Source organism: Nodularia chucula CCY0103 (assembly GCF_963923915.1).
Classification (GTDB): domain Bacteria; phylum Cyanobacteriota; class Cyanobacteriia; order Cyanobacteriales; family Nostocaceae; genus Nodularia; species Nodularia chucula.
On the sequence record NZ_CAWUOL010000008.1, the window covers coordinates 1 to 56,992 of the forward strand.

The 56,992-nt window shown below is 40.4% G+C and carries 61 protein-coding genes and 2 pseudogenes (1 of these 63 cut by a window edge); 32 read left to right on the forward strand and 31 right to left on the reverse strand.

Features of this window, described 5'->3' with window-relative positions:
* Positions 1-163 precede the first annotated feature (163 nt).
* From nifN to ACM0OP_RS04335, 5 genes and pseudogenes are all read right to left on the reverse strand, one after another.
* On the reverse strand, positions 164-1,492 hold the full coding sequence (nifN, locus tag ACM0OP_RS04315; protein WP_414527159.1) for a nitrogenase iron-molybdenum cofactor biosynthesis protein NifN: 1,329 nt from the start codon (positions 1,490-1,492) through the stop codon (positions 164-166).
* Between the two features lie 119 nt (positions 1,493-1,611).
* Entirely contained in the window at positions 1,612-2,979 is a 1,368-nt protein-coding gene (gene nifE, locus ACM0OP_RS04320; RefSeq protein WP_414527160.1) for a nitrogenase iron-molybdenum cofactor biosynthesis protein NifE, read from the reverse strand.
* Positions 2,980-3,196: 217 nt separating this feature from the next.
* Positions 3,197-3,526 (reverse strand): Mo-dependent nitrogenase C-terminal domain-containing protein, encoded by a 330-nt coding sequence (locus ACM0OP_RS04325; RefSeq protein ID WP_414527161.1) that lies wholly within the window; start codon positions 3,524-3,526, stop codon positions 3,197-3,199.
* Positions 3,527-3,753: 227 nt separating this feature from the next.
* Entirely contained in the window at positions 3,754-5,289 is a 1,536-nt protein-coding gene (nifK, locus tag ACM0OP_RS04330) for a nitrogenase molybdenum-iron protein subunit beta (protein ID WP_414527162.1), read from the reverse strand.
* Between the two features lie 196 nt (positions 5,290-5,485).
* Positions 5,486-5,653, reverse strand: a pseudogene (locus tag ACM0OP_RS04335) (nitrogenase molybdenum-iron protein alpha chain); the annotation flags it as partial.
* Positions 5,654-6,093: 440 nt separating this feature from the next.
* Between ACM0OP_RS04335 and ACM0OP_RS04340 the strand changes: the two are divergent.
* Both ACM0OP_RS04340 and ACM0OP_RS04345 read left to right on the forward strand, forming a co-directional pair.
* Positions 6,094-7,395, forward strand: a complete 1,302-nt coding sequence (locus ACM0OP_RS04340) for a site-specific integrase (protein ID WP_414527163.1) — start codon at positions 6,094-6,096, stop codon at positions 7,393-7,395.
* Positions 7,396-7,853: 458 nt separating this feature from the next.
* A complete protein-coding gene (locus ACM0OP_RS04345) occupies positions 7,854-8,693 on the forward strand; it encodes a hypothetical protein (protein WP_414527164.1) in 840 nt (279 codons plus the stop codon).
* 291 nt (positions 8,694-8,984) lie between these two features.
* Here ACM0OP_RS04345 and nifD read toward each other — a convergent pair whose 3' ends face one another.
* The 10 genes from nifD to ACM0OP_RS04395 all read right to left on the reverse strand — a co-directional run bounded on the left by nifD (position 8,985) and on the right by ACM0OP_RS04395 (position 21,284).
* Complete coding sequence (gene nifD / locus ACM0OP_RS04350; RefSeq protein WP_414527165.1) at positions 8,985-10,367, reverse strand: nitrogenase molybdenum-iron protein alpha chain; 1,383 nt, start codon at positions 10,365-10,367, stop codon at positions 8,985-8,987.
* A 129-nt stretch (positions 10,368-10,496) separates the two neighbouring features.
* A complete protein-coding gene (nifH, locus tag ACM0OP_RS04355; RefSeq protein WP_414527166.1) occupies positions 10,497-11,375 on the reverse strand; it encodes a nitrogenase iron protein in 879 nt (292 codons plus the stop codon).
* A 307-nt stretch (positions 11,376-11,682) separates the two neighbouring features.
* Entirely contained in the window at positions 11,683-12,039 is a 357-nt protein-coding gene (locus ACM0OP_RS04360) for a group I truncated hemoglobin (RefSeq protein ID WP_414527167.1), read from the reverse strand.
* 195 nt (positions 12,040-12,234) lie between these two features.
* A complete protein-coding gene (nifU, locus tag ACM0OP_RS04365; protein ID WP_414527168.1) occupies positions 12,235-13,137 on the reverse strand; it encodes a Fe-S cluster assembly protein NifU in 903 nt (300 codons plus the stop codon).
* 108 nt (positions 13,138-13,245) lie between these two features.
* Positions 13,246-14,448, reverse strand: a complete 1,203-nt coding sequence (gene nifS / locus ACM0OP_RS04370) for a cysteine desulfurase NifS (protein ID WP_414527169.1) — start codon at positions 14,446-14,448, stop codon at positions 13,246-13,248.
* A complete protein-coding gene (locus tag ACM0OP_RS04375; protein ID WP_414527170.1) occupies positions 14,445-14,798 on the reverse strand; it encodes a DUF362 domain-containing protein in 354 nt (117 codons plus the stop codon). Before ACM0OP_RS04375 ends, nifS begins: the two co-directional genes overlap by 4 nt.
* A gap of 90 nt (positions 14,799-14,888) precedes the next feature.
* Complete coding sequence (nifB, locus tag ACM0OP_RS04380; protein WP_414527171.1) at positions 14,889-16,337, reverse strand: nitrogenase cofactor biosynthesis protein NifB; 1,449 nt, start codon at positions 16,335-16,337, stop codon at positions 14,889-14,891.
* A 1,402-nt stretch (positions 16,338-17,739) separates the two neighbouring features.
* Positions 17,740-19,170 (reverse strand): serine/threonine protein kinase, encoded by a 1,431-nt coding sequence (locus ACM0OP_RS04385; RefSeq protein ID WP_414527172.1) that lies wholly within the window; start codon positions 19,168-19,170, stop codon positions 17,740-17,742.
* 444 nt (positions 19,171-19,614) lie between these two features.
* The gene (locus ACM0OP_RS04390) at positions 19,615-20,466 is read right to left on the reverse strand and encodes an HIT domain-containing protein (RefSeq protein WP_414527173.1); all 852 of its coding nucleotides are present in this window, start codon (positions 20,464-20,466) and stop codon (positions 19,615-19,617) included.
* Between the two features lie 443 nt (positions 20,467-20,909).
* Positions 20,910-21,284 (reverse strand): pentapeptide repeat-containing protein, encoded by a 375-nt coding sequence (locus ACM0OP_RS04395; RefSeq protein WP_414527174.1) that lies wholly within the window; start codon positions 21,282-21,284, stop codon positions 20,910-20,912.
* 903 nt (positions 21,285-22,187) lie between these two features.
* On the opposite strand from ACM0OP_RS04395, the gene cysE reads away from it, so the two are divergent.
* The 6 genes and pseudogenes from cysE to nifT all read left to right on the forward strand — a co-directional run bounded on the left by cysE (position 22,188) and on the right by nifT (position 25,491).
* Entirely contained in the window at positions 22,188-22,964 is a 777-nt protein-coding gene (gene cysE / locus ACM0OP_RS04400) for a serine O-acetyltransferase (RefSeq protein ID WP_414527175.1), read from the forward strand.
* On the forward strand, positions 22,958-23,212 hold the full coding sequence (locus ACM0OP_RS04405; protein ID WP_414527176.1) for an Asr1405/Asl0597 family protein: 255 nt from the start codon (positions 22,958-22,960) through the stop codon (positions 23,210-23,212). Before cysE ends, ACM0OP_RS04405 begins: the two co-directional genes overlap by 7 nt.
* Before the next feature lie 50 nt (positions 23,213-23,262).
* The gene (locus ACM0OP_RS04410) at positions 23,263-23,460 is read left to right on the forward strand and encodes a DUF2949 domain-containing protein (RefSeq protein ID WP_414527177.1); all 198 of its coding nucleotides are present in this window, start codon (positions 23,263-23,265) and stop codon (positions 23,458-23,460) included.
* A 444-nt stretch (positions 23,461-23,904) separates the two neighbouring features.
* On the forward strand, positions 23,905-25,035 hold the full coding sequence (gene nifV, locus ACM0OP_RS04415; RefSeq protein WP_414527178.1) for a homocitrate synthase: 1,131 nt from the start codon (positions 23,905-23,907) through the stop codon (positions 25,033-25,035).
* A pseudogene (locus tag ACM0OP_RS04420) lies at positions 25,025-25,370 on the forward strand (nitrogen fixation protein NifZ). Before nifV ends, ACM0OP_RS04420 begins: the two are co-directional and overlap by 11 nt.
* On the forward strand, positions 25,288-25,491 hold the full coding sequence (gene nifT / locus ACM0OP_RS04425; RefSeq protein WP_414527179.1) for a putative nitrogen fixation protein NifT: 204 nt from the start codon (positions 25,288-25,290) through the stop codon (positions 25,489-25,491). Before ACM0OP_RS04420 ends, nifT begins: the two are co-directional and overlap by 83 nt.
* Before the next feature lie 147 nt (positions 25,492-25,638).
* Here nifT and ACM0OP_RS04430 read toward each other — a convergent pair whose 3' ends face one another.
* From ACM0OP_RS04430 to ACM0OP_RS04465, 8 genes are all read right to left on the reverse strand, one after another.
* Positions 25,639-26,247: a VWA domain-containing protein gene (locus ACM0OP_RS04430; protein ID WP_414527180.1), complete on the reverse strand. Its 609-nt coding sequence runs from the start codon at positions 26,245-26,247 to the stop codon at positions 25,639-25,641.
* An 80-nt stretch (positions 26,248-26,327) separates the two neighbouring features.
* Positions 26,328-27,212, reverse strand: coding sequence for a ribosome biogenesis GTPase YlqF (gene ylqF / locus ACM0OP_RS04435; RefSeq protein WP_414527181.1), 885 nt, complete (start codon positions 27,210-27,212; stop codon positions 26,328-26,330).
* An 80-nt stretch (positions 27,213-27,292) separates the two neighbouring features.
* Positions 27,293-27,856: an HD domain-containing protein gene (locus ACM0OP_RS04440; RefSeq protein ID WP_414527182.1), complete on the reverse strand. Its 564-nt coding sequence runs from the start codon at positions 27,854-27,856 to the stop codon at positions 27,293-27,295.
* 1 nt (position 27,857) lies between these two features.
* On the reverse strand, positions 27,858-28,229 hold the full coding sequence (locus tag ACM0OP_RS04445; RefSeq protein ID WP_414527183.1) for a VOC family protein: 372 nt from the start codon (positions 28,227-28,229) through the stop codon (positions 27,858-27,860).
* Between the two features lie 14 nt (positions 28,230-28,243).
* Positions 28,244-28,921, reverse strand: coding sequence for a sporulation membrane protein YtaF (ytaF, locus tag ACM0OP_RS04450; protein WP_414527184.1), 678 nt, complete (start codon positions 28,919-28,921; stop codon positions 28,244-28,246).
* Positions 28,922-29,094: 173 nt separating this feature from the next.
* On the reverse strand, positions 29,095-29,559 hold the full coding sequence (locus ACM0OP_RS04455) for a CYTH domain-containing protein (RefSeq protein WP_414527185.1): 465 nt from the start codon (positions 29,557-29,559) through the stop codon (positions 29,095-29,097).
* A gap of 576 nt (positions 29,560-30,135) precedes the next feature.
* A complete protein-coding gene (locus ACM0OP_RS04460; protein ID WP_414527186.1) occupies positions 30,136-30,303 on the reverse strand; it encodes a hypothetical protein in 168 nt (55 codons plus the stop codon).
* Between the two features lie 279 nt (positions 30,304-30,582).
* Positions 30,583-32,406, reverse strand: a complete 1,824-nt coding sequence (locus tag ACM0OP_RS04465; RefSeq protein WP_414527187.1) for a tetratricopeptide repeat protein — start codon at positions 32,404-32,406, stop codon at positions 30,583-30,585.
* Between the two features lie 153 nt (positions 32,407-32,559).
* On the opposite strand from ACM0OP_RS04465, the gene ACM0OP_RS04470 reads away from it, so the two are divergent.
* From ACM0OP_RS04470 to ACM0OP_RS04485, 4 genes are all read left to right on the forward strand, one after another.
* Positions 32,560-32,799 (forward strand): hypothetical protein, encoded by a 240-nt coding sequence (locus ACM0OP_RS04470; protein ID WP_414527188.1) that lies wholly within the window; start codon positions 32,560-32,562, stop codon positions 32,797-32,799.
* 48 nt (positions 32,800-32,847) lie between these two features.
* On the forward strand, positions 32,848-33,126 hold the full coding sequence (locus ACM0OP_RS04475; protein WP_414527189.1) for a hypothetical protein: 279 nt from the start codon (positions 32,848-32,850) through the stop codon (positions 33,124-33,126).
* A 111-nt stretch (positions 33,127-33,237) separates the two neighbouring features.
* A complete protein-coding gene (locus tag ACM0OP_RS04480) occupies positions 33,238-34,548 on the forward strand; it encodes an AAA family ATPase (RefSeq protein WP_414527190.1) in 1,311 nt (436 codons plus the stop codon).
* The gene (locus tag ACM0OP_RS04485) at positions 34,541-35,152 is read left to right on the forward strand and encodes an RloB family protein (RefSeq protein WP_414527191.1); all 612 of its coding nucleotides are present in this window, start codon (positions 34,541-34,543) and stop codon (positions 35,150-35,152) included. The genes ACM0OP_RS04480 and ACM0OP_RS04485 overlap by 8 nt, the downstream gene beginning before the upstream one ends.
* Positions 35,153-35,163: 11 nt before the next feature.
* On the opposite strand, the gene ACM0OP_RS04490 is transcribed toward ACM0OP_RS04485, so the two are convergent.
* Together ACM0OP_RS04490 and ACM0OP_RS04495 are read right to left on the reverse strand one after the other, a co-directional pair.
* Positions 35,164-35,772: a Uma2 family endonuclease gene (locus ACM0OP_RS04490; RefSeq protein WP_414527192.1), complete on the reverse strand. Its 609-nt coding sequence runs from the start codon at positions 35,770-35,772 to the stop codon at positions 35,164-35,166.
* A 173-nt stretch (positions 35,773-35,945) separates the two neighbouring features.
* On the reverse strand, positions 35,946-37,181 hold the full coding sequence (locus tag ACM0OP_RS04495) for an LL-diaminopimelate aminotransferase (RefSeq protein ID WP_414527193.1): 1,236 nt from the start codon (positions 37,179-37,181) through the stop codon (positions 35,946-35,948).
* A gap of 347 nt (positions 37,182-37,528) precedes the next feature.
* On the opposite strand from ACM0OP_RS04495, the gene ACM0OP_RS04500 reads away from it, so the two are divergent.
* Entirely contained in the window at positions 37,529-37,801 is a 273-nt protein-coding gene (locus tag ACM0OP_RS04500; protein WP_414527194.1) for a GlsB/YeaQ/YmgE family stress response membrane protein, read from the forward strand.
* 111 nt (positions 37,802-37,912) lie between these two features.
* Here the strand turns inward: ACM0OP_RS04500 and dcd are convergent, their stop codons facing one another.
* Positions 37,913-38,494, reverse strand: coding sequence for a dCTP deaminase (dcd, locus tag ACM0OP_RS04505; protein ID WP_414527195.1), 582 nt, complete (start codon positions 38,492-38,494; stop codon positions 37,913-37,915).
* A 103-nt stretch (positions 38,495-38,597) separates the two neighbouring features.
* On the opposite strand from dcd, the gene ACM0OP_RS04510 reads away from it, so the two are divergent.
* From ACM0OP_RS04510 to ACM0OP_RS04530, 5 genes are all read left to right on the forward strand, one after another.
* The gene (locus ACM0OP_RS04510) at positions 38,598-39,152 is read left to right on the forward strand and encodes an adenylate kinase family protein (protein ID WP_414527196.1); all 555 of its coding nucleotides are present in this window, start codon (positions 38,598-38,600) and stop codon (positions 39,150-39,152) included.
* Between the two features lie 82 nt (positions 39,153-39,234).
* A complete protein-coding gene (gene rph, locus ACM0OP_RS04515) occupies positions 39,235-39,978 on the forward strand; it encodes a ribonuclease PH (protein WP_414527197.1) in 744 nt (247 codons plus the stop codon).
* A 118-nt stretch (positions 39,979-40,096) separates the two neighbouring features.
* Positions 40,097-40,819 (forward strand): 6-phosphogluconolactonase, encoded by a 723-nt coding sequence (gene pgl / locus ACM0OP_RS04520; protein ID WP_414527198.1) that lies wholly within the window; start codon positions 40,097-40,099, stop codon positions 40,817-40,819.
* Between the two features lie 235 nt (positions 40,820-41,054).
* Positions 41,055-41,921: an FHA domain-containing protein gene (locus ACM0OP_RS04525; protein ID WP_414527247.1), complete on the forward strand. Its 867-nt coding sequence runs from the start codon at positions 41,055-41,057 to the stop codon at positions 41,919-41,921.
* Positions 41,922-42,138: 217 nt separating this feature from the next.
* Complete coding sequence (locus ACM0OP_RS04530) at positions 42,139-42,885, forward strand: M50 family metallopeptidase (protein WP_414527199.1); 747 nt, start codon at positions 42,139-42,141, stop codon at positions 42,883-42,885.
* An 83-nt stretch (positions 42,886-42,968) separates the two neighbouring features.
* Here ACM0OP_RS04530 and ACM0OP_RS04535 read toward each other — a convergent pair whose 3' ends face one another.
* Positions 42,969-43,958 (reverse strand): 2-hydroxyacid dehydrogenase, encoded by a 990-nt coding sequence (locus ACM0OP_RS04535; RefSeq protein WP_414527200.1) that lies wholly within the window; start codon positions 43,956-43,958, stop codon positions 42,969-42,971.
* A gap of 211 nt (positions 43,959-44,169) precedes the next feature.
* On the opposite strand from ACM0OP_RS04535, the gene ACM0OP_RS04540 reads away from it, so the two are divergent.
* The 4 genes from ACM0OP_RS04540 (at position 44,170) to ACM0OP_RS04555 (ending at position 48,846) form a co-directional block, all read left to right on the forward strand.
* Complete coding sequence (locus ACM0OP_RS04540) at positions 44,170-45,921, forward strand: serine/threonine protein kinase (RefSeq protein WP_414527201.1); 1,752 nt, start codon at positions 44,170-44,172, stop codon at positions 45,919-45,921.
* A gap of 250 nt (positions 45,922-46,171) precedes the next feature.
* Positions 46,172-46,735: a pentapeptide repeat-containing protein gene (locus ACM0OP_RS04545; protein WP_414527202.1), complete on the forward strand. Its 564-nt coding sequence runs from the start codon at positions 46,172-46,174 to the stop codon at positions 46,733-46,735.
* A 106-nt stretch (positions 46,736-46,841) separates the two neighbouring features.
* On the forward strand, positions 46,842-48,023 hold the full coding sequence (locus ACM0OP_RS04550; RefSeq protein WP_414527203.1) for a M20 family metallopeptidase: 1,182 nt from the start codon (positions 46,842-46,844) through the stop codon (positions 48,021-48,023).
* Between the two features lie 328 nt (positions 48,024-48,351).
* Positions 48,352-48,846, forward strand: a complete 495-nt coding sequence (locus ACM0OP_RS04555) for an Hsp20/alpha crystallin family protein (protein WP_414527204.1) — start codon at positions 48,352-48,354, stop codon at positions 48,844-48,846.
* Between the two features lie 334 nt (positions 48,847-49,180).
* Here ACM0OP_RS04555 and ACM0OP_RS04560 read toward each other — a convergent pair whose 3' ends face one another.
* Positions 49,181-50,239: a hemerythrin domain-containing protein gene (locus ACM0OP_RS04560; protein ID WP_414527205.1), complete on the reverse strand. Its 1,059-nt coding sequence runs from the start codon at positions 50,237-50,239 to the stop codon at positions 49,181-49,183.
* A gap of 290 nt (positions 50,240-50,529) precedes the next feature.
* Between ACM0OP_RS04560 and ACM0OP_RS04565 the strand changes: the two genes are divergently transcribed.
* Together ACM0OP_RS04565 and ACM0OP_RS04570 are read left to right on the forward strand one after the other, a co-directional pair.
* Positions 50,530-51,078: a DUF2231 domain-containing protein gene (locus tag ACM0OP_RS04565; protein ID WP_414527206.1), complete on the forward strand. Its 549-nt coding sequence runs from the start codon at positions 50,530-50,532 to the stop codon at positions 51,076-51,078.
* Between the two features lie 59 nt (positions 51,079-51,137).
* Positions 51,138-51,365 (forward strand): DUF167 domain-containing protein, encoded by a 228-nt coding sequence (locus ACM0OP_RS04570; protein ID WP_414527207.1) that lies wholly within the window; start codon positions 51,138-51,140, stop codon positions 51,363-51,365.
* Here the strand turns inward: ACM0OP_RS04570 and ACM0OP_RS04575 are convergent, their stop codons facing one another.
* Entirely contained in the window at positions 51,366-52,022 is a 657-nt protein-coding gene (locus ACM0OP_RS04575) for a glutathione S-transferase family protein (protein ID WP_414527208.1), read from the reverse strand.
* 214 nt (positions 52,023-52,236) lie between these two features.
* Between ACM0OP_RS04575 and ACM0OP_RS04580 the strand changes: the two genes are divergently transcribed.
* The 5 genes from ACM0OP_RS04580 (at position 52,237) to ACM0OP_RS04600 (ending at position 54,508) form a co-directional block, all read left to right on the forward strand.
* Positions 52,237-52,929, forward strand: a complete 693-nt coding sequence (locus tag ACM0OP_RS04580) for an SOS response-associated peptidase (protein ID WP_414527209.1) — start codon at positions 52,237-52,239, stop codon at positions 52,927-52,929.
* A 51-nt stretch (positions 52,930-52,980) separates the two neighbouring features.
* Positions 52,981-53,502 (forward strand): photosystem I assembly protein Ycf3, encoded by a 522-nt coding sequence (locus tag ACM0OP_RS04585; protein WP_414527210.1) that lies wholly within the window; start codon positions 52,981-52,983, stop codon positions 53,500-53,502.
* Between the two features lie 155 nt (positions 53,503-53,657).
* Complete coding sequence (gene gatC / locus ACM0OP_RS04590; protein WP_414527211.1) at positions 53,658-53,957, forward strand: Asp-tRNA(Asn)/Glu-tRNA(Gln) amidotransferase subunit GatC; 300 nt, start codon at positions 53,658-53,660, stop codon at positions 53,955-53,957.
* Positions 53,958-54,013: 56 nt separating this feature from the next.
* Complete coding sequence (locus tag ACM0OP_RS04595; RefSeq protein WP_414527212.1) at positions 54,014-54,139, forward strand: hypothetical protein; 126 nt, start codon at positions 54,014-54,016, stop codon at positions 54,137-54,139.
* Positions 54,140-54,190: 51 nt separating this feature from the next.
* Positions 54,191-54,508: a hypothetical protein gene (locus tag ACM0OP_RS04600; RefSeq protein ID WP_414527213.1), complete on the forward strand. Its 318-nt coding sequence runs from the start codon at positions 54,191-54,193 to the stop codon at positions 54,506-54,508.
* Here the strand turns inward: ACM0OP_RS04600 and ACM0OP_RS04605 are convergent.
* Positions 54,505-54,891, reverse strand: coding sequence for a type II toxin-antitoxin system VapC family toxin (locus tag ACM0OP_RS04605; RefSeq protein ID WP_414527214.1), 387 nt, complete (start codon positions 54,889-54,891; stop codon positions 54,505-54,507). The genes ACM0OP_RS04600 and ACM0OP_RS04605 overlap by 4 nt on opposite strands.
* Positions 54,888-55,127, reverse strand: a complete 240-nt coding sequence (locus tag ACM0OP_RS04610; RefSeq protein ID WP_414527215.1) for a type II toxin-antitoxin system Phd/YefM family antitoxin — start codon at positions 55,125-55,127, stop codon at positions 54,888-54,890. The genes ACM0OP_RS04605 and ACM0OP_RS04610 overlap by 4 nt, the downstream gene beginning before the upstream one ends.
* 364 nt (positions 55,128-55,491) lie before the next feature.
* Here ACM0OP_RS04610 and ACM0OP_RS04615 point away from each other — a divergent pair, with 364 nt between their 5' ends.
* The 3 genes from ACM0OP_RS04615 to ACM0OP_RS04625 all read left to right on the forward strand — a co-directional run.
* Entirely contained in the window at positions 55,492-55,986 is a 495-nt protein-coding gene (locus tag ACM0OP_RS04615; protein WP_414527216.1) for a hypothetical protein, read from the forward strand.
* 8 nt (positions 55,987-55,994) lie between these two features.
* Positions 55,995-56,369, forward strand: coding sequence for a hypothetical protein (locus tag ACM0OP_RS04620; RefSeq protein WP_414527217.1), 375 nt, complete (start codon positions 55,995-55,997; stop codon positions 56,367-56,369).
* A 182-nt stretch (positions 56,370-56,551) separates the two neighbouring features.
* Positions 56,552-56,992 carry the 5' end (the start) of a hypothetical protein gene (locus tag ACM0OP_RS04625; RefSeq protein ID WP_414527218.1) on the forward strand. The gene runs 1,212 nt beyond the window's last position, so only the first 441 of its 1,653 coding nucleotides appear in the window; it begins with the start codon at positions 56,552-56,554; its stop codon lies beyond the right edge, outside the window.

Sequence of the window (56,992 nt, forward strand, 5' to 3'; positions counted from 1 at the left end):
ATCGGGTATCGGGTATCGGGTATCGGGGATTGGGTATCGGGTATCGGGTATCGGGGATTGGGTATCGGGTATCGGGTATCGGGTATCGAGAAATTAATGTTTATTCCCCAGTCCCCAGTCCCCAGTCCCCAGTCCCCAGTCCCCAGTCCCCAGTCCCCAGTCCCTAGTCCCCAGTCCCCAATTCCCACAAATGTTTAACTCTCTCTTCTTCGGCTTCTAAAAATAGGTTCCCGATGCCAAATAAAAGCTCCATTGTGCCTCGATAGCCAACTTTCGTAAAGTATCCATTTCCTAACCGGTCGTAAATGGGAATACCCAAACGATACATAGGAATCGAGAGACGTTTGGCGATCGCACCTACGTTAGAGTTACCAATTAATAAATCAGACCCAACCGCGAGTTGCTCAAAGTCATCTAAGTCACCAATGGTGACGCTTTTTACCGGGAGTTTTTCCAACAGAGGCGATCGCGTCGTTGTCACCACTGCATGAATTTGACTCCCCATCGATTGCAAGAAGTTCACCGTTGACCATAACAAATCTGGTTCCAACGCCAAAGAAACTCGCTTTGCACCAAAGTAAAAATGAGTATCCAGCATCGCATCTTGTAGCTGGCGACGTTGGCGACGGTATTTTTCTGGTACAGGTTGACTGCTGAGAATTGCCAATGCTTGCAGAAACTCATCCACTGGTTCCAATCCCGTCAGTTCACCAAACACCTCATAAGGGATGTTAAAGCGCTCCTCTAGGATTTTTGCCGCAGGTCGCATACTCTCGCCCAAAGCGATGGTAAAGGCGGAACTACCCACCTCTCGTAGCTGTTTTAAAGTAGTGCCACTAGCGGTGACAGCATTATAGCCGTCTTCCAAATGACCATCTAGAGAAGCACCAATATCAGGGACAATAATTGGCACTAAGCCAAAAGCAGTCACCATCTCCTTGATTTCCTGCAAATCCCCTGGTGTCAGAGAGGAACCCGCCAAAATCGTAACTTGTTCCGTTCTAATTCCCCCAGCCTTGGGGATTTCTCTGACAATACTTTCCACAGCCGCCGCAAAACCATCTTCCAGCGCTCCCTTGAAATCTGGAGTAGGGGCAAATACAATTGGTAAGTGATTTAATTCCGGATGGCGATCGCGGATATCCTTGAGAAAACGCTCAAGATCATCGCCTCTAGTTTCCGTTAACCCCGTACTACAAATACCAATAATATCCGGGTTTACCTTCTCCACCAGAGTCAGAATCGCCTGTTCCACATTTTCTTCCCCACCCAAAATAGTAGTGACTTCCGTCATGGCTGTAGTGGCCAGGGGAATAGCTTCCCGAAAATGCCGTACAAGCACAACTTTAGCGAAGGCAGTACAACCTTGAGAACCGTGGAACAAAGGGATCATTCCCTTCAACCCCAAAAAGGCTAAAGATGCACCCAAAGCTTGGCTTTGCTTCAGAGGATTAACAGTCAGTGGTTTATCGGGAAGATTAACAATCGCCATTGTATTAATACTAAGTTACGTGAATAGGTACTGGGGAGTAGGGAATGGGGAGTGGGGAGTGGGGAGTGTGGGGAGTGGGTACTAGGAACATTTCCCCCTGCACCCTGCACCCCTGCCTCTTATTCCCAAGGAGCGGGTTTGCGGATTTGTTCCCAAATCGGGCTATAAAGAGCTTCGTACAATTCCCGTGCCATCTCGACCATACCCACATAACCTGCGTAAGGATGGTGGCGTTCTTGGTTGATATCAAGGAAAGGAATCCGGGCTTTGAGTGCAGTGTATTGGTTACGACCACCAGCAATCAACATATCAGCACCAGTATCCTTCACCAGCTTTAACAATTCCTGAGCATTACCCTTTTCCATCATGATGCCATCATTACCAATTAACTTCTTGATGCGGGCTTTATCTTCCTCTGTACTCTTTCTGGTGCTGGTAGCCACAACTTCAATCCCCAAATCCTTAGCCGCCGAGATAATCGACCAACTTTTAACACCACCCGTATACAACACAACTCGCTTACCTTTGAGTCGAGCGCGATAAGGAGCCAAAGCCAAATCCAGAGCAGCAGTTTCCTCTGCAATTAACTTTTCTGTGCGCTCTTGCAAATCCGCATCACCCAACTTAGCTGCAATATTGCGTAGACAGCGATTCATATCATCAATGCCATAGAAAGACTCTTCAATGTAAGGAATGTTGTAACGTTCCTCCATCTTTCTGGCCATATTCACCAAAGCCCGTGAGCAGATCATCACATTTAGCTTGGCACGGTGGGCGTAACGAATTTCGTTATAGCGAGCATCCCCCGTTATTTTAGATAAAACACGAATGCCTAATTTTTCTAGCAGTGGTGTAACTCCCCACATCTCACCGGCGATGTTGTATTCACCGATCAAGTTAATATCATAAGGCGTAGTTTCTTCCGGTTCTGCTGTACCTACTACATAATCCAGCAAAGCCTCACCACCAAAGCGGTTGCCCAGATTTTTACTACCAATAAAGCCCGGCGCAATCACAGGGATAACAGGAATACCAGTTTTTTCGGACGCAGCCTTACATACAGCCTCCATATCATCCCCAATCAGAGCCGTGACACAGGTAGCGTACACAAAAATTGCTGGGGGATTGTAGCGATCGCTAACTGTTAAAATTGCCTGATAGAGCTTTTTCTCACCCCCGAAAATCACATCATTCTCAGTCAAATCAGTAGTAAAACTCGTCTTGTAGAGTTTAGGCCCAGAGGAGAGACTACCACGACTACCCCAAGAATTACCAGCACAGGCAATCGGCCCGTGAACTAAATGAGCCGCATCAGTAATGGGAACCAGGGCAATCATTGCACCATCAAAAGCACAACCACCTTGCGCTGCACCTGGTTGAGCTTGTTGAGTACAAGATTTATTTTTCTTCTCTGCCTGTTTGTGCTGATTATGTTCACATCCCGACTCACTCAGCAGCTCATTAATTTTGCCTTGGGTATTTTTCATCTCTCTTCTCTTTTTCTCTTCTCTTGCTGGATCGACAGTGTTAATATTTAGTTATCAGTTATTAGCCCATAGACTATTCACTGATTAATAGATTTCCTGCAAAAATCTTCTTTATTCCACATTTACCCCAGATAAATTATCAGTGTAAATTAGTGGCTTACTTCTCATAAAATTGACCTTTGCAAGATAGCTAGTGAGTCATAATTCAAGACAAAACCTAACAAATGTATTTCGTGATATCCTCTCCACACTCATCCGCAAGGTAAGACAAAGCACGAAACCGCATTCCCACAAACTCGTCATATAAAGGATTCAGTTTACACAGGGGTGGAATATGAAGAGTCCACCCAAAGACATTAATATTACGCTCAAAAGGACAACAGCAAGGAATTAATTGACAAATTACATGAGCCAACCTGTAATTTTTTACCGGAATCCCATCCACCCAACTACGCACAGGATTGAGCAGATTGTGGAACCAACCTGATTTTTTATCATTAGGTGGATGGTAATTAGGATGAGAGTGAGTGTGATTGATACTTTCCATAATCAATATATTAGGTAAATGCTAGAAACAAAAAGACAAAAAGGTAAGTTGGGGATTTGGGATTGGGATTTGGGATTTGGGATTGGGGATTGGGGATTGGCTATCGGGGATTTAACAATCTTTCCCCCTGCTGCCTCTTCTCCCTCTGCACCCTGCACCCTGCCCCCTGCCTCTTACTCCCTATTCCCCTTACTTACCCTTGATTAGCACGCTGCGTAATGCAATTCTTAACGAATCAAGTCGTAAGAAATATCGGTTTTACCAGCAATGTTGGTATTGTGATCGATATCGTCAAAGATTGTATTGACAATCCAGTTGAGCAAGTTGATCACACCTTGATAACCAATGGTGCTGTAGCGGTGTAAGTGGTGGCGATCCATGATAGGATAACCAATTCTGACGAAGGGAACCTTACAATCGCGCCATAGGTACTTACCGTAGGAATTACCAATCAGCAAATCTACAGGTTCGGTGAACAACAAGGAACGCATATGCCATAGGTCTTTACCGCCCCAGATGGTTGCGCCTTGACCAAAAGGACTAGAATCTAGTAAAGCTTGAAGTTCTTGCTCAAATACTTCATTCGAGTTGTTAACTAGGATGTGGACAGGTTCAGCACCCATTTCCAACATGAAGCCAACTACGCTGATGACTAAATCTGGCTCACCAAAGATAGCAAAGCGCTTACCGTGAACCCATGAATGAGAGTCAGTCATGGCATCAACTGCACGACCCCGTTCAATTTCTAGTTCTTCGGGAATAGCCTTACCACTTAGTTCGCTGAGTTTCATCAAGAACTCATCAGTACCCTTGATACCCCAAGGACGAGAAACTGAAGTGGGTTGCTTCCACTCTTTTTCAATGTATTCACGGGTTTTGGTGGTAGAATATGCTTGCAGAGCAATTGTAGCTTTACCGTTAATTGAATCTATGGCATCTTCTAGCTTTGTACCACCTTGATACATATTAAACTCACCTGTGTTGGGTGAATCCAAGTAGTCGCTGTTGTCAGCAAGAATGGTGTAGTCAAAGCCGAACAAGGAAGAAATGCGTTTGATTTCCCGGTTGTTGCCTATGTATGTATCAAAACCTGGGATAAAGTTGATTTTGCCGTTGCTGGTAGCCTTCTTCTTACCTGTAGTCAGGTTAGAAAGAATCCCCTTCATCATGTTGTCGTAACCAGTGATGTGGGAACCAACAAAGCTAGGAGTGTGAGCGTAAGGTACTGGGAAATCTTTAGGAACTGAACCAGCTTCTTTAGCGTTGTTGATGAAAGACTGTAAGTCATCACCAATTACTTCTGCCATACAAGTTGTGCAGACAGCAATCATCTTAGGCTTGTACAGTTGGTAAGAGTTCGCCAAACCGTCAATCATGTTTTGCAGACCACCAAACACCGCCGCATCTTCAGTCATTGAAGAAGACACAGTAGAGAATGGTTCTTTGTAGTGACGGGTTAAGTGGGAACGGAAGTAAGAAACGCAACCTTGCGCACCTTGAACGAAAGGCAGTGTACCTTCAAAACCAACAGCCGCAAAGATTGCGCCTAAAGGTTGACAGCCTTTGGCTGGGTTAATTGTTAAAGCTTCACGAGCGAAGTTCTTTTCACGATATTCCCAACCCTTAGTCCATTCAGCAACTCTTTCAACTTCTGCGGTGCTGTGACCGTTTTCAAATTCCTTCTTGTTTTGGAATAGTTGTTGGTATTCTGGTTGGTGGAATAACTCAACGTGGTCTTGAATATTTTCTGGATTTTGAGGCATTTCTACATCTCCAAACTTACTGAAGTCTTTCGTTACTAATCACGGAATTTTGTGGGGTGGGAGTGGAAATATCACTCAAAATTCAGAATGCAAAAATCAAAATAAACTCTTAACTTTTGAATTTTGAACCTTGAATTTCCGACTCCCCCTGGGGCTAAAACCCCAGGCTATCCCTACTTATCCCTTTGCCATTTCCCTAAGCTGTAGCCTTAACCTTAGCCGCAGCCTTTTTAGCTTGAGCTTTTTCGTTCCAGGGAGCGCCAATTAAACCCCAGGTTGGGCTGTTGAGTGCCAAATCCATATCACGAGCGAAGATAGCGAAGCCATCATAACCGTGGTAAGGACCGGAGTATTCCTTGTGATGCTTCTATAACTCTCACTAGCCTCATGTTTGCAATGAGCAGTGTCACTGATAAACATTGTTCGCCGATAACACATTTATTTTTAGGCTAAATATAGGCTAAATATAGGCTAAATCATAGCGATGCATATTCAGGGTCATATCAAGTCCGGTTGAATACTTACGAGACGCGAAAACCTGCCAAATCTTTGCTTTATCTCCCCTCCTCGCTTGCGGTCTGGGGTTGGGGGTGGGGTGACATGATTGTGGTAATCGTAACTAATTAAACGGAAATGATATTAGGGGTGGGGTGCAATTATTTATAGCACCCGCCAAGGTGGTTAGGACAAAAATGGATCATAAAACCCTTGTAATTAAGGAGTTTTAAGTCTGCCCCCTGCCCCCTGCTATACATTCGGCAGCCTTTGCAGATTTATCATCCTTGCAATCACATCAGCGAAAACATGAGAGCAAAAATATTACTAGAGTTAGACCAAGTAAATCTGCGTTTGAAGTCTGCAAAGACCAAGGTAACGGTGAGAGAATCACATGGAAGTCTGCAATTACGGGCGACTTTACCAATTAAACCTGGAGACAAAGATACAAAAGGTACTGGCAGAAAGCAATATAATCTCAGCTTGAATATTCCCGCTAATTTGGATGGACTGAAGACGGCTGAGGAAGAAGCATATGAATTAGGTAAGTTAATTGCTAGAAAAAGTTTTGCATGGAATGATAAATATTTAGGTAATGAGGGAATTAAACAGCAGTTTCAGACGATAGGTGAATTACTGGAAAAATTTGAAGAAGAGTATTTTAAAACTCATCAGCGCACTACAAAAAGTGAACATACTTTTTTTTATTATTTTTCCCGCACCAAGCGATTTACTAATCCGCAATATTTAGCCAGCCCAGAAAATTTTATCAGTGCCATTGAAAAAATTGATAAGGAATGGGCAAAATATAACGCAGCTAGAGCTATATCAGCATTTTGCCAGACATTTAATATAAAAATTGATTTGTCTCAGTATTCCAAAATGCCATTAAATAATTCTCGGAATATTCCCAGCGATGGCGAAATTACCACAGGATTTTTTAAATTTTCAGCATACTTAAATCATAGAGGTAATCAAGTTAATCAAAATGTGAAGGATAGTTGGCAGCTTTGGCGCTGGACTTATGGAATGTTAGCAGTTTTTGGTTTACGTCCACGAGAATTATTTATCAATCCTCATATTGATTGGTGGTTAAGTCAGGAGAATGCAGATTTAACATGGAAGGTGGATAAAGATTGCAAAACAGGTGAAAGGGAAGCGTTACCACTATATAAACAATGGGTTGAGGAGTTTGATTTAAGAAATCCCATATATTTAGAAATGTTGGCAACTGTGATTAGTAAGAAAGATCATACTAATCATGCTGATATCACTGCCTTAACTCAACGAGTTAGTTGGTGGTTTCGCAAAATTGGTGTAGATTTTAAGCCTTATGATTTACGTCACGCTTGGGCAATTCGGGCGCATATTTTAGGTATACCCATTAAAGCCGCAGCAGATAATTTGGGACATAGTGTGCAAGTACATACGCAGACGTATCAGCGTTGGTTTTCCCTAGATATGCGGAAGTTGGCAATTAATCAGGCTTTGAGTAAGAGGAATGAAGTTGAAGTCATGCGAGAGGAACATACAAGGTTGAGTATGGAGAATGAAATGTTGAAAATGGAGGTAGAAAAGTTAAAGATGGAGATGGTTTATAAGAGTAGTTGATTTTTATTAATTATAGTAAGACTTACTCAAGAAGTCTCTCAAAACCTCTTTTCTTTGTGTCCTTTATGGTATGCGTTTCGCGCACGCTACGCTTTAGCGGAGCTTACGCCTACGGCATACTACGTAAACGCTTTAGCGATACGTTTTTTCTCAGATACCCAATTAATTAATATAGTGCGTTGTAGTATGAGACAATACGCCCCAGGGATGATTTTTTAGTCACCAAACCGCGATCGCATTGAGTATCTTAGATGCGTGATTCTAGCAACAATGCCTACTGTTAACAATAACGAGTAATGAGTACAAACTGTGTAATAATAATTTGGCTAGAGTTTTTAGTCTCCGTTTTAATAAGTTAAAAGTCAAGCAAATAGACTGCATCTATTATATGAGGCTTAACTCAATGCATTTCACAGTAAGTAATATCACCTGAATATAATTAATTTTACTGACAACTCATGGCCATTTTACTAACCACCCTTTATACTTCCTGTAAACCAGAGCGTGCTGAAGAATTTTTATCCTGTCTGCAACGCAATTTGGAACATCCTGACATTGAGGCTGTGAAGCTTTTTTTGGAAATCAAAGATCAAGATACTGGCTATGATTATTTGGATGGATTTGACCACGAAAAGTTAGAAATTATTCCTGTACATCATCGTTCTACCTATGCAGAATTGATTGCAGTGGCAAATAACTGGGGAAACGATCAAGTAGCAATTATTGCCAATGGTGATATTTACTTTGATGAACATAGTGCTTTAGAACGCTCGGCAGAAATTACCCCCGGAGAATTTTGGGCATTATCTCGATATGAACCTACTCCAGATGGTAATTGGAAACTGTTTCATCATGCTATGGCTGGCGCACATGACTGTTGGATTTTTAGAACCCCACTATCTGAGTTTAAAAATAATTATCAATTGGGGATTCAAGGCTGCGATTTATTCGTAGCTCAACGAGCCATTGAAGCTGGCTTGAAAGTGTTAAATCCCTGTCTGAGCATCTTTCCTAGACACTTACATCAAGTTCCAGGAGTACGTAATCATAAACTTGATCCGATTCGTAAAACTAATTATTGGCATGATCCAGAATATGCGCCGTTGGGAACACAAACTTATAGCCCTCAACCCTGCTCCCTAGAAAACCGGGCTACTCTTTCTCTCCGTTCACCAATGTATATGGCTATGAGTTTTGTAGGACGTTGGTTATTACCAATCTATCGGTTTGAACCTCTGAAAAATCAACTTGACATTTGGAGAGGATATCAACCTTCTCATAAAGCCAAGGCAAAATAAGGGTAAAGTTTTTCAGGCGATCGCGCGCACAAGGAAAACACGCTATAATTATTTCTTTAGATCATGCGATCGCCCATTTTAATCTAAAAAAACAGCACTCAAAAAGTCTTCAACTTGACAATTGTAACTTCCAAAAAAATTAACTAAATCCTCAAAACCATATCTCAGAAGACTTATATTATCTCAAACATCAAAAATATCTACCTTCTAACTCACCCCAAAACATTCATTTAGACTAAAAATAAATTATATTTCATCTCACCATCAAAAAAATACCACTCTCATTGACTTTCACCACCTTTGACTAGGTTCGGAGTAATCCCAAGAGTGCATTTGACGGAAAGGTAAACCCATCTTTTGGAAGACGTACTTCTCTTTCACACCAGAAGCTACAAGGTCAGGCTTGAGGGCTTTGATAAACTCCTCAAATTCGTAGGCAGTTACGTCATCGTATACGATAGTGCCATTTTCGATATAGTGAGTGGTACGTTTGTAGTCGTCGTTGTGAGCGAACTCATAACCAGTACCAATCATCTTCATACCCAAATCTTGGAAAGCTGGGACAACGTGACGGGGGCGCAAACCACCAACCATCATAGCCACAGTCTTACCATCTAAACGGGGGCGATACTTGTTAACGATCGCATCCATTGTAGGCTGATACTTGGCAATAACCTTCTCAGCATTTGCTTGGATTTTAGAGTCAAACTTAGAAGCAATTTCCCGTAAAGATTCAGCAATCTTGGTAGGACCGAAGAAGTTGTATTCCAACCAGGGAATACCATATTTTTCTTCCATGTGACGGCTGATGTAGTTCATCGAGCGGTAACAGTGGATGAGGTTCATCTTCACATTGGGGGTCATCAACATTTCGTTGATAGTACCATCACCAGACCACTGAGCAACTACACGCAAACCGATTTCTTCCAATAAGATGCGGCTGGCCCAAGCATCACCACCGATGTTGTAGTCACCAATGATTGCTACATCATAAGGAGTAGAATCAAATTTCAGTGAACCGTCAGCCTTAGCTTTATCCGCTTTGGGGAATACCCAGTCACGAATCATGTCGTTAGCGATGTGGTGTCCCAAGGACTGAGAAACACCCCGGAAACCTTCACAACGAACTGGAATAACAGGCTTGTTAATTTCTTTTGCAGCTTTGCGAGCTACAGCTTCGATGTCATCCCCAATTAGACCGATGGGACATTCAGATTGAATGGATACACCACGGTTTAGAGGGAAGAGTTCTTCCAATTCTTGGATTAGTTTCAGTAGTTTCTTGTCACCACCAAAAACGATGTCTCTTTCTTGGAAGTCAGAAGTGAAGTCGATAGTACCAAAGGAATCAACACCTGTAGTACCAAGGTAATAGTTACGACGACCAGCCCAAGACCAGTAACCGCAACCAACAGGCCCGTGACTGATGTGGATCATGTCCTTAATAGGACCCCAAACCACACCCTTGGAACCTGCATAAGCACAACCACGAGCGGTCATTACACCAGGAAGGGATTTGACGTTAGATTTAACGCCGCAATCGCTCTTACCTTCTTCAAACACATTTAAGTGCTTTTCGCGTTTTTTCTTAGCTTTATCTGGGTAAGCACTAAGAACTTCTTTAATCAGTTCTTTTCTGTCGTCAACAATCTTGTTGTTTTCTGGAGGTGTCATTTTATCCTCTCCGATTGGTAGGTTTCTGGGAACAGGGGACTGAGAGTCCCCTCTAGGTTTAGTAGGGGGAGATGCAAGGGTGAAGGTAAAAGGTAAGATATAAAATTCTGCCTTTTTCCTCCGGTATTACTATTTAGCTGGCTTACCAACCAACATTGCAGCGTTTTCTTCGCTTTCAAGAATACCGAACTCAATCAACAATTCTTCTAGTTCTTCCATTTCGATAGGTGTAGGAATAGCTAAGTTTTTGTTGTTGATGATCTTGGTAGCCAATGTGCGGTATTCGTTAGCTTGGTTGCTTTCGGGTGCATATTCGTTAACAGTCATCCGACGCAATTCAGCGTGTTGAACGATGTTGTCACGGGGTACGAAGTGAATCATTTGGGTGTTCAACCGTTTTGCCAAGGTTTCGATCAATTCGATTTCTCGGTCAGTGTTACGGCTGTTACAGATTAAACCACCTAAACGCACGCCACCGGTGTGAGCATACTTAAGAACACCACGAGCGATGTTGTTAGCAGCGTACATCGCCATCATTTCACCTGATGTCACGATGTAGATTTCTTGTGCCTTACCTTCACGGATAGGCATAGCAAAACCACCACATACAACGTCACCTAATACGTCGTAAGATACGAAGTCTAAGTCTGTGTAAGCACCGTTTTCTTCTAAGAAGTTGATGGCGGTGATAATACCACGACCAGCGCAACCTACACCGGGTTCTGGACCACCAGATTCTACGCAACGAACGTTACGGAAACCGGTGAGCATTACTTCTTCAAGTTCGATATCTTCTACTGCACCACGTTCAGCAGCCAAGTGAAGAACGGTTGTTTGAGCTTTACTGTGTAGCATCAAACGGGTGGAGTCAGCTTTAGGGTCACAACCAACGATAAGAATGCGTTGACCCATTTCTGCCATAGCTGCTAGGGTGTTTTGGGAAGTGGTAGATTTACCGATACCACCTTTACCGTAGAACGCTATCTGTCTAATGTTTTCGTCAGTCATGATTGTTTATCTCCTGGAATTGGTTGGTTAGTGGGTCTGTTAGTTGACGTTCACGCCTGTTGAGCTACAGCAGTGAGCGGATGTAGAACGTCGCCGGAGGCGATTGTGCTTAAGCACACGCCGGAGGCGAACGCTCCACAGCAAATTCAATGGGTTTTGGTGTCATAATAGTTCGGGGTTAAGTTGATGTTTATTTTGTTTCCTTTGCCATTTGTCGAGTCAATGACAAAGGAATTACACACTTTACAAATATTTGGAGAAAATAAGTAGGATTTGACTAAGTTAATCTTTAATCAATGCAGAATCCCTACTTGTTTAAAATAGCGCCTTTCATGTTTGAGACGCGAGCTAATGCAGCGCTGGTGTCTTCTGCTGAAACTCCACTGGCCTTCATAGCTGCACTCAGGTGTTTGCTAACTGCATCAAAGTGTTGATCGTTCAGCTTCATCCCTGTGTGGGTTTTGTCCATTGGACGACCAGAATATTCTTTTGGTCCTTCCAGTATCTGAGCAAAGAAGGCGATTTGATGAGCGCGTTGTTTCGCCATATCGGTCTTAGCGAAAAACCCTTTGAGGCTACTGTCTGCCATAATGCTGTTGTGAAACGCATCAACTACTTTCTCAAGAGTAGGTTGTCCACCAATTTTTTCGTACAATGTAGTCATATCCTGTTCCTTTGCAGCGAGTTGGATCATGCAATTGGCAGTTAGGTGTAGAATACTTTCACCTATTTGCTATTGCTTTCTGTATTCAGTAGGAATGAAGCATTGATGTGGCGAAAATTAACTGGTTCAAATCCTACTTTCTTCTGCTGTTGAATGCTTAACAGATTCTATTTGTGCAGTGTGTAAATCTTCAGGTTATGGTTGGACTGCTTCAACTACCAAGTTCTTGCTCACACGTTCTTGTAACCTGGCTTCGATCGCAATCTTTAAGGTGGCTGTACTGCTAGAACAAGAACCACAAGCTCCTTGGAGTATGACTTTGACTTTATCGCCTTCTATGTCGTAAAGTTCTACATCTCCCCCGTCAGCAATCAATACTGGTCTGACTTCTTCATCTAAGACTTTCTGAATGAGTGCAATTCTTTGGACGTTGGTGAGAGGTTTTTGTGATTGCTGTAGAGACTGAGCAACTCCGGTACTTTGGTTGTTGAGAGCAGGTACGGCGGCTTTCTCCTTTACATCTCTTATAATATCATCAATAGTCGCTAAACAGGAACCGCATCCGCCACCAGCTTTTACATAATTTGTTACCTGTTCCGCATCAGTAAGATGATTTTCGAGAACCGCACGGCGGATTTTGGCTTCGGTGATTCCAAAGCAGCTACAAATTAATGCGCCTTCTTCCTCGTCATCATGGCTGGGTAGAGGTATGCCACGATAGTTATATATAGCGGCTTCTAGAGCTTCTTGCCCCATGACGGAACAGTGCATTTTGGCTTCTGGCAATCCGCCGAGGTAATCTGCAATCTCTTTATTCGAGACTTTCAAGGCTTCATCTAGGGTTAAACCTTTGACCATTTCGGTTAAAGCACTGGAAGAGGCGATCGCACTAGTGCAGCCAAAGGTTTGAAAACGTGCATCTAATATCTTATCAGATTCTACTTCCACTTTCAAATGCAGTCGCAGCGCATCACCACAAGCAATACTGCCAATTTCTCCCATTGCAAGTTTAACACCAGGTTCGCCAGTTTCTTCAATAGCTCCCTGATTCTTGGGATTGTAAAACAAGTCTAATACTTTATCTGTGTAGTCCCACATGGTCAATTTTAGATTTTAGATTTTGGATTTTGGATTTTAGATGAGGCACTAGGGCGGGATCAGGGATGAGGAAAAATTTCCCAATACCCAGTACCCATTACCCAATACCTATTTATGAATTAATGCTTGTTCTTGTCCTTGCAGCCAACCCGCATCATCATTAGTGAAGGGGGACATAGCGCGTAAACGTTCTATAATGCTGGGCATTACCTCGATCACCTTGTCAATTTCAGCTTCTGTAGTGTAGCGACACAGGCTGAAACGAATTGAACCGTGTAAGGTGGTGTAGGGTAAACCCATTGCCCGCAGGACGTGAGAAGGTTCTAAAGAACCAGAAGTACAAGCAGAACCAGATGAGGCACAGATACCGTATTTATTCAGGGAGAGCAGAATTGCTTCACCTTCAATGTATTTGAAACCAATATTTGTGGTGTTGGGCAATCTCTGCGTTGGGTCGCCATTAACTTCACAGTTAGGAATTTTGGCTAGTAAAGTTTGTTCCAGGCGATCGCGCAGTTTTCTTTCTCTTGTGGTAGCCTCTTCTAAATGTAAGAGTTCCAACTCTGCGGATTTACCTAGAGCAATAATCCCTGGAACATTCTCTGTTCCCGCCCGCCGGCCACGTTCTTGGTGTCCACCCAACAGCAAAGGACGGAAGCGCACACCGCGCCGCACATACAAAGCCCCAATTCCCTTGGGAGCATGAATCTTGTGACCGGACAGAGTTAACATATCCACAGTGCTAGTCTTCATGTTGAGGGGAATTTTTCCCACCGCTTGAACTGCATCTACATGAAAGATTGCACCATACTCTTTAACTCTTAACCCAATCTGCTCAATGGGGAAAACCGTACCAGTTTCGTTGTTGGCATACATAATTGTTACCAACGCGGTATTTCCAGTCAGAGAGGCTTCTAATTCCGCTAAATCTAACTGTCCCTGATGATTTACCGAAAGATAAGTAACACTGTAACCTTGGGTTTCCAGTTGTTTGCAGACATTCAAAACTGCTGGGTGTTCAACCTGCGTAGTAATAATATGTCGCCTTTCGGGTTGTGCCAACAGTGCAGCGCGAATAGCAGCGTTATCTCCCTCTGTACCACAACTGGTGTAGATAATTTCCGACTCATCAGCACCAATGAGGGCTGCTAGTTGTTGGCGTGCTGTTTTCAAAGCCTTACCAACTTGTCCACCAAAAGTATGCATACTAGAAGGATTACCGTAGTAGTCCCGCAGATAAGGCAACATCGCCTCTAAAACTTCTGGAGCTACCTTCGTTGTGGCATTATTGTCTAGATAAATGATGCTCATCCTGATACACCTATGACTTCGCTTTGATGGCGAGATAATTGCTCGGAAAATTTTTCGGAGTAATATTTAAACCAACGTTCCCAGTAATCTTGTTTCTTAGTTAACTTGGCTAAAGAACGGTTGTAATTTGCAAACCAAGTGTCCCAATAATCATTAGTTTGTTTCACGCAACCAGTGCAAGTAGGGCAACTAGCTTGACACTGAGGTACAGAGTAAACAGTACCAAAGCAGTTAGTGCAGAGTTCAGGATCAATCCAGTAATTACCGTCAATTACCTTCACTGCATTAGTGGGACATACAGACACACAACGATCACAGGAAATACATTGGCTAGTGATTTGGTAAGCCATGATTATTCTCCTTTTGAAAATGGGGAGTGGGGAGTGGGGAGTGGGGAGTGGTGCAGAAGGGGAGTTTTGCAATTCCCCATTCCCAAATTCCTATGCCTTATTCCCTAACTCCTGGACATATTGCTCGTAAAATTCCAGAGCAACTTTTTCGATTACGTCGTAAGCTTCTACAGTCTGTATTCCCGCCGCTTGCAATTTCTCTTGAGGACAGTTACCAATCTTGGAAACTAAAATTGCTTTGCAATCAGCGATCGCTCCCATGATATGTTCAAAAGTGGCTTCTTCTCCAAATCCACCTTGACAAAACTGGTCAATCTTGCGATGACTCACAAAGGTAACTTGACTACCATCCACTTCGTAAATTTGAAATTCCTTCGCATGACCGAAGTGTTGGTTAACTAAACCACCACCCTTAGTGGCGACTGCAACTAAAATTTTAGGATTATTGGCAAATTTCTTGCCGGCGCTAGCCTTGTCTTTGGCTATTTTCAGTTCTTCTTTAAACTTCTCAATTCCTTCATGAACAAGGGTGCGTTTTTCCAAGTCATATTCTGGAGTCATTTCCAAGAATTTATCTTTGCTAAACTCTTGGCTCCGATCTTCTCCTAATAATCCTACCGCATCGGCTCGGCATTGGCGACAATGGCGCATCATTTTCATGTTGCCAGCGCAATTATCTTGCACAGCCTTCACTTCTTTAGATGTAGGACCACGTTGACCAGTTAATCCGAAATGTGTGCCGTGTTCCGGTGCTGAAATCAAAGGCATGATGTTGTGCAAGAATGCACCATTTTCCCGAATCATTTTATTGACTTCGATTAAATGCTGATCATTAATTCCCGGAATCATCACCGAGTTAACTTTGCACAGAATATCAGCTTCTCTCAGAGCTTGCAAACCTTCCATCTGCTTTTCTAGCAGAATCTTAGCACCTTCAACACCTCTATAACGTTTCCGTTTGTAGTGAACCCAAGAATAAATCTGTGCGCCGATTTCTGGGTCAATTGTATTCAGAGTGATAGTAACGTGATCGATATTTAGTTGTTTGATGCGGTCAATGTACTCAGGTAGCATTAAACCATTAGTTGAAAGGCAAAGCTTAATATCTGGCGCTTTGTCTGCAATCAACTCAAAAGTGCGGAAAGTCTTTTCAGGATTCGCCAATGGATCACCAGGTCCCGCAATTCCCACTACGGTCATTTGGGGAATTTTGCCTGCAATCACCAAAGCCTTGTGTGCAGCTTCTTCTGGTGTTAGCAATTCGCTAACTACTCCAGGACGACTCTCGTTAGCACAGTCATATTTACGGTTGCAATAATTACATTGAATATTACAAGCCGGTGCCACTGCCAAGTGCATTCTGGCGTAATGGTGATGAGCGTCTTCGCTATAGCAGGGATGTTTGGCGATACGTTCTTGGAGCTTTTGATCCATTTCTACGGTGGTGCTGCTGTCGCATCCGCAACCACCTGATTTTTCTGGGGTTAATGCTGGTTCCTGATGGTCGGAGGTGAGGAGTCCGGAAGACGGTAGTGTCATTAAATTTCGCAAGGGTTCAGTGGACTAAATGCCACAGTGGGAGATGCCGTTGCTACTGTCTTTACCTAAGAACTGAAGTCGCGTCTTATAATCAGTTAGCAGTTAACAATTATTATTTGTTTACTGTTGACTGATACTATAGCTGGCCTGTCTCAATTTTGGGATCTATCTGGGGTATTTGTGTGTGAGTACAGCCGCGACTTCGATTCACTTAAGGCATGGTGCTATCTCATCCCTCCACTCACTTGGCGCTTTTGCTTTTGGCTTGGCGTTGAGTGATTGGCGATATAAGAGTTATAGCAGTCCCTCTCAAAGGGTTAGCGCCTTTATGAAGTATAGAATTTATTGGATTTATTATGCTTGTACTCAAATTTTCCAACCCTAACTGTGTGGGTCTTACAAGCATTTAAAATTTATTTTTCGGGTAGGGGTGCTAGTATTTTTCAGTTGGGGTACGAGTATTTATGAATAGGGGTTCAGGATTTCTTTGTACTCAGCCATAACCCAATCATACCAAGGGTTACAATTTATTTTATGACATTTTTCTGGTACATAAATCTGTACTCAGACCTGCCTTAAATCCTATGTTTCACGACAAACAATAGGGGCTTAAGGGCTGAAAAACTGGAGCAGGTGAATGTTGTACTACTCCAGATACCTGCGAAATTCAATTGTGTATCCAACATATCATTTTTTTGGACAAAAAAATGCAGTTCATCTTTTTTTAAGTTTTCCAGACAATTAACTGTTTACGGAAGAATGGGAGGCTGATTTTTTTCATCTGGCTGAAAAATTAGGTTTATTGCGAAAATATCAACTTTAAACCTGTGATTTCTGGTTCCCACGCCTCGTAGTGAAAAGGTTCCCGGATCTAAAAATTATCCCTCAATCACTCACTTACTTCTGATCATACATCTATTGAGAATTACTGGCTATAAGCAAAAATTATGAGGTGCTAGTTAGGATTAACCCGCAGATAACGCATAGCTTAACAATTCCTCACAGTTAAAATTGCGATGTCGAAGGAATTTGATTATGTATCTAACCTATCATTTTTTTTGGAGAAAGATATGCTTTTTATCTTTATTTTATTTTTGGGGGTAGAAGTTAGCGACTAAAAGACTTTTGAGTATAAGCACTTATCTTGACTTTATCGATTTTCTGTCATCGGTTTTGGAAAACAAATGGTATGAGATATTTGGGCGTTGCTGATTTCAAATATGAATTAGGCTCACGCATTAGCGAAGTACGTTAGGCGCATCAGCGTTCGCGCAGCGTGCTGTAAGCTCTAGCACGAAGTGCGTTAGGCGCAAAGGTAGGAAGAAAAAGCAAGGGGATTTTGGCATTTCATACTTTAGTTCAGCAACGCCGATATTTGTCTACGCTTTTTGGAACTGTGATCTCAATCATTGTTCAGCCAAGTTTGAATTTCATTGAGTAACCAAGCACATTCTTCTTCGTTTAAGCGCCAATTCAAGCGAATGCGATCGCTCTCTGTACGGATTACTACCTGCCAATTTTCCGCAACATCTGTCTCAAAAAATTCATTAGCGCGATTTTCCTGTCGTTGACAGACATAAATAGAGCGAATGTTTTTAATAAACTCCGCTCTTGACTGAAATTGAGCAAACCAAACATTCTGAAATTTAAAGTATTTTTCGGTTTTGTTAAAGTAAAGATAGCCACCATACTCATTTTCAGTTATTAAGCTATTTTTGTCCGCCAAGGGATTTTTCAGAAATGATTTAATTTTATCCAGTATAGAAACATCTAATATTTTAAATTTAAAACACAAAACAGTTAATATAGTTAACCCAATAATTACATCTAAGCCCAACATCCGACTTAAAATCAAAAACGCAGGTATCAATATCAGCCATTTTTGATATTGATTGGGTTTCTTATACCTAAAAATTTCTAGCTCTTCTGAAGAATTTTTAGTTACCCTAAGAAAAGGTCTAATAAGGTATATTGATTTATGATTTTGGTAAGATTTTTTTTGACTAACACTAGATTTAAATCCCTGGGAGAATACTTCAAACGCTTCACTAGCAGTGGTAAATCTTTCTTCTAAAGCTGGTTCAGTTAGTTTCTGAATCCAATTAATAAAACTGTTACTAACACTAGCCTGATCTGCAAATTTAATTCGCAAATTATTTTGAGGTAAATCAGCAGGAGCCACCCCTGTAACTAAATGAATTAAAGTAGCCCCTAAACCATATAAATCAGAAGCTGGTACAGATCGTCCCCAAAATTGCTCCATTGGAGTATAGCCAATAGTACCTACTACAGTAAAGGTTGCTTTAGTTACAGCCATTCTATCTTGCACTGCACCAAAATCTACCAAATATATATTTTTATCTTCTCCTAAAATCAAGTTACTGGGTTTGATATCTCGATGGAGAACTGGAGGATTTAAGTGATGTAGATAAATTAATATCTGTAAAATTTCCCCAGCAATTTGTTTAAGTTCTGGCTCACTAAACTTTTTTCCCTGGGCTAATAAATCCTGTAAAGTATAACCAGGAATATAATCTTGAACTAAACACCACCAACTTAAACCTACATCTTGCTCTTTATCAACTAAGAAATAATCACGGTAGTGGGGTATTCTCTCGTGATTAAGGTTTTGCAGAACTTGAGCTTCTCGCTCAAATAATTTTAAGTCGTCCCATTTAAATTCAGTGCTAAAAACCAGAAGTTTGAGAATAACTAATTCATTACTCTCGCTCTTTAAATCTTCTGCTAGCCAGGTTTGACGACCAGCCATTGTGTGTCCTAAATGTTGTTGCAGTTGATATCTTTCTTGTAATATTTGCCCTGAATTAAACACAATATGACTCCTATTTTATTTAACACATATATAATGATGTACGCTGATTTATCACTGGTTGTTTAATAAGAATCAGACTCCTAAGTAAATCGTCGTAAATAATTACAGCGATTTCCAATTATATAAGGTAAATGATAGCCCCCTCATCGCTTGCGGGGAGGGGGTTGGGGGTGGGGTTCTTCTACCTCATAACACCGGGAAATGCTGTAAATGTTTGTAGTCGGGACTTTAGGGGTGAATTAAGGGCTAAATTATAGTTAGGGTTATTCTCGGAAAGTTGCTTAACCTCACATATATTTAGGTAAGAGGGCTAAGATTACACTTTAGCGTATTGGTACTGACTCGGATAAGACTTGTAATAAATTTCAATCCTGATCCTCTAGGTGGGGATTGGGGAATGGGTTAAGACTCTTTTGGTGTCTCTGTTTTATTCAAGGTATTATACTATTTACTTTTAGGAATAACTTTTCTGATACCACTTTTACCCACACTATCGCCTTGATAACGGGGGATAATATGAATACTGGCGTGCATAATATTTTGTCCACCTTCTCGATTAATATTCATACCTACATTAAAACCATCAGGCGCAAATTCCGTTTGGAGAATTTCTTGGACTTTATTCACCATAAACCAGCAAGCAGATTGCTCTTTAAATGGTAAGTCAAAATAATTACTAACATGACGCTTAGGAATAACTAATGTGTGTCCTTTACTGATGGGGTAGCCATCAAAAATTGCATAAGCTGTTGCTGATTCTGTGAGTAATTTTAGATTTTTATGAGGATTACAAAATATACAGTAATTAGATGAGTTGCGCTGCTGATTATAAGGAATGTATTCATATATTTCTCGCATCTCATCTGAGAGTAGTGACTGAAATGGCAGTTTGGCTAGACATTGATATGTAGGTTTTTTATGGACATAGTGTTCTCTGAATCCTTCTCTCTTAATATCTCTTCTGACTGCATAATAAGCTTTACCTCCTGGTTTTAAGAGATGAGATATTTCCATGAGAATATTTGCTTGTTCTTCTGGAAATACAACATTTAAGACATAAAAGCAAATTATGGTGTCAAATTTACATTGGGGATATTCTGGGAAATAATGAGGATCATAGCCTGCAATATCAATTCCTTTTTGGCTGAGAATTTTAACATCATTACCAAAGCCACAACCGAAGTCTAGTATTTTTCCTTGTAGCAAGTTCTTGTTTAATAAAAATTGTGCTGGAAATGATAAATATGTTCTTTCTATAGCTGTCAGATGGCTGAATGTATTTTTTTGCTCTTTCATTAAATTTCGAGATGCACGCTATCCTGTCTTAGCACAGTTGATATTTAATTGCCTTACGTAAATTCTCGGTGATAACTTAAATGACGTTAAAGAATGTAAATTGGTAAGCAGTAATAAACCAAACTATAGCAGTCCTAAATCATTTCTGAACCTCTTTACTTCTTCACTTGGCGACTTGGCGGTTCCAAAAATTCATAAATCAAATAAGATGGCCATAAATGACTCCCAATCTTCCAAGACCAAAAGCAGAAGATTTTCCCGTTACTGGTGAATTTCTTCCAGGTCGAGTTATGACAATTAATTCTCTTGCAGATTGGAGAAATTGGCAAACTTGGAGAGTAGGTTATAAGTACATTCAAGGACTAACCAACTTCATATTTTTCCCAAATGTACCATCTCCTGTAAATGCTCCTTTACTAGCGAACTTGTCTTCTACAGAGGAATTATTCAATAGTCATAGGTCCTTCAATAAAGAGTCCATCTGGATTGATAGTGTTACGAACAAAAGCGCTTTCCAAAGTCCCAAGTCTAGCTCCTCTAGTATTGGCATTTTCCAAGTTGACCCCCAACATTTCGGAACCACTCAGATTGGCTCCACTCAGATTGGCTCCACTAAAATTAGCCCAACTAGCTGCACTGATTTCACTCAGATTAGCTCCACTCAAATTAGCCCAACTCAGATCAACTCTACTCAAGTTAGCTCCACTCAAATTGATGTCTTTCAGATCAACCCCGCTCAATTTAGCACCACTAAAATCAACCCGACTAAAATCTCTTTCCCCAGCAGCGTAACGCTTGAGCAATTCCTCAGCATCCATAATTCAACCCTCAAATCAAACAACACATACAAATATAACCCACTCAACCTCTTTGACCCCACCTTCAACATCAACCTCCAAATCATCGACCTCCACACACAACAACCAGAAGTGTTGAATGTTAAGAAATAGGTGATAAAAAGAGCATCAGAATATGGTAGATTTTGGGCGAAGGATTAAAATACTTTAGTTTGAAAGTGATTATAAATTCATTTCCCAAGATTCTCAAAGGCATCCTGAGAGAAATGCCAAAAAACTCAATCTGTCTCATTGGTTTGAGGAGATGATGTTTTGTTGACTAATTTAGGCTTTGAAGATTTAGTGTAACTAATAATGTAAAGTTGTGTATCAGTATTCAACATTTCTAGAACAAATCTTTAATTATTTTATGGTGTTATTGAAAGAAATGGATGTAAGATATGTGTTTATAGAACTCTTTATCTATATTAATAAAGGTATATATACACACAGACAATAAAACCTAAAATAAAATAAAGAAACTTGTCTTTTACCTCACTAAATAATAGAATAAGATCGTAGCTGGATATACAGATATATCATTATTTATCCTATCTACCTGATCTTTGTTCGCAAGTGAGTACAACTGAATATATTGCTAAATACCTTGCCTAATTCGCTGCAAACTCTTACAGGCAATGTTCTTTGTGGTGAGTACAAAAATTCTGAAGCCTCTACCCTAAAAATACCAGAACCCCTATTATTAAATACTAGCACCCCTGACCCGAAGGGAAATTTAAAGTTTATCTTAAATAAGGGTTTGAGGGGTTGAGTACAAGTGTAATAAATACAATAAATCCAATCTGCGTTTAATGTACTGTCCAGTTGGGAGTCATCTGATATAAGCAAAAAAAAGGACATGGCTCTTTTAACCAGACACTACCGATGCAACAGTCATTAAATATTATCAAAAATCGTCAGGCTGCAATCAAACCAATTTCTACAAATACATCGCTGCGGAAAAATCTGTTCTCTGGTGGTTTTTTAGAACCTTTATTGAGTGACTTTCAAATCATCTTTGAACGTGATCCAGCAGCACGTAATTGGCTAGAGGTGGTGTTTTGCTACCCAGGGTTACACGCTCTCTGTTTGCATCGTCTCGCCCATTGGTTACACTGTCGGGGAGTGGTTTTTATCCCTCGTCTAATTTCTCACTGGGGACGGTTTTTGACAGGAATTGAAATTCACCCAGGCGCAGAGATTGGTAAAGGTGTGTTTATTGACCACGGTATGGGTGTGGTGATTGGTGAAACTGCTATTGTCGGCAACTATACACTAATTTATCAGGGTGTTACTCTGGGCGGTACTGGTAAAGAAAGTGGTAAGCGTCATCCCACTCTGGGAAAGAATGTGGTGGTGGGTGCGGGTGCGAAGGTTTTGGGAAATATTCAAATTAGTAATCGCGTCCGCATTGGCGCAGGTTCTATTGTTTTGCGTGATGTTCCCCCAGATGCAACTGTGGTGGGGATTCCTGGTAGAATTATTTCCCCTAAACAAAAAACTCAACTCCATCCCCTCGAACATGGAAAGCTTCCCGATGACCAAGTAAGTGTGATTAGTTCTTTACTCTCCCGCATCGAGAAACTAGAACAACAACTGCAAACTGTAAACCTTGAACCCCAGGATCAAGAACTGTTGACCCAAAATGATGGATCATGCTGACCTCTGATAGTTCTGATTTCTTTGGCGAACAAATATTGCAGATTCCGTTGTGCGATCGCTGGCGTATTTCCCAACGTTTGCAAGAATTAAAGATTTCCTGCTGTTGTCACAGCGATGGTTCCTTGCGAGTCAAAGTCAACAACTTAGTAGAAGCCATCCTTATCCGCAGTACCATGATGCAATTTCTGGCCTCGCGCCACGAATTAATAGATTGGCTAGAACGTTGCTGGAACTCACAAAACTTCTAAACTCCCTCTCTGCGTAAAAAAAACATCATCAATAAGTAGCAATTACAATTATGACCACCTGTAAAAGTGAGAGAAAATTTATCAATTTTTTACATCAGGAACTAGAACTCACAAATGCTGACATTGCTGTAGCGCTACGACATCGTAAATTTGATAACGGTCCCTTACCCATGCTGCTTTGGCAATATGGATTAGTTAACTTACAGCAACTAGAACAGATTTTAGATTGGCTAGATGAGCATGATTAACAGATTTTCTGCTGAACTTTTCTGGCGTTAGCTTGCCGACATTCCCCCCAGTAAAATTAGGGTAGTTATACGAAGAAAGCATGAGAGTATATAGCTTTATTGCCAGATTTGCTATTTTGCTGTATTCAGGATTTACTAATAGTTACGTCAATTAATCGCTATTATAAAATACCTGATTTAGCAATAGTAAAAATAATTCTAAAATTATACCTGTATTTGGTTCTCTTGCATACAGATATGATGTTTGTATTTAGCTAAGATTTAATAATCATGAAGATGAAATATTAAATCTAAGAGTTTATAGCATTTACCATTCATCATCTGGCTACGCTACGGCAGCTATCAGGATTTGCATTAGGCATTTACCATTACCAGAAATTGCAGGTAAATCAGCTCCCAAAACTGAAAACATATTAAGAATGATTCCTAAAAGTGATGTTTGAGATGAATGAAATCTTAATTAATGACACTACATTACGTGATGGTGAACAAGCGGCGGGTGTTGCTTTTACCTTTGAGGAGAAAATTGCGATCGCCCAATTTCTGGATGCAATTGGCGTGCCAGAATTAGAAGTCGGAATCCCCGCAATGGGCGAAGCCGAAACCCATGCCATCTTAGCAATTGGAGACTTAGGTCTGCAAGCGAATTTGCTAGGTTGGAACCGGGCGGTACTTTCTGATATCAAAGCTTCCATCACCTGCGGTTTAAAGCGAGTACATATCGCCATTCCCGTTTCTGGAATCCAAATCGCCGCTAAATTTCATGGCCAATGGCGGGTAAGTTTGCAAAGACTCAAAGACTGTATCAACTTTGCCTTAGATCAAGGTCTTTGGGTAGCAGTAGGGGGTGAAGATTCTTCCAGAGCAGACCCCAACTTCCTCTTAGATGTAGCACTTAACGCTCAAGAATGGGGCGCATCCAGGTTTCGTTTCTGCGATACCGTTGGCGTTCTCGAACCCTTCACCACCTACGCCAAAGTTAAACAGCTAGTTTCCGCTTTGTCCATTCCCCTAGAAATTCACACTCACAACGATTTTGGTTTAGCAACTGCTAACGCCTTAGCTGGTATTAAAGCCGGAGCGACATCTGTAAATACCACCGTGAATGGGGTAGGGGAAAGAGCGGGAAATGCAGCTTTAGAAGAAGTTGTAATGTCCATCAAGCGCATCTATGGCATCAATTTGGGTATTGATACTCGCCGTTTGTTGGAATTATCACAACTAGTAGCTTCAGCATCTAATTGTCATGTTCCACCTTGGAAAGCAATTGTTGGGGAAAATACCTTTGCTCATGAGTCGGGAATCCATGCTCATGGCGTACTGCAAAACCCCCTTACCTATGAACCATTTGCACCGGAAGAAGTGGGCTGGGAACGGCGGTTAGTGGTGGGTAAGCATTCTGGAAGACATTTAGTAACCAGTTTGTTACAGCAAAATAATATTTTTCTCAACCCCGAGGAAACCCAATCTGTTTTGGATGCAGTCCGCCAGCAATCCGTTAAGCAGAAACGCAATTTGACTGTAGAAGAACTTTTGAACTTGGTCAAAGAACAGAGGTACTCCCATGCAACCTGATGAATTAGAGCTACATTTACCGCCAGTTTTTGAAATTGGGCAAAAAGTCAGACTCCGCAAACTGATTAAAAATGATGGGACGTTTCCCGGTAAAGAAATCGGCCAGGTTTTAGCCAACAAAGGAGATATCGGCTACATAGCAAGTATAGGCACTTATTTACAAAGTTCCTATATCTATGCAGTGCATTTTTTAGAGACAGGGTTTGTTGTTGGTTGTCAGAAAAGAGAAATAGAAGTGGTAGAGGAAAATTAATGAAAGTAATGTTGCGGATGAACGATGCGGGAACTTTAATTGCTTACGTTGCCAAAAAAGACCTGGAAGAAGAAGTTGTTAAACAAGCTGATAGTAATGATGGGATTGTTTTGACTTTAGCAAATGGTTGGGAATTAGAATTTAAACAATTACCTGATACTGCAAGTTTACCCCTAACTGTGGAAGCTAAAAGATTAGCTTAAAAATAAATGTTTTCATGACATCTTCCACCTAGTCCTGGCGATTAAAACATTACGCGGCTACACAAACTTAGTCCGCCTGCGCGGACTAAACATAAAATTGTAGTAGTGACTTCTAATCGCCTGGTAGTGTGGAAGCTGAATTACGAATTAATCAACGATCGCTTTTTCTAAAGCTGCGGCAAAACCGATGTCTTCAATTTCATCAGAAGTAGTAACATCTGCAATATCAAACTTTGCACCAGCGTTAGTTAACTCGTCATCTATTGTGCGTAGAAACTGAGTAGCGCTGGCATCATTACCAATTTGAAAGAATAGGACTGCTAATTCTTCATCACGGTCTATTTTGCGACTGGCGAGGATAATCTGCTCATACACAGATTTGCGGTCATCTGGCTCACCATCTGTCACCACAATAATTGTCTCGCCCTGGGGTGTTAAACCTTGTCCTCGGCGATTGAAAAAGTCATCAAAAGCAGCTTTGAGTACGCCGCCTAAGTTGGTGCTTCCCGCAGGGTTGTTTTCTTGGAATATCTGCTTAACTTTATTCGCAGTTACGCCTGTATACATTTTGTGTCTACCGGAAAACACGTAAATATTGATACCATCTGGGTCTAGCTGCTCACACTTGTGAGCTAAGGCTAAGGTGTTCTCTTGCATAACTTCCCATCTGGTTTTACCGGGAAGTTCGCTAGGGCTTTCCATGCTACCGGATTTATCTATGATGAGAGTGTATTGTCTACCCATGATTTCTGGCATTTTCTGATTTTATATGATGATTTTTGTCTGTTCTCAAAATAAACATTTTAACTAACTTTGCAAAATTACTCGTCTACCGTCTAGATGTGCGGTGGTAATTCGAGGGGTATATTACCCAATAAACCTTTACGAAAATCTGTTAACAGATGTCTGGCTGTGCGTTCTACGTCGCCTTTGTAACGATGTTCTGCTAAGGCGTGTAAATAACTAGCTCCGGTGTACATTACGGGGTCAAGTTCGTAGCGGGTATATAGGGGTGAAGGTGGTAATAAATGTGCTGCTGTCTCTTGCAGTTCGTTGACTAAATCGATGAAGGCGGACGCTACTAGCTGGTTATCATAAGATGCTTGACCAATATCATCACAAATGGCTAGTTTAACTGCGGCTTCTTGATTTCCCATTCTTAAGGGGATAACTCCCGGAGCATCTAGTAGTTCTAAGTGTTCGGAAATTCTTACCCAACGCAGAGAGCGGGTGACTCCGGGACGGGCGGCGCTTTCTACTACTCGCTTTCCTAAGAGACGGTTAATTAAGGCAGATTTACCCACGTTGGGAAAACCAATGACTACGGCGCGCACTGGACGGGGTAACATTCCTCGATCGCGTCTTCTTTGATTGAGTTGTACTCCTGCTGCTTGGGCGGCTTTGGCGATCGCTGTCACACCTTGACCTTGTTTAGCATTGGTAGAATAAGCTACTTCACCCTGATGCTTAAACCAATCTATCCACAGCGATCGCACTTGGGGCGAAATCATATCCAATCGGTTTAATACCAATACCCGCGCCTTATCTCCCACCCATTCATCTATTTGGGGGTGGTGTGTCGCTAAAGGAATCCGTGCATCTCTGACTTCCAGTACCACATCTACCCGCGTTAGCTGTTCTTTCAGCTGCTTTTCCGCTTTGGCAATGTGACCTGGATACCATTGAATCAGATTTAATTTATAGTTTTGAGTTAAAGACATAGGTAATTACCAATAACTACCAATTATAACATTTTTGCGTAAAGATACGATTCATCTTACTTCTTTATTGACATGAGACTTTAATTAATAAACTCCTGATAATCTTCAATTTTACTAGCCAAGCGTGATGCTAAAAACGGACTGGCATCCTTTAAAGCTGCGTAAATTTGCATACCTTCTTCTCGATAGCCAATAATTTTATCTTGATTCCAATAGTATGGAGGTGCTTGGAGATTTGTGATTCTATCTGCTAGTTTCACCATCCATATTTCTGGGGAATGCTGCTTGATTCTGCGTAAACTATCCGCCATTTGCAGATTTTTGGCTAGAGAATTATCTTTGGTCAATGCCAGCACCCCATTAGCTACTGATTCACCAAATTCACTCTTTATTTGGTCATAAGTGGTATCTGTATCTTCAATGGCATCATGTAAAATAGCACATTGAATTGCTAAATCACCATCATGGTGTTTTTCTATACTTAAGGCAGCCATTACCTCCATAGCCACAAAACTCAAGTGCATGATATAAGGTATTGTTGACCCTGGGATTGTTTGACCTTGATGTTTATTGGCCGCAAACTTATAGGCTTGAATATAATTATTTTGCGACCAGTTTTGCTCAGTGAGTTGAGATGTTTTCATTTCAGCATTTTTCATGTAAAATCAAACGATTGCCATCGGGGTCATAAGCATAAATTTCTCTACCGTGGCTAGTTGTGGAAATTTCTCCGGGCGGTGGATAACCTAAGTTGGCTAAGTGTGCGATCGCATCTGCCAAATTACTCACTTCTAAACATAAACTGATCTGACTTTGGGCTGAATTAGCAAATTCTGTTCTGTGACTTTTTTGAGGTTGAAAAATCCCCAATCGCACACCAGGAAGCTGAAATTCTGCATAAACATTAGGTGTCACAGATTTGGGTTGATGATTCAGGAGTTGGCTATAGAAGCTAACTAAATTAGCAAAATTAACAGATGCTATAGTCACCCGTGCTTCAGTGTATTGAAAAACCATAATTAAAAATTGTACTAAACAAACTTAGAGAGTCCCAGAATAATTAGCAAAATTCCCGGTAAATAGGAAAAGCGATTGAGTAACCGATTGTGAGATAAAACTATCCCAACCTGTAAACCCAAATATATCAAAAATCCACTCATAGTAGATATAATTATTGTAGTTAACCATATAGAATGTCCCATCAAGGCAGCCGCAATACCAGCAAAAAAGGAATCTAGGGATACGGAAAAACCCAAAGCGACGGCTTCTAAATCGGTAATGGAACCTGAAGCGTCGAAATCTGCGGCCAGAGGAGATTTCCAAATATCTCGGATTACCCGCAAGGGTTTCCAGTCCAGCCAACGCCAGCGAGATGCTGGAGATTTGGGAGTTTTTGGGGGTTCTGAAAATTCAGAGTGTGACTGTTTAGACTCTCGGCGACGAGAACGAAAATTAGTAAAAATTGCCATCAATCCTATTCCCAATAATATCAATCCTCCCAGCATTTCTGCCAACTCTAACGGTAATAAATGGCTAACTGCATTCCCTAAAATCATAGCTAACAGCAGCGTCATGGCTGTACACAGAGTAATTAATCCTAGAGATTTGCAACCAATGGTAATGCGACGCATTCCGTAGGTGACACCCACTCCAAAACTATCTAAACTCACCGCTATGGAGAGGGTTAACAGAGATGCTAAATCCAACATTATTTTCCCTAAAACTGTAAATTATCCATGATGTTTTTAAGCTAACATGACTCTACATATAGTAATGCGGTGGATTTTTTTGTATTAGTTATTTACTGGGTGTGGAAGTAGGTGAAAAATCATCAGATATTCTGATATCAAGGACAAAATCTGCTTGAAATTGACGTTAAGAGTTACCATTCCAAAAAGGGATGTGTCACTAAATAGCTATTAAAATATCGAGGATCATGGGAGACTTCTGCACCAATCCAAGGAGGTAATTCAATTTCTTGATCAGGATCACTGAGTTCAACTTCTGCTAAAATTAAGCCTTTATTTAAACCTGCAAATTCGTCTATTTCCCAAATTAAATCGCCCCATTGTATTTTGTATCTCACTTTTTCAATAAAAGGGCGTTGACACAATTTATGCAGCATTTCCTGAGCATCTTCTACAGGAATGGGATATTCAAATTCTAATCGGGAATATTCAACGCTAGGGCCTTTAATGGTTAAGTAACCTTGTGTCCCGATGATCCGCACGCGGACAGTAACTTGGTCTTTTGTAGCAATATATCCTTGACAATATGCAGTACCTGGTGCTAAATTTCGCCAGCTATCTGATTTGAGTAAATATTTACGCTCTATTTCTTGAGGCATTTTACTAAAATATTCTTTGATTTCGGGAAGTTTTAAGAATATTGTATGATGATATGTTTGTTTTAGGACAAATGTTGTGGTATCCCTATTTAATTTCTGTTGGGGTAGGCTGGGTGTTGCGCTTACAACTGAAAAGCAGTTTCCCACCCCCTACTCCCCACTTATAGAATTTCCTAGTCTAATAAAATACAGAATTATCTGCGTTTATCTGTGTCCATTTGCGTTTAATTATTACTGCTTATACCTCACTTGAATGGGAGTTATTTTAAACACATAAGTTAAAAAATTAGAGTAAATTACTATCTATAAATGAGGATGAAAAATAAGATTTTAGCCATTTGCTATTTTTTCATAAAGTATAATACAAAACAACAGGTCATAAACTAATAAATGACCTGACATTAATGAAAGTTTGGTGCGATCGCCTATCAAGATTCTGGCTCATGGGATGGTTTCCAGAACCGAGGATTAGCGATGGGAAAAGCCCCGCCTTTGGCGACCGCAATGCTTATTTTCTCTCATGAATATTTCAGAAATTAGACAAATGAGAGAATATTTGACTTAATTAAGCCGGATTTAGGAATCGCTACCAATACGTCCTGATCCACGGTCGAAGCTATGTCCACTATCATACATATAGGTAAAAAAAGGTAAGGTTTCAGCAGCATTAGTCCTCTGAGAAATAGCCAGAGATGACATATCAGCCTTCAAACCTACAAACAGTCCAGAGGTGAAGCGGTTCATAATGTTAGTTTGGTAAGTTGATGGTAATTTCTACAAGCACAGGAAGTTTACGAAGAGAAGATTCCACTAAGCTTTGAATATATTCTAGCAAAATTATCCGTAATGGAACAGGATTCAAGCCCACATTAACAAAGCATAACAGAAAAAATCAGGGAAGAGGAAGCAATTAAATTGATATTTATTGAGTCCTTTTTACCATCCCCGATATCTACCTATAGGATCTTATGTGTTAACCTATTTTAAATTCTGTGAGCAAAAAACAAAATGGATAAATGTTGATCAACACTCAAGTTTTGCGATCGCCTGCATAATTTCTTGATAGTACTGTATATTTCCCTCTCGATAATAGATATCAGCACACTTTTGAAAATCCGCGATCGCTCCTTGATAATTATTAAGGCGAGTGTTAATATCAGCTCGTAATATATACGCTGAAGCCCAATAAGGTTGAATTTGTAAAGCTTGATTCAAATCAACTAACCCGGCGGTTAAGTCTCCCAGCATGATCAAACTACGTCCCCGGTTATACCAATCTTCTGCTACACTAGCATCTATAGCTAGGGCTTGATTATAGTCTTCTATTGCACCTTGATAATCTTGTAAAGCATAACGAGCATTGGCGCGATCGCTATAAAATGTTGCAGATTTGGGATTCCTTTGTAATGCTTGACTGTAATTCGCCACTGCGCCATGATAATCTTTCAAGGCATAGCACAATGAAGCCCGATTGTAATAAGCTTCAATCAAATCAGGATTGATTTCTAATGCTTGATTATAATCTGCCATTGCCTGATTTTCATTACCTAAAAAACGATGTGCATTACCCCGATTGCAATAGGCTGGAGAAAAGTTAGGAAACAGTTCTATTACTTGTGTATTATCTGCCACTGCGGCGGTGAAATCTTGTAAAATTTCGTAAGCAATTCCTCGACCATAATAGGCTTCGGCTAAATGAGGATTAATCTGCAAGGCCGTGGTATAGTCTTGAGCAGCTCCTTGATAGTCTCCCAGGGTACGGCGAGTAGTACCGCGATCGCAATAGCCATCAGCAAGATCAGGAGACAGTTGTAATAAGCAGTCATGATCATCCATCGCCCCTTGATAGTCTCCTAACAGGCGACGCACATTGGCTCGAAAGCCGTAGACTACAGCTAAGGTGGGGTTTTTTTGTAATGCTTGACTATAATCCTCAAAGGCTTGGTGATAATCTCCTAAAGTTGCGCGCACTAAACCCCTTTGGGTGTATGCTTGGACATCATCAGGGTTAAGAGTTAAGGCTTGGTTAAAGTCAGCAATTGCTTGGGGGAAATTTTGCAGACGACTATAAACAAGACCACGATTATAGTAAGCTTCGGCAAAGTAAGGATCTATCTTTACAGCTTGATTGTAGTCTGCGATCGCACCTTGATTATCTTGAAGAGCGGAACGAGCATTACCTCGATTATGATAAGCTGCGGATAGATGTGGATCTAATTCTAAAGCGCGATTATATTCGGCGATCGCTTGCTGATGTTCGCCTAAAATATAGTAAATATTACCCCGACTGCTGTATGCTGGGGCAAAGTAAGGATGCCATTGTAGAGCTTGATGAAAATCGGCGATCGCACCTTGATGATCACCACGATTGCAACGCGCCACACCCCGGTTATGTAAAGCCTTAGCCAAATCGCAGTTGATTTGAGTCGCTAACTCCGGACTATTTTCTATGGCTTGTTGGTAATTAGCGATAGCTGGATCATACTTTTCTAAAGCCAGATAGGTATTACCGCGACTGTGGTAAAATTCCGCAATATCAGGCTGAATCTCAATAGCTTGATTTAGATCGGCGATCGCTGTTTCATAATCGCCTAAACAGTAACGCGCTTTAGCCCGATGGGAATATGCTTCAGCAAAGTCAGGATTAATTTCAATGGCTTGATCAAAGTTGGCGATCGCCCCATAATAATCTTTGAGTTCAGCACTAAGAATCATACCCCGATTGTAGTAAGCTGCTGCATAATCTGGATGTAGCTGAATCAACTCAGTATAATTTGCTATGGCTTCTGGATAGTCCCCTTGCAAATGTTTGTTTAATCCCTCTTGGAACAATTCATCAGCATTCATCAAATTTGTGTAGGTTATGATACTCCCCTAAATCATTGTAAGCTGGACGTACTCTGACATCAATTTATTGGCGTTGATTTGCCCTGACTCGTCCTTGGCTCATCACACAACTAATCATCTATGCTGTAAGCATACCCTTAGTCGGAAAGACTCATGACCAGCAAAGAAGTATTAAGAAATGTTGCGTCAGAAATCCAACTCTTCAATGATATTGATCAGAAGGAAACATTTTTGTTTGTTCTGGGTGCGTTATTTTCACGAGTCATTAGCTTGAGAAAAGCCGCAGAAATTATGGAAATTGAGCTTGATACATTTGTTGAGTTATTAGATTTAATGGGTTTGGAGTTTTCATATCTCACGTCTAGGGATGTCACAATTGAGAGGAATTCGTAAAATCTGTGCAGATTGTTTTTAACTCCTCTCCATTAATGGCTAGGATTTTTGGAGATATTTCTAGCTTATCCTGATGAATTTTACTTACCATGTTTTGTTGCTCAGGAAATTAGCGCTAAATCTGATGAAGCTTTTCAGAAAGTCATAGAGTTGATTAATTCCGGTAATATTGTAGTCAAAGAAATTCAATTAAGTTTCTTAGCTGATAGTTTAAATATGCGCCTGGGAAAAGGAGAGTCAGAAGCTATTGCTTTAGGAATCGAGTTAAAAACTGACTATATCATTTTAATATCATTAAGCTTCACTAGCGGACATTCATTTGAATAGTGCTTATGTACTAAGAAATTTACTGGTTGAAAATATATCCATAACCGCTATGCTTAAACTAGATATTTGTGAATATATCACGAATATGCCCTTTAGGAATAGAACTTAACTATGCTCATAGAGTTTAGTATTGGTAATTACAGATCATTTAAAGATAAAGTCACTTTTAGCATGGTTGCAGCTAATATTGTAGCCAAAGACAAAGAAGTTGATGATAACAACACCTTTGCAGTAGATGATGAACTAACATTACTCAAAAGTGCGGCAATTTATGGTGCTAATGCTAGTGGTAAGAGTAACCTAGCCAAAGCCATCGACTTTATGAAGTGGTTTATGATTAACTCCTCTAAAGAAACTCAAAGCACAGAAAAAATAGGAATTGAACCATTTAGACTTAGTACAGAAACTCAAAACCAACCATCTTGCTTTGAAATTGTGTTTTTATTAGATGGTCAAAAGTATAGGTATGGCTTTGAAGCTACTCAAGAAAGGGTTGTTTCAGAGTGGCTATTTTATGTTCCTAACAAAAGAGAAACTCGTCTTTTTGAACGTAATTTTGAAGAATCTACTGATATATATCATATATCTAAAACTTTTAAAGGTGGAGGAATTGATTCAAAAACCAGGCATAACGCCCTTTTTCTCTCAGTAGCTGCTCAATTTAATGTTGAAATAGCCGAAAACATCCTAAATTGGCTCACAAGAAAATTACAAATAATTTCAGGTTTAGATAACACGGATTATTTAGATTATACAGTTAAATATTTAGCAGCAGATAATGAAAATAGAAAAGAATTGATTCAATTAATAAAAAAACTAGATTTAGGTATCAGCGAAATTACAGTAGATGAAATAGAAGTTAAACTAGATTCGTTGCCTTTACCTGAGAATACATCAGAAGAATTTAAAAAAATGATTGTGAAAAGCGGAGTTTTAAAACAAAGATTAATTAACACTGTACGTCAAAAATTTGATAGGCAAGGTAATCAGATATCTTTGGAATCATTTTATTTAGATTATCAAGAGTCGGAAGGAACTCAAAAAATAGTTTCTATCGCTGGTCTTTTAGTAGATACTCTTAAAAATGGCAATATTTTAATATTTGATGAATTTGACGCGAGACTTCATCCTCTAATCAGCAAAGCAATTGTGGAAATATTTAACTCTCAAGAAACAAATTATAATAATGCCCAATTGATATTTATGACTCACGATACTAACCTGCTAAGTAACAAACTATTTCGGAGAGATCAGATTTGGTTTACAGAAAAAAATAAATATGGTGCTACAGATTTATATTCCCTTGTCGAATATCCAATTAGGAATGATGCTTCATTTGAAAATGACTACATTAAAGGCAAATATGGCGCTATTCCCTTTATTGGTAACTTAAGCCAAATTCTGGGTCATCCTGATGCCTAAAAACACAAGAAAAACACAAAATCGTGGTTATTCTGAGAGAAAAGTTGCTACTAGAGAGTTAAGACAAACATTTTTAATTATTTGTGAAGGTGAAAAAACTGAACCAAATTACTTTAAATCTTTTCGTGTTCCCCGAAATGTGGTTTCTGTTGATGTGAGAGGATTCGGATATAATCCCAGTAAGCTAGTAGAAACAGCAAAAGAGTTGAATGCTCCAGACGAGTATAACCAAGTTTGGTGCGTATTTGACCGAGATGATTGTCAGAAACAAGATTTTAACAATGCAATCGCAAATGCCCATCAAGCAGGATTTAAAGTTGCTTACTCTAATGAAGCCTTTGAATTATGGTATTTATTGCATTTTGAATTTCTCAACACTGCACTTCCTCGCCAAGATTACATTCCTAAGTTAAATAAATTTCTGAAAAATAAATATAAAAAAAATAGCGATTCAATTTATGAAGAGTTAGAAGATCGACAAGCTACTGCTATCAAAAACGCTAAAAATCTCCTCAAGCAATATGATCCGCATAATCCCGAAAGTGATAATCCTTGTACAACAGTACATAAGTTAGTTGAGGAATTAAATAAATATATTCGCTAATCTACAAAAATTTAATCCAAACTTGCTTTAACTCTTTCCCGAAATGCTAGTATAGCCTCTAAAGGATCTGGTGCGATCGCATATTCCGCTAATATTTCTAAATCCAGATTTGGCAATAACTCACTTTTAACAAATTGTTGATAATTTTCACCCTGCAAAATATAAACTTCAAATTGATTATTTCTAAAAAACCAAACTTCCTGGACACCTAAAATTTTATAAACTTCTAATTTATCAACCCCTCCACTAGTTACTATTATTTCAATGGCTAAATCTGGAAATTCTTTTTCTGTCCCAATGCAGTATGATTCATCTGGTTCTGTACCGCCTCTTCTGGCTGGTTTGCGGAAAGTGGTAGAACCTAAAGGAAAATAACGAATCCGTTTTTCTTGAAAATAAGCCTCAAGCAAAGAACCAATGTTTTTTTTATTCCGTTCGTGACGGCGACTTGGTGACACCAGTTCTATCACTCCATCTAAATATGTAATTCTATATTGCTGACTATCACCTAAATCATTGAGTAAAGCTTCATAACTTTCCCAACTGACACCAGTAATTGTTTGTCGTTCTTCTGGATCTTCTGCTTGTAACAGTTCCGATAATTCTTGAAGTAAAACCATATAAGTTGTTAATACTGAATTACTGCTAAATTCATTTTATTTTTATATGAGGAACGTTCGCGTAGCGTGCGCGAAGCGCATACCGCAAAGGGCGCAAAGTACACAAAGAAAAAAAGAAGGAAGGAAAGATGACAAAGAAATGTTTTATGGTGGGCAATGCCCACCACACATTTTTACACTTTAAACTTTTCGGTAATCCGTTTCATGGCTTCTTCGACATTTTCCCGACTATTAAATGCTGAAATGCGGAAGTAGCCTTCACCCGCAGCGCCAAAACCGGAACCAGGTGTACCAACTACATTCACAGTTTGCAGCAGTTTATCGAAAAATTCCCAACTAGATAAGTTATGAGGAGTTTTCACCCAGACATAGGGGGCATTTACCCCACCATACACAGCTAATCCGGCGGCTGATAGTTGTTCACGAATAATTTTGGCATTTTCGAGGTAAAAACTGATCAAGGTTTGAATTTGCGCTTTTCCTGCTTCGGAGTATACAGCTTCTGCACCCCGTTGGATAATGTAAGAAACGCCATTAAATTTAGTCGATTGGCGGCGGTTCCACAATTTCCATAGTTCCACATCGGAACCATCAGCCGCTTTTGCTGTGAGGTTTTTGGGGACAACAGTTAATGCACAACGGGTTCCGGTAAAGCCTGCATTTTTAGAGAAGGAACGAAATTCAATAGCACATTCTCTTGCGCCTGGAATTTCATAGATGGAATGAGGAATGGCGGGATCTGTAATATAAGCTTCGTAGGCAGCATCAAAGAAAATAATCGAGTTATTCGCTTTGGCGTAATCTACCCAGGCTTGGAGATATTCCTTGGTAGCGGTTGCACCAGTGGGGTTATTGGGAAAACACAGATAAATTAAATCGACTTTCTGGGAGGGAATCTCAGCTTTAAAATTATTATCCGCCGAAATTGGCAGATATACTAAACCGCCAAACTCGCCTTTATCGTTGGCATCTCCGGTATTCCCAGCCATGACGTTAGTGTCTACATAAACGGGGTATACAGGGTCTGTAACTGCTATGGTGTTATTTTTGCCGAAAATATCGAGAATGTTGCCTGTATCGCATTTAGAACCGTCGGAAATAAAGATTTCGGAGGCATCTATATCAGCGCCTCTGGCTTGAAAATCGTGGACGGCGATTTTTTCCCGTAACCAAGCATAACCTTGTTCGGGACCATAGCCTTTAAATGTATTGCGATCGCCCATTTCCTCTACAGCTTTAATCATAGCCGTGCGGCAAGCTTCTGGCAGAGGTTCGGTAACATCCCCAATCCCTAAGCGGATAATTTTAGCATCAGGATTCGCCTCTGCAAAAGCATTCACCCGTCGCCCAATTTCGGGGAATAAGTAACCAGCTTTGAGCTTCAGGTAATTGTCGTTAATCGTTGCCATAGTCAAGTTAAAAAAATTCAGCTTAGATAAAACAGCTTATCTGTTTTTCCGTAAATCTGTGCCACCATCTCTCTACTCTTAGCTGTTTGTTGGATTCCAGGAAATGATGATATGGCAACCGCCAAGGACGTTAGGACATAAACTGATCATAAAAGTTAGACACCAAAAGGCTTTTACCCTACTCCCTACTCCCTACTCCCCAGCTATATCTATTACCTACGCCCTATTCCCATCAGTCATTTTCCCTATTTTTCCTTGTAAATAATTAGTTCTGATGATAGATTTAATCCTTTGTTTAAACTGTTACTCTATGTCTGTGAGTAAAAATAGTTACTAGATTAAAAACCATGAATATTCTTGCTTGGATTGTTTTAGGTCTAATTGCTGGAGCTATTGCTAAAGCTATTTACCCCGGCCATCAAGGCGGCGGGATTTTAGGAACGATTTTACTAGGAATTATTGGTGCTTTTGTCGGTGGTAGTCTGGGAGTATTTTTTAGTACGGGGGCGTTTGCTTTAACTGCTCCTACTCTCAGTATTGGTGGGATTGTTTTGGCAGTAATTGGCGCAATTGTAGCCATTTTCTTGTGGAATTTGCTTACTTCTCGCAGTGCTGCGTAAAAGGCAAAAGACAAAGATTTGGAATTGTCTAAAACTGAATGCGATCGCTCCCCAGTATGATGGAAAGATTGCGATGAGAGCGATCGCCAGTAGTGAATAGATGATCAGGGTTTAAACTTTGGCAATAGTTACAGACTGGGGTTGGTCTTGATACTTGCCAAACCGCTCTGCGTAAGTCGTTTGACATGGTTCCCCTTCTAAAAACAGAAGTTGCAACACACCCTCATTAGCGTAGATGCGACAATCTGCGCTAGAAGCATTACTAAACTCCAAAGTCAAGAAGCCTTCCCATGAAGCCTCTGCCGGAGTAATGTTAGCAATAATACCGCAACGCGCCATTGTTGATTTACCAATACAAACAACTGTGATGTTAGGAGGAATCCGCAATCTCTCCAGGGATACACCTAACGCATAGGAATTGGCGGGAATAATGAAAAAAGAGCCATCCTCATCAGTTTGCAGTGCAATAGGCTCTAAGTTATCAGGATTAAATCGCTTAGGATTAACAATAGTGCCGGGAATATGTCTAAAAATCCGAAAATCTGTAGGCGCTAATCTCAAATCATAGCCATAGCTAGATAAACCATAGCTAATAACCCGCCTATCTTCAACTTGGCGCACTAGGGAGGTTTCAAATGGAGAAATCATCCCTAATTTGGCTTGTTCGATGATCCATTTATCATTTTTCAGCACGTGTTACCTCTGTTGAAATAAATCTACAAAACTTTAATTATAATTTTTTCCACAGCTATGATAATCATCGTAGTTAATTTTGCCTTGAGAGGAGTGAGTTATTGTGAGATTAATGTGTTTAGGAGGTTCAGGCGCAGGTAAAACTACCCAAGCACAAAGGCTGTGCGAACATTTTGACATCCCTAAAATTTCTACAGGTGAGATGTTACGGGAAGCAATTACTAATGCTACGGATCTTGGTCGCCATGCAGAGCCTTATGTAATCAAAGGGGAGTTAGTCCCGGATGAAATTATGATTTCCATAATTCGTTGGCAACTCCAACAGCCTAAAGTTAATTCAGGTTGGGTGTTAGAAGGTTATCCCCGCACGGCTTTTCAAGCGGAAGAATTGGATTTTTTATTGGATGATTTGGGACAGAAGTTAGATTGGGCTATCTATTTACAAGTATCAGAAGCTGTGATGGTGAGTCGATCTTTGGGGCGTTCTCTTCCCGATGACCAACCGGAAATTGTCCAGCGTCGTGTAGAGTTATTTTACGATCGCACCGTTCCCATTCTAGAATATTACGACCGTCGCCGTCGTTTGTTAACTATCAACGGTGATCAATCCCCAGACATGGTACAACAAAATATCTTAAATTTACTTTCCGTACCCTAGAGCAGTTGATCACAAATTTTTGCTGTAATATCTGTAACGTGAAAGCAGTATAATTAAGGATAAAATTTTTGAGGTAACTTTCATGCTTTGGCAGCGTCCCGATGGTCGGCAACCTAACGAACTCCGTCCTATCAGCTTTCATCCTGGTTTTACTCGCGTTGCTCCCGGTTCTGTGCTGACAAAATTTGGCGACACTCAAGTTCTCTGTACTGTGAGTGTGAGTGAGGGAGTACCAAAGTTTTTAGCTGGAAGTGGCAAAGGTTGGTTAACTTCTGAGTATAGGATGTTGCCTTCAGCTACACAACCACGTCAACCACGGGAATTGTTAAAGTTATCTGGCAGAACTCAAGAAATTCAACGTTTAATTGGGCGTAGTTTACGAGCTGCTATTGATTTTCAGGCTTTGGGAGAACGCACCTTAACTGTAGATGCTGATGTGTTACAAGCTGATGCTGGTACTAGAACGGCTGCAATTACAGGGGGGTTTGTGGCTTTGGCTCATGCAGTTAATCAATTATTGCATCAGGGTGTGTTGGAGCGATCGCCACTGACTGGACAAATCGCCGCTATATCTGTGGGTTTATTGCAAGGGGAACCATATTTAGATTTAAATTACATTGAAGATGTGGCGGCTACTGTGGATTTCAATGTGGTGATGAATCACGATTTAGGTATAATTGAAACCCAAGGCACAGCAGAAGAAGGCAGTTATAGCCGGACTCAGTTAAATCAGCTGCTAGATTTTGCCGAAACAGGGATTCAGCAATTGTTAATGGCGCAAAAAGAGGCGATTTCTGAATGGGATCAATTGGTGGTGGGTAAATGAGTCAGCAGCATACACTCTGCACCGAAGCTGTCATGTTAAAAGTTTCAAAAGTTAAAACGGGGAATAGTCATAAGTTGGTTATGGTATTGCTGGAAGTAGGCAATATTATGATGAAACCATGAACAAACAGGTGGAAGTTCTCCCGGATATTTCAGCCCTAGTGGACCGAGCGTTAGATTTAATTCTTGCCAAATTGTCTACAGCCATTAAGGAACGCGGGCAATTTACCATAGCCTTAGCTGGTGGTAGTACACCTAAACCATTGTACGAGGCGATCGCCAAACAAAAACTGCCTTGGGATAAAATTCATGTTTTTTGGGGAGATGAACGTTATGTACCACCAAATCATCCCGATAGCAATGAACTCATGGCGCGGCAGGCGTGGTTAAATGGTGTTAATATCCCATCCTCTAACATTCATGCTGTACCCACCTTAGATGGTGATCCCGCAGTATCCGCCGCCAAATATGAACAACATCTGCGAGACTTTTTTAAATCTTCTCCCCAAGGGTTTCCCTCTTTAGATGTAGTATTACTGGGAATGGGTGATGATGCACATACCGCCTCTTTGTTTCCTCACACCCCAGCTTTAAAAGTAGTTGATCGGCTGATTACAGTGGGTAACAAAGACGCAAACCCCCGCATAACCTTCACTTACCCATTTATTAACGCTGCTGACAGTGTAATTTTTCTCGTAGCTGGGGCTAATAAAATACCCGCCTTAGCCCAAGTTTTCGCCCCTGTCGCCGATGATTTCACTTATCCCTCCCGATTGATTCAACCCCAAGGCGAACTTTGGTGGTTACTAGATAGCGCCGCAGGTTCAAAACTACCAACTTAACTGAGCTTTTGGCAGTAATTGTTAAAATCGGAAGCTAGAGTTGTTCAGTCAGGGAAATTCTCATCTGTAGGAGATTTATGTTAGTTTCTCGCCAACGTTAATGCATCTGCTGAAAAGCAGCTAAATTTCCTAGTAACTTTTCTTTATGGCACTCTCTGACAACACATAATGTCTACAGTGTTATGTCTGTTTGCTAATACTATCTTACGATGATGTTCAACAAAGGCTTAAATTGATGATCGTCTGTCCTAATTGCAATCACCCCAATCCAGACGGCGCTGTGCAGTGTGAAGCTTGTTATACGCCGTTACCAACTACAAGTCAATGTCCCAACTGTGGCGCAAGTGTCCAAGTAGATGCTGCTTTCTGCGGTCAATGTGGTTATAATCTCCACTCAAATACTGCACCTGCGGCGGCTACATCTGTAACAACGGTTGCTCCCGATAACCCAGTAGAAGTACCAGATTTAGTACAGCCTGATCCGCTTTTAGAACTTTTACAGCCAAATGCTTTGGGAATTAACCCAGAACCTAATACAAATTCGCCAGCTGCTGCACCTCTACCACCAACGGTGATGTCAACCCCACGAGCAGAACCAGCACCTGCGCCTGTAGCAGAACCAGCACCAGCACCTGTACCAGAACCTGTAGCAGAACCAGAACCAGCACCTGTACCAGAACCTGTAGCAGAACCAGAACCTACACCTGCACCTGCACCTGCACCTGTGGTAGAACCCGCGCCAGCGCCATTTGCTTCTATGACGCAATTACAGCAGGTGACAGCGCGATTATTTCATGTGCAGAGTGACCGTGAGATTGAATTACCCCAAGGTTTGTCTGTGATTCACATTGGCAAACCCAATGACCGGATTCCCCCGGATGTGGATGTTTCCGGATTTCCTAATTCCGAAGTTGTTTCACGGATACACGCAGATATTCGGGTTGAGGGCGATTCTCACTATGTAGAAGATGTGGGTAGTTCTAATGGGACTTACATTAATAACTCGCCATTATTACCAGGGAACCGTCACCGCCTCAGACCAGGCGATCGCATCAGTCTAGGTAAGGGAGATTTGGTAACATTTCTCTTTCAACTTGCTTAATTGATTTCTACCATCCTCCAGCAGCCTCTACCATCTATCTTGGAGGATGAACATATTATCCACATTAGACCGGAGACAGATAAATTCATGCTTGTGTGTAGCGTTTTTAACCCAGCGCTTTCATATTAGGGTGCAAGGGGCTGTGTTGTATGTAGCAATTTTATTAATTTCATAGGTAAACTAAGATATGTGAGTATTACCTTTGGGAAATTGACCTATGAAGGAACCAAGACAAGATTTTTACTCATGGCTGACCAGCGATGCTCCCCCAGTAGTTGAAAGTATGGGGCTAAATTGGCTGATTGCAGCTGCGATCGCCACTGTGGTATTGTGGCAATTTCCAGCCGGGGATTATATTTTATACCCTTTTAGCATCCTTGCTACTTGGTTCCATGAAATGGGTCACGGCTTAATGGCTCTGATTTTAGGCGGTAGGTTCCATCAATTACAAATCTTTAGTAATGGCTCCGGTCTAGCTAGTTATAGCATTTCACGGTCTTTATGGCCACTTGGCCCCGCTTTAGTGGCCGCCGCCGGCCCAATGGGTCCACCGATTGCCGGTGCAGGTTTAATTCTGGCTTCCCGTAGTTTTAGTACCGCTTCCCTGAGTTTAAAAATACTCGGTGGTGTTCTGTTACTTTCAACCTTACTTTGGGTTCGTTCTTGGTTTGGACTACTAGCTATTCCTGTACTGGGGATAATTATTTTGGGAATTTCCCTCAGAACTCCTCACTGGGTGCAAGGGTTTGGTATTCAATTTTTAGGTGTGCAAGCTTGTGTCAGTACATTCCACCAACTGAATTATTTATTTAGCTCCAACGCGGGTTCTCTGGGACTTTCTGATACTGGGCAAATGCAAAGGTATTTAATTTTACCTTACTGGTTTTGGGGTGGTTTAATGGCGATCGCATCTTTGGTAATTTTATTCCAAAGCCTCCGCATTGCCTATCGTTCGCAGGTGTAGGGAGTGGGGAGTGGGGAGTGGGGAGTAGGGAAAAAGTCTTTTATGTCCTCACCTCCTTGGCGGTTGCTACATAACATTTCAACTCACTTAATTTCATTTGCACAAGAGCGACCCTGTTCACAGTCAGCAATATTAGCACAAGTAGTTTCAGCAATATTGAAAAGAGCTTCCTCTGTGAAAAAAGCCTGATGTCCAGTAATCAAGACATTCGGAAACGTTCTCAAATGTTGAAAAACATCATCCTGAATAATTTCCCCAGATAAATCCTCAAAAAATAACTGTGACTCTTGTTCATAGACATCCACACCCAGAAACCCGATTTTGTGTGACTTCAAACCGTCAATCACAGCCTGAGTATCAATTAAAGATCCGCGACTAGTATTAATCAACATCACCCTGGTTTTCATTTGTGCAATTGACTCAGCATTAATTAAGTGATGGGTTTCAGGAGTCAAAGGGCAATGTAAAGAAATAATGTCAGACTGAGCAAATAGTTCCGATAACTCTACATACTTACCGCCTATTTTCTCTAGTTCAGCATTAACAAATACATCATAAGCCAGAATATGACAGCCAAAACCCTTCATAATCTGTCCCAAAATCAGACCGACTTTCCCCGTCCCAATAATCCCGACTGTGCGACCATGTAAATTAAATCCCAATAATCCTGACAGGGAAAAGTTACTTTCCCGGACGCGGTTGTAAGCGTGATGAATTTTCCGATTGAGACTTAAAATCAACCCCACTGCGTGTTCAGCAACTCCATAGGGAGAATAAGCCGGAACCCGGACAACTTTCATCCCTAACTTTGCTGCGGCTACTAAGTCTACATTATTAAAGCCAGCACACCGCAGGATAATAAACCGAGTTCCCCCAAAAGCGAGAATTTCTAAAGTTCGCGCATCAAGTAAGTCATTAACAAATACACAAATAGCCGGAAACTCAGCTGCTAAGATGGCGGTACTGAAACTTAACCGAGCTTCAAAAAAAATTAGTTCGTGATTATAGGAAGAATTTGCAGCTTCTAAAAACTGTTGATCATAAGCCTTTGTACTGAAAACTGCTACTTTCATAAAAATTTGAGACTATGTGCGGCATACTTTCCCCATATATCATAGCTTGCCGCTTTTTCAGGCGATCGCATCGTTTATCATTGTTATTTATAGACTTTCTCCTAGTTTTCCTCCATCCCACAGCTACATTAAAACTTTAGAATTGAACTTTAAAATGGGGAATCGCCAAGATAAAGGTTAAAATCAATTTAGCCTTTGTATTCTAGCGGATGTGTCCCACATCACTCAGACTGCGGTTCACTGCATAAATCCTGAATGTAAACGTCCTTATCCTCAACCTTGGGGAAACAAATTCTGCAACAGTTGTGGCACACTTTTACAGCTGTTAGATCGTTATGTCCCTCTGCAACCCTTGGGTTCAGGCGGATTTTCTCAGATTTACACCGTCTGGGATCAAAAAACCCAGCAAGAGAAAGTCCTGAAGGTTTTGGTAGACAATTCACCAAAAGCCTTAGAATTATTTACGCAAGAAGCCGAAGTTTTAATTAACTTGCGCCATCCGGGTGTTCCCAGAGTGGAACCAGATGGTTATTTTCAGGTAAATTTGCCCACTGCAAAACCACGTCAACTAGCTTGTCTGGTGATGGAAAAAATTAATGGGCAAACTTTAGAAAAGGTACTAGAAAAATATCCCCAAGGATGTCCAGAGCATTTGGTCTTAGATTGGTTTTCCCAGGCTGTCAATATTTTACAGGAATTACATAAACGTCAGATTATCCACCGGGATATCAAACCATCTAATTTGATGTTACGCCGTTACCCCACAAATGTACCCCAATTGCCAGGGGGAAACAATGAACAATTGGTCTTGATTGATTTTGGTGGAGTCAAACAAACGACTCAAAAAGTGTCCGAGTCCAGTTCCACTAAATTATATTCTTCTGGTTACAGTCCTTCAGAACAGATAACTGGGAGTAAAGTTAGCCCTGGGGCTGATTTTTATGCTCTTGGTCGTACCATGATTGAATTACTTACTGGTAAATATCCACCGGAGTTGGAACATCCCCAAACAGGAGTTCTGCAATGGCGAAATCAGGTGCAGATTAACCATAAATTTGCAGATTTACTAGATGAGATGGTACTAGAAGATGTGCGATCGCGTCCAGGAAATGCCCAGATTATTCAAAAACGCTTAACCAAAATTAGGCAGACATCTTCCCCACTTCAGTTCTTTAGCAAAATCTCGAACTCTGTCAAGCAAGCAGCAACAGATATTGAGCGTAAATTTACCCTATTCATTCAAGACATTCAGCAAGGAATATTCAATCTCACCAAAGCTATTAGTCAAACAGTTATTGTCATCGGTCAGGCAATTTTTCAAGTCTTACAAGCCTGCATAGCAACTATATGGGCTATGGTCATAACCACGCTGACCAGTTCTATTGGTACTGTTATTGGCTTTCTGATTACTTACCGCACAGACTTAGACGAACAAATTACCACATATCTATTACCTTACTTACCCGAATTAGTCAACAATGTTCCCTCAGTAGTAGGAACAGAAATTATAGTATTTGCCAGTGCAGGTTTGGGAACTGCTTGGGGAATCACAACATCCGGTTCTTTTGGTCAACGCCGACGGTTTTTAATCACACCTCTCATGGGGATGATGAGCTATGGCTTAAGCAGCTTAGTTTTCCAATTAATCACTACCAAAGATAGCGGCGAAGGACTATTAGCCGTAATTTTAGTAGGAGTTTTTTTATTGACCTTGAACATAGGTTTTCGCAGTGATCACGTAATTCATGCCCTAGTTACAGCCTTGGGTACCGCCACTATCTTCGCCACGTTAATCATTTTTGGCTTTCCCACCACCGTTTTTGAATTTTACCCTCAGTCGGAATCCTCCGCCCTCTACCTCCCACTTGTCTTTTTCAGTTTGGTAAGTCTGCTGATGAGCTTTTGGTTAGGGGTGAGTTATTACCTCATTGTCCCTGGCTTGAAATTTTTGGGATGGCGTTAAAGAACCCCCCAGCCGTAATGTTTTCAGCTAGGGGGTTCACATATGTGGTAGTCTATAAATGGTTCAGTATAGTCCCTTACGAAAATTATTCTAAACCCTAAATTCAATTTTGTGTAGTCCCATGAAGGGAATTTATAAGATTTTTATAGACTCTTTATGATTGCTTCATTGCTGTGGTATGCCAAAACACTCTAATATATTGAGATATTGTATTAAGTGTTACATAAATTTTCATCTTTGGTAAACAGTTATGAAACTCAAAATTGTAGTTAGTCTCTCCCTCTTAGCTTGTATCGGCATCATGGAACAAGCTTTTGCGTTCAACCCCAGAGACTTAGACAGGTTAAAAAGTACAGGCTCCTGTCCTAGATGCAATTTGAGTGGTGCTGATTTAACTGAAATCAGTCTAGTGAGAGCAAATTTACGCAGTGCTAACTTGAGAAATGCCATTTTATCCCAAGTTAATCTTGCTAATGCCGATTTAACTAGTGCTAATTTACAGGGGGCGTTTCTCGATTTGGCCAACCTTACAGGGGCTTCTTTGACTGGGGCGAATTTAAAATCAGCCTCATTGGCAAACGCTAACTTGTCTCGTGCTGGCTTAATGGGTACGAATTTAGAAGCAACTAACTTTGAGGGTGCGAATTTAGAGTTTACCAATTTTCGCGGGGCGCACTTCCGCAGAACAATTATGGCTGATGGTTTTAGAACTTCAGATAAGCCCTATGATTGGTCGTTAGAGCGTGCAACTGTCAAAGAATGTTACAGATTTCGCACTGCAAATGTTCCAGGTACAACTTGCTTTAGTAAATAGGATGTTCCCAAACAATTAGAGTTCTAATTTTTCGGTAGAAGAAGAGCATTTTGTTTTTCTACACTTATCTATCATGGGAACAAAGCCTGAACGATAAAAGAAAGTAATGTTAAACAAAATTAAAGACTTAGCGACAACATTAGCGCCGCGATTAGTTGAAATTCGCCGTCATCTCCACTCTCACCCAGAATTGAGCGGTGAAGAATACCAAACATCTGCCTTTGTCGCTGGTGTGTTGTCTTCCAGTGGTCTTCATGTCCAAGAGGGAATTGGGAAAACTGGGGTAATTGGCGAACTGCACAATACTGTCACAGATGAACGTGTATTAGCAATTCGGACTGATATGGATGCTTTACCAATTCAAGAACGCACAAATTTAGAATATGCTTCTCGGATCAAAGGTGTGATGCACGCTTGTGGTCATGATGTTCATACCACTGTGGGTTTAGGAACAGCAATGATCCTCTCGCAAATTGCAGAGGAGTTACCCACTCAGGTGCGGTTTTTATTCCAACCAGCTGAGGAAATTGCTCAAGGTGCAAGCTGGATGGTGAAAGATGGGGCGATGGAAAAGGTATCGGCTGTATTGGGTGTTCATGTTTTCCCTTCTATTCCCGCCGGATCTATTGGTATTCGTTATGGTGCATTGACTGCTGCTGCTGATGACTTAGAGATTATCATTATCGGAGAATCTGGACATGGGGCGCGTCCTCATGAGGCCATTGATGCGATTTGGATTGCTTCACAGGTGATTACGGCATTACAACAGGCTATTAGCCGGACACAAAATCCTCTGCGTCCTGTGGTGCTGAGTATTGGGAAGATTGTGGGTGGAAGAGCGCCTAATGTGATTGCTGATCATGTCCAGTTGTTGGGAACGGTGCGATCGCTGCATCCAGAAAGCCGATCTCAACTCCCTAACTGGATTGAAAATATTGTGGCTAATGTCTGTCATTGCTTTGGTGCGCGTTATGAAGTTAATTATCGCCAAGGTGTCCCCAGTGTTCAGAATGATTATGCTATGACCCAATTATTGCAATCATCGGCTGAAGAAGCGTGGAGTAGCGATCGCGTCCAAGTCTTACCAGAACCTTCCCTGGGCGCTGAAGACTTTTCTGTATACTTAGAACACGCTCCCGGTTCCATGTTTCGCTTAGGCGTAGGCTACAAAGATAGAATTATCAACCACCCATTACACCATCCAGAATTTGAAATTGATGAATCTGCCATTATCACCGGGGTTGTAACTATGGCTTATGCTGCTTACAAATACTCTCAAGAAAAATAATTCTGACTGAGGTAGGTAGGGGAGCAGGGAGTAGGGTGCAGGGTGCAGGGAGCAGAGAGCAGGGGAATAAAGAATAAAAATGGTCTTGGAAATCCCTTACTCCAAAATTCTTATACGGTAAATCCAACTGATCTTTGTACGGTTTACCCAATTTATTGGCGGCTTTTCTCAGATTATATTACTTATCAAAGAGAAGAAATAAAGCAAACAAAACTTCTCTCTCCCACATTAGAGTTTCCATCATTGCTTAAGTGAAAACTCTAAACAAATCTCAAACTTGGTTAGATAACTTAAAAGTGAATTAGAAACTTAAGGAGATGATTGCAATATGGCACTTATTCGTTGGGAACCATTCCGGGAAATGGAACTTTTGCGTCGTCAAATGGATCAACTCTTCTCCGAAATGAGCGTAGCTGAACCCAGTAAATCAGACATTGCTCCAGTAGCCAGAACAGCTTGGGTTCCTGCTGTTGAAATCCATGATCATGGCTCTGAGCTAGTGTTAAGAGCAGAAATTCCTGGAGTAGATAGCAAAGACCTTGATGTGCAAGTGACTCAAGATGCAGTCTCAATTACTGGTGAGCATCATTACAAACACAATGAAAAATCCCAGGGAAATGTTCGTTCAGAATTTCGCTATGGGAAATTTCAAAGAATAATTCCGCTTCCCAGCAAAGTTCAAAATCAACAAGTTAAGGCAGACCTCAAAGATGGTATCTTAACTCTCAGTTTACCTAAACTGGAACCAGAAAAAAATAAAGTATTCAAGGTCAACTTTGACAATTCCGCAACAACAACTACTGCCATAGAATCTAGTAATTAAACTACTTAATATAGATAACTTCCCGCGAATTTAATCATGGCAATGTTTCTGTATTAGGTCAGTTGATTATCAAGCCCAGCTATATACATCGGCTGGGTTTTTTATTGTTATGGCTGGGGAGTAGGGAGTAGGGTAAAAGCCAGAAGTATCTAACTTTTATGAGCAGTTTATGTCCTGACGTGTATGCGTAATGCTATAAAGTACAAAATCATCTGCGTTTATCTGCGTCCATCTGCGTTTAATTATTTCTACCCCACCCCCCAAGGGAGGAGGGGAACTAGATTTCCGGCTTTAATTACTGTTTCATTGCAGTTAATTAGCTGATGATGGATGATTACTTAACCTTTGTTCCGGTTTTAGTACCTCCCATCTTTTCTTGAATTTTGCTCTTAGCCGCTTTAAATTGTGTCGCCAGTTGTTCAGATTGTTCGCTACTTAAGTTATTGCGAATAGCAGCAAACATTGTGCTTTCTTCTTGACGAATATGATCGCCGACGAGATCCATCAAATTTCTGACTCTATCTTTAAATTCCGCAGCAGAGGGATTCATAGCCCGGATTTCTTCTAACAACCGTTTCATCTGGGTTTGTTCGTCATAAAGTTCTTGGGTATCAGCCTCACCATAGAAAGAACGCACTCTAGGATAAACTACTTCCTCTTCTGCTTCCGCATGAACTGTTAAATCTTTGTAGATTTGACCGAAATATTCTTGAATCTTTTGGATATTGTTACTTTGGAGTAGTTCGGTAAACAGGATATTTACCTTATTGTGATCCATGCGAATCACATCCTGAATATTCATATCCTTTTTATCACTGGTTTGGGTAACAGCGCTACCTACCGCACCACTAAAAGCGGCGATCGCATCTTGAACTCGTCCCCAAATCCCTTGATCCACATCTTGTCCAGTCAATTCACGCACACCCAAAACCTCCAAAATACCTTTAAGTTGCTCTTGATGAGCGCGATTTTCAAAGTTAACTGTATTTAAAGGACTAATTGCAGCCATCACATCAGCGCCAACTTTTTGAGCAGCCTTGTGAATTATCATGCCACACATTACTTGTTGATGCTTTAACAATTCATGCTGAGATATTTTTTCATACAAACTTAATTCAGACCCTTGCATCAACTGGCAGATTTGATCGCGCATTTGTTCAACGATGGCTTCGGGCTGTTTTTGGATACCATACTGCACAATCACAGTTTCTAAAACACCAAGATTTTTTTGGTCATCTTCCAACATCTTCTGGATACGATCAGTAATTTCTGCATCCGTGGATTGTCTTAAAAATAATTGCTCATTTTCAATTATTAATTGCTCAATTAATTTCATGTTAGCCAATTTAACAGCAATAGCATTGCGTTTGGTATCATCTAATGTGCTGACCATGCTGATTTCCCCTCTGAAAAGTGTTCGGATTATTACTGTTTTCACAGTGACATACCAATTAGGTAACTTCCATCTTTCTTTTGAATGATCGCTGGCGTAACTCTGGGTATAAAATCCCCATATTTATTCCCAATGATTGGAGATTTATATTGATCGCCAGAGAGGTAGAGAAATAAAATTCAATCACTAGGTAGATAATTTATTAGAATTATTTTTCTAAATTTACTCAAAGATGATCGCCATCTCAGGCAATATGCAACGAGTTTTTTAAACTAACAATAAGATTAAGTATGGAAACTACAGGAACAGAATCTAATTCCACACCATTTCCCAATATTCCACCAATTATTGAAAGTGACGACAGAGAGTATACAGATAGTGGTGTACCCAGCACAGTGGCGATCGCCGGACATCCCTTACATCCCCTGACAGTCATCTTTCCCATTGCCTTTTTAGCTGCTGCATTAGGAAGCGACTTTGGTTATTGGTTAACTCGTGATTTTTTCTGGGCTAGAGCATCGCTATGGTTAATTGGCTTGGGACTTCTAGGGGGTATAATTGCTGCAATCACCGGGATGAGCGACTTTTTAAGAATTGAACGTGTCCGCAAGCGTACCGCCGGTTGGACACATTTGACTTTAAATGTAATGATTTTAGCCTTGACAGCAGTTAACTTAATTTTACGTTTAGGAAACCCAGAATCACGTATCTTACCTTGGGGATTTTTAATTTCCCTGATTGTGGGTACGTTAACTAGCATCACCGGCTGGTTTGGGGCTGAACTTTCCTATAGGCACAAAATTGGTGTCATCGGTGCTGGTAGTCGAAGATATCCTTAGCATTAGTAGTGAGAATCAGGCTAAAATTTTATGGCGTTTTTAGCCGAACGGAATTGAATATGCAAAAAATAGTTAAAGTTAAGCCCAATTCCAAAGAACAAAAAATAGAAGAACAACCTGATGGTAGTTTGACTATCAGATTAAAGTCGCCACCATTAGATGGTAAAGCCAATGAAGAGTTAATTAAACTACTAGCTAAAAAATTTCAAGTACCAAAATCTCATATTAGAATTAAATCGGGTTTATCCTCCCGGCAAAAATTGATTGAAATTGACACAGATATTTAATTAATATTTGGGTAATTCATCCCAATATATTGACTCTGTAAAATCTCTATTTTCCTTAATGCTAATGTATCTGGGCTGAGACTTGACCCGTTCTATCCAACCTTGAATACAGGGAAAATTTGTCAAATCAAATCCACCTTCATCGGCCACATGAGTATAGGCAAACAGAGCAATATCAGCAATTGTATAACGCTCACTGACAAAAAAATTGTGAGTTTTTAAATGATTTTCCATAACCTTCAGTGCTGCATAACCAGGCTCACGTTTTTGCTCTATGGCTGCGCGATATTCCTGGGCTTTACCTAAAATAGAAATCCAAAATCTGGATGTAGCTATAAAAGGTTCATGGCTATATTGTTCAAAAAATAACCATTGTAATACCTGCGCTCTTAAAAAACGATCATAAGGTAAAAACTCTGTCCCCTCACTTAAATACATTAATATAGCGTTCGATTCTGCTAAATATTGACCAGAATTTATTTCTAAAACTGGAATTTTACCATTGGGATTTTTGATTAAAAAGTCTGGTGTATGAGTTTCTCCTTGCAAAATATTAACATCTATTCTTTCAAAAGGCATACCCATTTGTACGAATAAAAGCCTAACTTTGTAACTGTTACCAGACGGTAAGAAATCATACAATTTTTTATTTTTCATGTTAAAAAAATATCATTATGAATATCGTGTTTATTGAGATGCTAAAATATAATATATTACAAATTAAACTTGATAAAACAGGATGATTTTTATTTATTTTGGGATATATCTAAAAACAGATAATTCTCTGATAAATGAAAAATAGTTCAACAATAGGATGGTTGATTTACCCAAGTTAAAGTTTTTATTTAATTCAGTGTAGAAAGATAAAAGTATGTGTGGAAGATTTACCTTAAACCAGTCATCATCGGCTTTATGCCAATTCTTTAGATTAGATAAAATCCCAGATTTAGCGCCTCAATATAACATTGCACCTACGCAAAGTGTCGCTACAGTGATACAGAATCCTGAAACTAATCAGCGTGAATTTCAACAGTTACGTTGGGGGTTAATACCCGCCTGGATGAAAGATTCACGTATGAGTATGAACTTAATTAATGCTAGAGCCGAAACAGTTACAGAAAAACCAGCTTTTCGAGCCGCATTCAAGCACCGACGCTGTTTAGTGCTGGCGGATGGTTTTTATGAGTGGAAACGCGAAAATGGTAAAAAACAGCCGTTTTATTTTCGTTTGTCAGAGGGAACGCCCTTTGGCTTTGCAGGTTTGTGGGAAAAATGGCAACCTCTAGCGGCCAAGTCTGAAGGTGAGGAAATTATATCTTGTACAATTTTAACAACGGCCGCTAATGAATTAGTCAAACCGATTCATGAACGTATGCCTGTGATTTTGGCTCCACAAGATTACGATTTGTGGTTAAATCACGAAATCCAAACACCTGAACCACTACAACAGCTATTGTGTCCCTATCCAGATCAAGCAATGACTGGCTATCCAGTTAGTACCTTGGTGAACAATTCACGACAGAATAGTTCTGAATGTATCATTTCCCTCAGTGAAGGAATTTGACTTCCTGAGAATATCTTTTAAGCCAATTGCTGCACAACCATAGAAGCAAATATGCCAAGAACGCAAAAAAACGATAATTTTATTGACAAATCCTTTACCGTTATGGCGGATTTGATCCTAAAACTCCTGCCAGCTAACAAAAAAGCGAAGGAAGCATTTGTCTACTACCGCGATGGGATGTCAGCGCAGGCAGAAGGTGAATATGCTGAAGCTTTGGACTACTATGAAGAAGCTCTAACCCTAGAGGAAGATACTAATGACCGCAGTTATATTCACTACAACATGGGTCTGATTTATGCCAGTAATGGTGATCATGATACAGCTTTAAAAATGTATCATCAAGCCATTGAAATGAACCCACGTTTACCTCAAGCTCTGAATAACATCGCCGTAATTTACCATTATCAAGGGGAAAAGGCGAAGGAAGGTGGGGATAATGATGCTGGTGAGGCTTTGTTTGATCAAGCAGCAGACTATTGGATTAGAGCAATTCGCATGGCTCCCAATAACTATATTGAGGCTCAAAACTGGCTGAAGACTACAGGACGTATGCAAATTGACGTATTCTTTTAATCAGGGCTGAGTAATTACTCGTTACTGTGACTATAGAATCCCACCCCTGAACTTTCCACTGAAGGGAAGAAGAAAGCCAAGTATATATTTGGCGGGGTGGTTTCTGAAGACTCTGGATGATTGGTAGTTTAGTGGATATTAACTATTGAGGAATTATGATTGATCGGGAACAAGTTAAAAAAGTAGCTCTTTTAGCTCGGTTAGAATTGACAACGGAAGAAGAGGAAAAATTTACTACCCAGTTAGGTAGTATTTTGGATTATATTGAACAGTTGAATGAAGTAGATGTGAGTGATGTTGCTCCCACTACAAGGGCTATTGATACAAGTAATGTGACTCGACGAGACGATTTGCAGCCATATCCTGACAGAGACGCAATTCTGGAAGGTGCGCCGGAACAAGAAGGTGACTTTTTTAAAGTTCCAAAAATCCTGAATAGTAATGAGGAAGGGTAATTTCGGGAAAATGGGGTTTTCTCGGCGGGGAGTGATGGTAAATTTTGGATGGGGATGTGATTGATGCGATTATTCATGAGTGGCGTGAAAGTGCGATCGCCAGTCCTGATTTAGCAGCAGCTATTAATGATCAGACTGATGAAATCCCATTAACACAGCCATCTATTAGCAGTGATGGGTGAATTTTTTTATGTAAAGCCTATACTAAAAATTAAGTAATTCTGACAAAATTTATGAGTACCCGAACTAATTCGCCTCCTGGTGTTGATTATGCACCCCTGGAATTGCAAGGGGAATTAATCGCTATGCAGCAATTAATAATTGAGGAATTATTACCTATCGCTCAAAGTAAAATTCCAGAAAGTCAACAAGAATTACATTTACAGCTTTTAGAAAAAAATCAAAATAATCAATTAAATGAATCAGATAGGTTGTTATTGAAGTCGCTGCGAGTGAGTGCTGATTATTTAATGTTGAAAAAAGCCTATGCTTATGCACTTTTACAGTGGAAAGGCTATTCTCTGCCAGATTTTGAGCAATTAGTAGATTAATATAAGGTACTTACTGAGTAAGCACGAATTGCCGAGTCTACGGTTACAATTGTCATATTATGCTGTAATGCTTGGCAGATTAAAATTCTATCAAAAGGATCACGATGTAATAATGGCAGGTTTACGAGTTGAGCAATACTTTCTTCATCTAGATTGAGACTAGATATAAGGTGCTGATGACGCTGTTTAGGAAGGTAGATTTCCGGAGATTCTGGTAAGGGTAGTTTACCTAATTGATATTTAACGGTTGCTTCCCACACGGAAATGCAACTTAAATATACCTCGTTGTTTAAACCACGAATGCTATTTTGTAAATGAATTGGTAATTTTTGATCGCCACTAATAAACCATAAAAAAATATGGGTATCTAACAATAATTTCATTTACCCTCAAAACTATTCAAAATATCTTCAGGTAAGGGACTATCAAAATCATCTGGAACAATGAAATCTCCAGCACATAAGCCATAAGGCCTCATTTGTTGAGTAATAGGGGAAACTGGTTTAATTTCTGCAATAGGTTTACCAGCTTGGGTGATAATAATGCTTTGTCCTGCTGCTACTTGGTGAAGATAGCTGGTTAGATTTTCCTTAATTTCATCAATGGTTACAGTTAGCATGAGATGATTGTATAGGAATATTTCTAGTATATCGAATAGCCCAGGCGATTAGAATATTGCTAACGCAACGCCAAGGGCGAACGCGGATATACAAACGAAGTCCAAACTCTGCGTGGACTAATCAACAAGATTTGTGAACCCGCGCAGGTGGTCACTGAGCTTGTCGAAGTGCGGGTTTTGTATGTGTAGCCATAAATTAAATTCGCCGGGTGTTTAAATATTTTTTATCTCCTCCAAAGTCGCAAAGGAAGAGCGAAAAAAGGTTTTTGTCATTTTAACTATTGACAAGGGACAACGGGTTACGTATTATAGTACGTAATATCCTCTTCAGCTTAAATCAGCGTTTCTGGAAAACGCAGGTATCATGTCAATTGCAATTTTTAGCAATGCCTTCTCAGATGAGTTAATTACAGCCACTGAGTTGAATCGTCAACCTGGGCGAATTTTAGACAAAGCTTATGAACACCCAATCACAATTACTCGCAATGACCAATCTTTTGCACTGTTGCGTCGTGCGGATGTGGCTTGTCTTGTGAAAGGGGTAACACAAAGTAAGGTTGTTTTTGAGGTGTTATCGGTGGCGTTTCGGTTGTTGTTAGGACAAGAAATCGGTGCTGAACATCCTTATGGATGGTTGAGGGTTTTTGATGCAGATGAATTGCAAGATTTTATTAAAGAGGTAAGTGAGGCTTTTCGCTTAACTGATACTTCTAATGAGGCTTGGGATTTGCTTGATGCAATTATTCATGAGTGGCGTGAAAGTGCGATGGCGATCGCCAGTCCTGATTTAGCAGCAGCTTTTAACGATCAAACTGATGAAATCCCATTAACACAGCCATCTGTTAGCGGTGGTCGGTGAATTTTTGTATGTCAGATAATCCTTCAGAAAATCTATTAACAGATAATGTGGAACCGCCAGAAGTAAAACTAACGGCTTCTGCATTATCTGGTACAAGTAGCACTTGGTTGGTAGTCGCCAAGAATAGAAGGGTTAATCGAGATTGGGAAGCTTTGATGCAACGTTATCCAGAAAACTGCTCTCGTTGTTATGAAGATTTATGTAATGCACCAACAACTAGACAACCAAAGCGTGTTTTTCCTTTAAAGGGTAAGGTTTATCAAGGTGCTTGGGACTATGAAGTTACAAGTAGTGATAGGGTATTTTATGTTCCTAATGAGGATCAATTAAAGGTTGTTGTCTATTATGCTGGGAAACATCCGAAAAAAGCTCCAACACCATAAATATTTATATTTTTTGAGTTTATTTTTATTTTTGAAAAGTCCTGGCGATTAGAAATCGCGGCTATATACAAATCAAGTCCACCTCCGTGGACTAATAAACAAGATTTTTAACCCGCGCAGGGGGTTTTGTCTGTGTAGCCGTGAATTATATTTATTGGGTACTATTGACTTGATAAAATTTATTGGCAAATAATGTAAATAAGTATAGCTTAGGTAATGATATGGAATTCAACTTTATAGAACCAAAACTTGAAAAAACACTCTATCAAACTTGGAATACTTTAATTAAGCCCAAAAATTACTGTATTGCTTCAACGCCTTATGATTTAGAGAAAGCTTTTAAGTCTGCGCATTTAAAAATTAATTCATCGATATGGATGTTCAATGATGAATCAATTAATAATAAATTTCGTAATTTTATTGATACAATTTATTTTAAGACTAGTTATAGAAACAATAAAATAGAAGATGTTGTAACTTATAATAGTATCTATCAATGTATCAAAACAGAATTAGAGATAGAAATTACTAACATTAAGCAAGGCATTAATAAAAGAGAATTTAAGGATGTGCTTGTAGCCATTTATGCTAGGCTATCTGAACAAATTAAAAATTTTGAGTTC

Bases quoted from the DNA above. Each gene is read 5' to 3' on its own strand.
- nifN (WP_414527159.1), bottom strand. From the start codon at position 1,492: ATGGCGATTGTTAATCTTCCCGATAAACCACTGACTGTTAATCCTCTG.
- nifE (WP_414527160.1), bottom strand. From the start codon at position 2,979: ATGAAAAATACCCAAGGCAAAATTAATGAGCTGCTGAGTGAGTCGGGA.
- ACM0OP_RS04325 (WP_414527161.1), bottom strand. From the start codon at position 3,526: ATGGAAAGTATCAATCACACTCACTCTCATCCTAATTACCATCCACCT.
- nifK (WP_414527162.1), bottom strand. From the start codon at position 5,289: ATGCCTCAAAATCCAGAAAATATTCAAGACCACGTTGAGTTATTCCAC.
- ACM0OP_RS04340 (WP_414527163.1), top strand. From the start codon at position 6,094: ATGAGAGCAAAAATATTACTAGAGTTAGACCAAGTAAATCTGCGTTTG.
- ACM0OP_RS04345 (WP_414527164.1), top strand. From the start codon at position 7,854: ATGGCCATTTTACTAACCACCCTTTATACTTCCTGTAAACCAGAGCGT.
- nifD (WP_414527165.1), bottom strand. From the start codon at position 10,367: ATGACACCTCCAGAAAACAACAAGATTGTTGACGACAGAAAAGAACTG.
- nifH (WP_414527166.1), bottom strand. From the start codon at position 11,375: ATGACTGACGAAAACATTAGACAGATAGCGTTCTACGGTAAAGGTGGT.
- ACM0OP_RS04360 (WP_414527167.1), bottom strand. From the start codon at position 12,039: ATGACTACATTGTACGAAAAAATTGGTGGACAACCTACTCTTGAGAAA.
- nifU (WP_414527168.1), bottom strand. From the start codon at position 13,137: ATGTGGGACTACACAGATAAAGTATTAGACTTGTTTTACAATCCCAAG.
- nifS (WP_414527169.1), bottom strand. From the start codon at position 14,448: ATGAGCATCATTTATCTAGACAATAATGCCACAACGAAGGTAGCTCCA.
- ACM0OP_RS04375 (WP_414527170.1), bottom strand. From the start codon at position 14,798: ATGGCTTACCAAATCACTAGCCAATGTATTTCCTGTGATCGTTGTGTG.
- nifB (WP_414527171.1), bottom strand. From the start codon at position 16,337: ATGACACTACCGTCTTCCGGACTCCTCACCTCCGACCATCAGGAACCA.
- ACM0OP_RS04390 (WP_414527173.1), bottom strand. From the start codon at position 20,466: ATGAAAGAGCAAAAAAATACATTCAGCCATCTGACAGCTATAGAAAGA.
- ACM0OP_RS04395 (WP_414527174.1), bottom strand. From the start codon at position 21,284: ATGGATGCTGAGGAATTGCTCAAGCGTTACGCTGCTGGGGAAAGAGAT.
- cysE (WP_414527175.1), top strand. From the start codon at position 22,188: ATGCAACAGTCATTAAATATTATCAAAAATCGTCAGGCTGCAATCAAA.
- ACM0OP_RS04405 (WP_414527176.1), top strand. From the start codon at position 22,958: ATGCTGACCTCTGATAGTTCTGATTTCTTTGGCGAACAAATATTGCAG.
- ACM0OP_RS04410 (WP_414527177.1), top strand. From the start codon at position 23,263: ATGACCACCTGTAAAAGTGAGAGAAAATTTATCAATTTTTTACATCAG.
- nifV (WP_414527178.1), top strand. From the start codon at position 23,905: ATGAATGAAATCTTAATTAATGACACTACATTACGTGATGGTGAACAA.
- nifT (WP_414527179.1), top strand. From the start codon at position 25,288: ATGAAAGTAATGTTGCGGATGAACGATGCGGGAACTTTAATTGCTTAC.
- ACM0OP_RS04430 (WP_414527180.1), bottom strand. From the start codon at position 26,247: ATGCCAGAAATCATGGGTAGACAATACACTCTCATCATAGATAAATCC.
- ylqF (WP_414527181.1), bottom strand. From the start codon at position 27,212: ATGTCTTTAACTCAAAACTATAAATTAAATCTGATTCAATGGTATCCA.
- ACM0OP_RS04440 (WP_414527182.1), bottom strand. From the start codon at position 27,856: ATGAAAACATCTCAACTCACTGAGCAAAACTGGTCGCAAAATAATTAT.
- ACM0OP_RS04445 (WP_414527183.1), bottom strand. From the start codon at position 28,229: ATGGTTTTTCAATACACTGAAGCACGGGTGACTATAGCATCTGTTAAT.
- ytaF (WP_414527184.1), bottom strand. From the start codon at position 28,921: ATGTTGGATTTAGCATCTCTGTTAACCCTCTCCATAGCGGTGAGTTTA.
- ACM0OP_RS04455 (WP_414527185.1), bottom strand. From the start codon at position 29,559: ATGCCTCAAGAAATAGAGCGTAAATATTTACTCAAATCAGATAGCTGG.
- ACM0OP_RS04460 (WP_414527186.1), bottom strand. From the start codon at position 30,303: ATGAACCGCTTCACCTCTGGACTGTTTGTAGGTTTGAAGGCTGATATG.
- ACM0OP_RS04465 (WP_414527187.1), bottom strand. From the start codon at position 32,406: ATGAATGCTGATGAATTGTTCCAAGAGGGATTAAACAAACATTTGCAA.
- ACM0OP_RS04470 (WP_414527188.1), top strand. From the start codon at position 32,560: ATGACCAGCAAAGAAGTATTAAGAAATGTTGCGTCAGAAATCCAACTC.
- ACM0OP_RS04480 (WP_414527190.1), top strand. From the start codon at position 33,238: ATGCTCATAGAGTTTAGTATTGGTAATTACAGATCATTTAAAGATAAA.
- ACM0OP_RS04485 (WP_414527191.1), top strand. From the start codon at position 34,541: ATGCCTAAAAACACAAGAAAAACACAAAATCGTGGTTATTCTGAGAGA.
- ACM0OP_RS04490 (WP_414527192.1), bottom strand. From the start codon at position 35,772: ATGGTTTTACTTCAAGAATTATCGGAACTGTTACAAGCAGAAGATCCA.
- ACM0OP_RS04495 (WP_414527193.1), bottom strand. From the start codon at position 37,181: ATGGCAACGATTAACGACAATTACCTGAAGCTCAAAGCTGGTTACTTA.
- ACM0OP_RS04500 (WP_414527194.1), top strand. From the start codon at position 37,529: ATGAATATTCTTGCTTGGATTGTTTTAGGTCTAATTGCTGGAGCTATT.
- rph (WP_414527197.1), top strand. From the start codon at position 39,235: ATGCTTTGGCAGCGTCCCGATGGTCGGCAACCTAACGAACTCCGTCCT.
- pgl (WP_414527198.1), top strand. From the start codon at position 40,097: ATGAACAAACAGGTGGAAGTTCTCCCGGATATTTCAGCCCTAGTGGAC.
- ACM0OP_RS04525 (WP_414527247.1), top strand. From the start codon at position 41,055: ATGATCGTCTGTCCTAATTGCAATCACCCCAATCCAGACGGCGCTGTG.
- ACM0OP_RS04530 (WP_414527199.1), top strand. From the start codon at position 42,139: ATGAAGGAACCAAGACAAGATTTTTACTCATGGCTGACCAGCGATGCT.
- ACM0OP_RS04535 (WP_414527200.1), bottom strand. From the start codon at position 43,958: ATGAAAGTAGCAGTTTTCAGTACAAAGGCTTATGATCAACAGTTTTTA.
- ACM0OP_RS04545 (WP_414527202.1), top strand. From the start codon at position 46,172: ATGAAACTCAAAATTGTAGTTAGTCTCTCCCTCTTAGCTTGTATCGGC.
- ACM0OP_RS04550 (WP_414527203.1), top strand. From the start codon at position 46,842: ATGTTAAACAAAATTAAAGACTTAGCGACAACATTAGCGCCGCGATTA.
- ACM0OP_RS04555 (WP_414527204.1), top strand. From the start codon at position 48,352: ATGGCACTTATTCGTTGGGAACCATTCCGGGAAATGGAACTTTTGCGT.
- ACM0OP_RS04560 (WP_414527205.1), bottom strand. From the start codon at position 50,239: ATGGTCAGCACATTAGATGATACCAAACGCAATGCTATTGCTGTTAAA.
- ACM0OP_RS04565 (WP_414527206.1), top strand. From the start codon at position 50,530: ATGGAAACTACAGGAACAGAATCTAATTCCACACCATTTCCCAATATT.
- ACM0OP_RS04570 (WP_414527207.1), top strand. From the start codon at position 51,138: ATGCAAAAAATAGTTAAAGTTAAGCCCAATTCCAAAGAACAAAAAATA.
- ACM0OP_RS04575 (WP_414527208.1), bottom strand. From the start codon at position 52,022: ATGAAAAATAAAAAATTGTATGATTTCTTACCGTCTGGTAACAGTTAC.
- ACM0OP_RS04580 (WP_414527209.1), top strand. From the start codon at position 52,237: ATGTGTGGAAGATTTACCTTAAACCAGTCATCATCGGCTTTATGCCAA.
- ACM0OP_RS04585 (WP_414527210.1), top strand. From the start codon at position 52,981: ATGCCAAGAACGCAAAAAAACGATAATTTTATTGACAAATCCTTTACC.
- gatC (WP_414527211.1), top strand. From the start codon at position 53,658: ATGATTGATCGGGAACAAGTTAAAAAAGTAGCTCTTTTAGCTCGGTTA.
- ACM0OP_RS04600 (WP_414527213.1), top strand. From the start codon at position 54,191: ATGAGTACCCGAACTAATTCGCCTCCTGGTGTTGATTATGCACCCCTG.
- ACM0OP_RS04605 (WP_414527214.1), bottom strand. From the start codon at position 54,891: ATGAAATTATTGTTAGATACCCATATTTTTTTATGGTTTATTAGTGGC.
- ACM0OP_RS04610 (WP_414527215.1), bottom strand. From the start codon at position 55,127: ATGCTAACTGTAACCATTGATGAAATTAAGGAAAATCTAACCAGCTAT.
- ACM0OP_RS04615 (WP_414527216.1), top strand. From the start codon at position 55,492: ATGTCAATTGCAATTTTTAGCAATGCCTTCTCAGATGAGTTAATTACA.
- ACM0OP_RS04620 (WP_414527217.1), top strand. From the start codon at position 55,995: ATGTCAGATAATCCTTCAGAAAATCTATTAACAGATAATGTGGAACCG.